The 57671-nt window shown below is 52.1% G+C and carries 61 protein-coding genes and 1 pseudogene (1 of these 62 running past the window's edge); 15 read left to right on the top strand and 47 right to left on the bottom strand.

The features are described from left to right. Positions 1-461, top strand: the 3' end of a protein-coding gene (locus ACTQ3V_RS06455) for a ParB N-terminal domain-containing protein (protein WP_087233733.1). 493 nt of this gene lie to the left of the window's left edge; the window shows 461 of its 954 coding nt (coding positions 494-954); its start codon lies beyond the left edge, outside the window; its stop codon occupies positions 459-461. After that, positions 461-1330: a DUF6551 family protein gene (locus ACTQ3V_RS06450; RefSeq protein WP_087233730.1), complete on the top strand. Its 870-nt coding sequence runs from the start codon at positions 461-463 to the stop codon at positions 1328-1330. Before ACTQ3V_RS06455 ends, ACTQ3V_RS06450 begins: the two co-directional genes overlap by 1 nt. Positions 1331-1642: 312 nt before the next feature. Here ACTQ3V_RS06450 and ACTQ3V_RS06440 read toward each other — a convergent pair whose 3' ends face one another. From ACTQ3V_RS06440 to ACTQ3V_RS06390, 11 genes are all read right to left on the bottom strand, one after another. Next, positions 1643-2353 carry an LURP-one-related family protein gene (locus tag ACTQ3V_RS06440; RefSeq protein WP_087233727.1) on the bottom strand — a complete coding sequence of 237 codons (711 nt, stop codon included), beginning with the start codon at positions 2351-2353 and terminating at the stop codon, positions 1643-1645. A gap of 295 nt (positions 2354-2648) precedes the next feature. Then, the gene (locus ACTQ3V_RS06435; RefSeq protein WP_087233725.1) at positions 2649-3908 is read right to left on the bottom strand and encodes a type II toxin-antitoxin system HipA family toxin; all 1260 of its coding nucleotides are present in this window, start codon (positions 3906-3908) and stop codon (positions 2649-2651) included. A gap of 3 nt (positions 3909-3911) precedes the next feature. Then, positions 3912-4232: a helix-turn-helix domain-containing protein gene (locus tag ACTQ3V_RS06430; protein ID WP_087233722.1), complete on the bottom strand. Its 321-nt coding sequence runs from the start codon at positions 4230-4232 to the stop codon at positions 3912-3914. 66 nt (positions 4233-4298) lie between these two features. Beyond that, positions 4299-5945, bottom strand: coding sequence for a recombinase family protein (locus tag ACTQ3V_RS06425; RefSeq protein ID WP_195450675.1), 1647 nt, complete (start codon positions 5943-5945; stop codon positions 4299-4301). Continuing rightward, the gene (locus tag ACTQ3V_RS06420) at positions 5902-6807 is read right to left on the bottom strand and encodes a recombinase family protein (RefSeq protein WP_087233717.1); all 906 of its coding nucleotides are present in this window, start codon (positions 6805-6807) and stop codon (positions 5902-5904) included. Before ACTQ3V_RS06420 ends, ACTQ3V_RS06425 begins: the two co-directional genes overlap by 44 nt. Before the next feature lie 17 nt (positions 6808-6824). After that, positions 6825-8366, bottom strand: a complete 1542-nt coding sequence (locus ACTQ3V_RS06415; protein ID WP_087233714.1) for a recombinase family protein — start codon at positions 8364-8366, stop codon at positions 6825-6827. 193 nt (positions 8367-8559) lie between these two features. After that, positions 8560-8718, bottom strand: a complete 159-nt coding sequence (locus ACTQ3V_RS06410; protein WP_140400354.1) for an SHOCT domain-containing protein — start codon at positions 8716-8718, stop codon at positions 8560-8562. 555 nt (positions 8719-9273) lie between these two features. Beyond that, positions 9274-9750, bottom strand: coding sequence for a hypothetical protein (locus ACTQ3V_RS06405; RefSeq protein WP_071430683.1), 477 nt, complete (start codon positions 9748-9750; stop codon positions 9274-9276). A 198-nt stretch (positions 9751-9948) separates the two neighbouring features. Then, positions 9949-10197: a hypothetical protein gene (locus tag ACTQ3V_RS06400; RefSeq protein ID WP_071430685.1), complete on the bottom strand. Its 249-nt coding sequence runs from the start codon at positions 10195-10197 to the stop codon at positions 9949-9951. Continuing rightward, positions 10194-10928 carry an ImmA/IrrE family metallo-endopeptidase gene (locus ACTQ3V_RS06395; RefSeq protein WP_441466781.1) on the bottom strand — a complete coding sequence of 245 codons (735 nt, stop codon included), beginning with the start codon at positions 10926-10928 and terminating at the stop codon, positions 10194-10196. The genes ACTQ3V_RS06400 and ACTQ3V_RS06395 overlap by 4 nt, the downstream gene beginning before the upstream one ends. 2 nt (positions 10929-10930) lie before the next feature. Further along, the gene (locus tag ACTQ3V_RS06390; RefSeq protein ID WP_071430689.1) at positions 10931-11182 is read right to left on the bottom strand and encodes a hypothetical protein; all 252 of its coding nucleotides are present in this window, start codon (positions 11180-11182) and stop codon (positions 10931-10933) included. Positions 11183-11445: 263 nt separating this feature from the next. Here ACTQ3V_RS06390 and ACTQ3V_RS06385 point away from each other — a divergent pair, with 263 nt between their 5' ends. From ACTQ3V_RS06385 to ACTQ3V_RS06330, 12 genes are all read left to right on the top strand, one after another. After that, a complete protein-coding gene (locus tag ACTQ3V_RS06385; protein WP_071430691.1) occupies positions 11446-11868 on the top strand; it encodes a helix-turn-helix domain-containing protein in 423 nt (140 codons plus the stop codon). A gap of 71 nt (positions 11869-11939) precedes the next feature. Next, positions 11940-12455: an ImmA/IrrE family metallo-endopeptidase gene (locus ACTQ3V_RS06380; protein ID WP_071430693.1), complete on the top strand. Its 516-nt coding sequence runs from the start codon at positions 11940-11942 to the stop codon at positions 12453-12455. A 43-nt stretch (positions 12456-12498) separates the two neighbouring features. After that, a complete protein-coding gene (locus ACTQ3V_RS06375) occupies positions 12499-12804 on the top strand; it encodes a carboxylate--amine ligase (protein WP_441466780.1) in 306 nt (101 codons plus the stop codon). Further along, on the top strand, positions 12801-13787 hold the full coding sequence (locus ACTQ3V_RS06370; RefSeq protein ID WP_071430698.1) for an SEC-C metal-binding domain-containing protein: 987 nt from the start codon (positions 12801-12803) through the stop codon (positions 13785-13787). The genes ACTQ3V_RS06375 and ACTQ3V_RS06370 overlap by 4 nt, the downstream gene beginning before the upstream one ends. A gap of 4 nt (positions 13788-13791) precedes the next feature. Beyond that, positions 13792-14208, top strand: a complete 417-nt coding sequence (locus ACTQ3V_RS06365; protein WP_071430700.1) for a UPF0158 family protein — start codon at positions 13792-13794, stop codon at positions 14206-14208. Positions 14209-14245: 37 nt separating this feature from the next. Beyond that, entirely contained in the window at positions 14246-14824 is a 579-nt protein-coding gene (locus ACTQ3V_RS06360) for a flavodoxin family protein (RefSeq protein ID WP_071430702.1), read from the top strand. 24 nt (positions 14825-14848) lie between these two features. After that, positions 14849-15232 (top strand): MmcQ/YjbR family DNA-binding protein, encoded by a 384-nt coding sequence (locus tag ACTQ3V_RS06355; RefSeq protein WP_071430704.1) that lies wholly within the window; start codon positions 14849-14851, stop codon positions 15230-15232. Positions 15233-15259: 27 nt separating this feature from the next. Beyond that, positions 15260-16768 (top strand): Y-family DNA polymerase, encoded by a 1509-nt coding sequence (locus ACTQ3V_RS06350; RefSeq protein WP_087233708.1) that lies wholly within the window; start codon positions 15260-15262, stop codon positions 16766-16768. Next, positions 16765-17424: an endonuclease/exonuclease/phosphatase family protein gene (locus tag ACTQ3V_RS06345; RefSeq protein ID WP_071430708.1), complete on the top strand. Its 660-nt coding sequence runs from the start codon at positions 16765-16767 to the stop codon at positions 17422-17424. Before ACTQ3V_RS06350 ends, ACTQ3V_RS06345 begins: the two co-directional genes overlap by 4 nt. Positions 17425-17438: 14 nt before the next feature. Continuing rightward, a complete protein-coding gene (locus ACTQ3V_RS06340; RefSeq protein ID WP_087233705.1) occupies positions 17439-17861 on the top strand; it encodes a YolD-like family protein in 423 nt (140 codons plus the stop codon). A 435-nt stretch (positions 17862-18296) separates the two neighbouring features. Then, on the top strand, positions 18297-18614 hold the full coding sequence (locus tag ACTQ3V_RS06335) for a helix-turn-helix domain-containing protein (RefSeq protein WP_071430711.1): 318 nt from the start codon (positions 18297-18299) through the stop codon (positions 18612-18614). A 131-nt stretch (positions 18615-18745) separates the two neighbouring features. Further along, entirely contained in the window at positions 18746-18973 is a 228-nt protein-coding gene (locus ACTQ3V_RS06330) for a sporulation initiation factor Spo0A C-terminal domain-containing protein (protein ID WP_071430713.1), read from the top strand. A 64-nt stretch (positions 18974-19037) separates the two neighbouring features. Here ACTQ3V_RS06330 and ACTQ3V_RS06325 read toward each other — a convergent pair whose 3' ends face one another. From ACTQ3V_RS06325 to ACTQ3V_RS06285, 9 genes are all read right to left on the bottom strand, one after another. Continuing rightward, the gene (locus ACTQ3V_RS06325; RefSeq protein ID WP_441466779.1) at positions 19038-19277 is read right to left on the bottom strand and encodes a hypothetical protein; all 240 of its coding nucleotides are present in this window, start codon (positions 19275-19277) and stop codon (positions 19038-19040) included. A gap of 12 nt (positions 19278-19289) precedes the next feature. Continuing rightward, positions 19290-20258, bottom strand: a complete 969-nt coding sequence (locus ACTQ3V_RS06320) for a hypothetical protein (protein WP_071430717.1) — start codon at positions 20256-20258, stop codon at positions 19290-19292. 20 nt (positions 20259-20278) lie between these two features. Continuing rightward, a complete protein-coding gene (locus tag ACTQ3V_RS06315) occupies positions 20279-20938 on the bottom strand; it encodes an SIMPL domain-containing protein (protein WP_083389885.1) in 660 nt (219 codons plus the stop codon). A 2-nt stretch (positions 20939-20940) separates the two neighbouring features. Then, positions 20941-21117: a hypothetical protein gene (locus tag ACTQ3V_RS06310; RefSeq protein ID WP_172724600.1), complete on the bottom strand. Its 177-nt coding sequence runs from the start codon at positions 21115-21117 to the stop codon at positions 20941-20943. A 70-nt stretch (positions 21118-21187) separates the two neighbouring features. Beyond that, positions 21188-22312: a cysteine desulfurase family protein gene (locus tag ACTQ3V_RS06305; RefSeq protein ID WP_235821954.1), complete on the bottom strand. Its 1125-nt coding sequence runs from the start codon at positions 22310-22312 to the stop codon at positions 21188-21190. A 9-nt stretch (positions 22313-22321) separates the two neighbouring features. After that, entirely contained in the window at positions 22322-22519 is a 198-nt protein-coding gene (locus ACTQ3V_RS06300; protein ID WP_071430723.1) for a hypothetical protein, read from the bottom strand. Beyond that, on the bottom strand, positions 22509-23960 hold the full coding sequence (gene brxL / locus ACTQ3V_RS06295) for a BREX system Lon protease-like protein BrxL (protein WP_076944459.1): 1452 nt from the start codon (positions 23958-23960) through the stop codon (positions 22509-22511). Before brxL ends, ACTQ3V_RS06300 begins: the two co-directional genes overlap by 11 nt. A 12-nt stretch (positions 23961-23972) precedes the next feature. Continuing rightward, complete coding sequence (gene pglZ / locus ACTQ3V_RS06290; RefSeq protein WP_071430725.1) at positions 23973-26303, bottom strand: BREX-4 system phosphatase PglZ; 2331 nt, start codon at positions 26301-26303, stop codon at positions 23973-23975. Between the two features lie 11 nt (positions 26304-26314). Next, entirely contained in the window at positions 26315-29656 is a 3342-nt protein-coding gene (locus ACTQ3V_RS06285; RefSeq protein WP_441466778.1) for a hypothetical protein, read from the bottom strand. Between ACTQ3V_RS06285 and ACTQ3V_RS06280 the strand changes: the two genes are divergently transcribed. Then, entirely contained in the window at positions 29636-30340 is a 705-nt protein-coding gene (locus ACTQ3V_RS06280) for a hypothetical protein (protein WP_441466777.1), read from the top strand. The two genes, ACTQ3V_RS06285 and ACTQ3V_RS06280, sit on opposite strands and share 21 nt — an antisense overlap. Before the next feature lie 193 nt (positions 30341-30533). On the opposite strand, the gene ACTQ3V_RS06275 is transcribed toward ACTQ3V_RS06280, so the two are convergent. The 27 genes and pseudogenes from ACTQ3V_RS06275 to ACTQ3V_RS06145 all read right to left on the bottom strand — a co-directional run. Next, positions 30534-32894: a phosphoadenosine phosphosulfate reductase domain-containing protein gene (locus ACTQ3V_RS06275; protein WP_071430729.1), complete on the bottom strand. Its 2361-nt coding sequence runs from the start codon at positions 32892-32894 to the stop codon at positions 30534-30536. Between the two features lies 1 nt (position 32895). Then, positions 32896-35385 carry a hypothetical protein gene (locus ACTQ3V_RS06270; protein ID WP_087233699.1) on the bottom strand — a complete coding sequence of 830 codons (2490 nt, stop codon included), beginning with the start codon at positions 35383-35385 and terminating at the stop codon, positions 32896-32898. Positions 35386-35391: 6 nt separating this feature from the next. Next, positions 35392-35634 (bottom strand): helix-turn-helix domain-containing protein, encoded by a 243-nt coding sequence (locus ACTQ3V_RS06265; protein ID WP_071430733.1) that lies wholly within the window; start codon positions 35632-35634, stop codon positions 35392-35394. Between the two features lie 384 nt (positions 35635-36018). Continuing rightward, positions 36019-36276 (bottom strand): helix-turn-helix domain-containing protein, encoded by a 258-nt coding sequence (locus ACTQ3V_RS06260; RefSeq protein ID WP_071430735.1) that lies wholly within the window; start codon positions 36274-36276, stop codon positions 36019-36021. Further along, positions 36273-38123 (bottom strand): type IV secretory system conjugative DNA transfer family protein, encoded by a 1851-nt coding sequence (locus ACTQ3V_RS06255; RefSeq protein WP_071430737.1) that lies wholly within the window; start codon positions 38121-38123, stop codon positions 36273-36275. Before ACTQ3V_RS06255 ends, ACTQ3V_RS06260 begins: the two co-directional genes overlap by 4 nt. Then, positions 38105-39028 (bottom strand): DUF3991 and toprim domain-containing protein, encoded by a 924-nt coding sequence (locus ACTQ3V_RS06250; protein WP_071430738.1) that lies wholly within the window; start codon positions 39026-39028, stop codon positions 38105-38107. The genes ACTQ3V_RS06255 and ACTQ3V_RS06250 overlap by 19 nt, the downstream gene beginning before the upstream one ends. 12 nt (positions 39029-39040) lie before the next feature. After that, a complete protein-coding gene (gene mobP3 / locus ACTQ3V_RS06245) occupies positions 39041-40999 on the bottom strand; it encodes a MobP3 family relaxase (RefSeq protein WP_441462500.1) in 1959 nt (652 codons plus the stop codon). A gap of 3 nt (positions 41000-41002) precedes the next feature. Further along, positions 41003-41407 (bottom strand): hypothetical protein, encoded by a 405-nt coding sequence (locus tag ACTQ3V_RS06240; protein ID WP_071430742.1) that lies wholly within the window; start codon positions 41405-41407, stop codon positions 41003-41005. Positions 41408-41717: 310 nt separating this feature from the next. After that, positions 41718-42752, bottom strand: a complete 1035-nt coding sequence (locus ACTQ3V_RS06235; protein WP_071430744.1) for a hypothetical protein — start codon at positions 42750-42752, stop codon at positions 41718-41720. Beyond that, positions 42749-43006, bottom strand: coding sequence for a DUF6103 family protein (locus tag ACTQ3V_RS06230; RefSeq protein WP_071430746.1), 258 nt, complete (start codon positions 43004-43006; stop codon positions 42749-42751). Before ACTQ3V_RS06230 ends, ACTQ3V_RS06235 begins: the two co-directional genes overlap by 4 nt. A 14-nt stretch (positions 43007-43020) precedes the next feature. Further along, positions 43021-44217 (bottom strand): hypothetical protein, encoded by a 1197-nt coding sequence (locus tag ACTQ3V_RS06225; RefSeq protein WP_441466776.1) that lies wholly within the window; start codon positions 44215-44217, stop codon positions 43021-43023. Continuing rightward, entirely contained in the window at positions 44217-45980 is a 1764-nt protein-coding gene (locus tag ACTQ3V_RS06220; protein ID WP_441466785.1) for a VirB4 family type IV secretion system protein, read from the bottom strand. Before ACTQ3V_RS06220 ends, ACTQ3V_RS06225 begins: the two co-directional genes overlap by 1 nt. A 145-nt stretch (positions 45981-46125) precedes the next feature. Continuing rightward, positions 46126-46707: a hypothetical protein gene (locus ACTQ3V_RS06215; protein ID WP_087238876.1), complete on the bottom strand. Its 582-nt coding sequence runs from the start codon at positions 46705-46707 to the stop codon at positions 46126-46128. Beyond that, positions 46704-47096, bottom strand: a complete 393-nt coding sequence (locus ACTQ3V_RS06210) for a hypothetical protein (protein WP_441466775.1) — start codon at positions 47094-47096, stop codon at positions 46704-46706. Before ACTQ3V_RS06210 ends, ACTQ3V_RS06215 begins: the two co-directional genes overlap by 4 nt. A 1-nt stretch (position 47097) precedes the next feature. Further along, positions 47098-47355 carry a hypothetical protein gene (locus tag ACTQ3V_RS06205; RefSeq protein ID WP_441466784.1) on the bottom strand — a complete coding sequence of 86 codons (258 nt, stop codon included), beginning with the start codon at positions 47353-47355 and terminating at the stop codon, positions 47098-47100. Between the two features lie 63 nt (positions 47356-47418). Next, positions 47419-47754, bottom strand: coding sequence for a 4-oxalocrotonate tautomerase (locus tag ACTQ3V_RS06200; RefSeq protein ID WP_441466774.1), 336 nt, complete (start codon positions 47752-47754; stop codon positions 47419-47421). Between the two features lie 117 nt (positions 47755-47871). Beyond that, positions 47872-49804: pseudogene (locus ACTQ3V_RS06195) on the bottom strand (DNA cytosine methyltransferase). A 2-nt stretch (positions 49805-49806) separates the two neighbouring features. Next, positions 49807-50706: a conjugal transfer protein TrbL family protein gene (locus ACTQ3V_RS06190; protein WP_441466773.1), complete on the bottom strand. Its 900-nt coding sequence runs from the start codon at positions 50704-50706 to the stop codon at positions 49807-49809. 95 nt (positions 50707-50801) lie between these two features. Next, the gene (locus ACTQ3V_RS06185; RefSeq protein WP_441466772.1) at positions 50802-51227 is read right to left on the bottom strand and encodes a hypothetical protein; all 426 of its coding nucleotides are present in this window, start codon (positions 51225-51227) and stop codon (positions 50802-50804) included. A 9-nt stretch (positions 51228-51236) separates the two neighbouring features. Then, the gene (locus ACTQ3V_RS06180) at positions 51237-51584 is read right to left on the bottom strand and encodes a DUF3852 domain-containing protein (RefSeq protein WP_441466771.1); all 348 of its coding nucleotides are present in this window, start codon (positions 51582-51584) and stop codon (positions 51237-51239) included. Positions 51585-51604: 20 nt separating this feature from the next. Beyond that, complete coding sequence (locus tag ACTQ3V_RS06175) at positions 51605-53359, bottom strand: DUF8193 domain-containing protein (RefSeq protein WP_441466770.1); 1755 nt, start codon at positions 53357-53359, stop codon at positions 51605-51607. Positions 53360-53437: 78 nt separating this feature from the next. Next, entirely contained in the window at positions 53438-54025 is a 588-nt protein-coding gene (locus ACTQ3V_RS06170) for a DUF6550 family protein (RefSeq protein WP_087233685.1), read from the bottom strand. 83 nt (positions 54026-54108) lie between these two features. Then, positions 54109-54645: a hypothetical protein gene (locus ACTQ3V_RS06165; RefSeq protein ID WP_441466769.1), complete on the bottom strand. Its 537-nt coding sequence runs from the start codon at positions 54643-54645 to the stop codon at positions 54109-54111. Positions 54646-54728: 83 nt separating this feature from the next. Continuing rightward, positions 54729-55124: a DUF4320 family protein gene (locus ACTQ3V_RS06160; RefSeq protein ID WP_087295606.1), complete on the bottom strand. Its 396-nt coding sequence runs from the start codon at positions 55122-55124 to the stop codon at positions 54729-54731. A gap of 11 nt (positions 55125-55135) precedes the next feature. Next, positions 55136-56008 carry a type II secretion system F family protein gene (locus ACTQ3V_RS06155; protein WP_441466768.1) on the bottom strand — a complete coding sequence of 291 codons (873 nt, stop codon included), beginning with the start codon at positions 56006-56008 and terminating at the stop codon, positions 55136-55138. Between the two features lie 4 nt (positions 56009-56012). Next, entirely contained in the window at positions 56013-56942 is a 930-nt protein-coding gene (locus ACTQ3V_RS06150) for a type II secretion system F family protein (RefSeq protein ID WP_118427287.1), read from the bottom strand. Next, the coding region (locus tag ACTQ3V_RS06145; protein ID WP_441466767.1) for a CpaF/VirB11 family protein at positions 56939-57671 on the bottom strand (733 nt) is incomplete at its 5' end. The genes ACTQ3V_RS06145 and ACTQ3V_RS06150, both read right to left, overlap by 4 nt.

Here is a 57671-nt window from a genome sequence, read left to right as displayed (position 1 = left end):
AATACAGCGTGGCGCTGGATGCGATTGCAAAAACCGCGCCGGAATTGATTCCCCACATCCTGTCGGGGACATACAAGATATCCTTCGAAAACATTGTGGCACTGGCGGAGATGGCCCCTGCGGAGCTGAAGGAACTCAGTAAGAAAATCGGGAACAATCCCTATGCCTTTGCCCGATACAGCGATTCACGGCGCAGCCTCTCCACCGAGGCGTCTTCTAAGCCCGGCATACAGGCGGCGGAGCAGCCTGCCATCAAGACGATGCCCGCCTATGATCCGGATGCGGAGGTGGCTGGACTGACCCTCACCATTCCCTCCTGGATGAGCTCCATCGAGCGAACCAGAAATATGGCGCATCTCGCATCCATCTCTCCCGCAGCCAAGGAGAACTTGCAGGCAGCCTTAACAGCGCTGGGAGAAAAGGTGCAGGAGATGCTCGCGGCAATTGAGGAGGATTCCTAATGGCTGATTTCAGCATGTTTGTACCCAATGTCCATTTCGAGCAGATCCCCATTAAAAATCTGGTGTCCAACCAGGAGTATCAGCGAAACATATCCGAACAGCATGTACTGAATGCGGCAGCCCACTTTGATCTATATCAGATCAATCCGGTCAAGGTAAGCCGACGAAACGGCGTCAACTATGTGTTCAATGGGCAGCACACGGTGGAGATCGTCGCGCTGGCCTCCGGTTCTCGGGACACGCCGGTCTGGTGCATGATCTACGACGATCTCAACTATGAGCACGAGGCGGATATCTTCGCCAATCAGATGAAGTTCGTGAAACCCTTAAAGCCCTATGAGGTGTTCATGGCAAATATCGAAGCCGGAAATCAGAAACAGCTCATTATCCGGGATCTGGTGGAGTCCTACTCGCTTTCCATTGGCCAAGTCAGAAACTATGGGGTGGTTTGCGCTGTGTCCACGTTGGAAAGCATCTACGACAAGTTCGGCTATCATGTTCTGGACCGGACACTTCGGCTCTGTGTGGGCACTTGGGAGGGCGATATGAATTCTCTCTCCGCTAATATGCTCAACGGCATTGCCCGCCTGGTCCATACCTTTGGAGATGCGCTGAAGGATGAAAACTTCAAGGAAAAGGTGGGCGAGATGTCGGTAAAGCTGCTCTCCAGAACCGCCAAGGAGCGGCGGCCCGGCTCCATGGGGTATGCCGAGGCCATGCTTATTGCCTACAACCGAAAGTGTAAATATCCGCTTAAGTGGACCAGGCTCTACGAGAAGAATGTGGGGAACAGTGAAGGGCTGGACATTGATACAGATCTGGATGAGGAGGAGAACGAGGACTCCTTCGGAGATAACCCCGAGGAATAAACAAGCGGACGACTCCCCAGGGAATCGTCCGCTTGTGATTTCATGGCCGGAGGGTAGATGAACGCCGCCAGATCCAGATAACTGCTCCCGTCCGCCGCAGAGGCTCTATCGGTTTTTCTCAGTAGTGTCATAGCGGAGGCGAAGTGGATGCGGAGGCGACCGTTCCTGTCAAATTGCTTGACCTGGAAGGTACTGCCGACCTTGGAGAAGGTCTTCGGGCTGGATTCCGGGACATCTAATCCACAGCCGCCCCAGATTATGCGACCTTACCCCATTCGCCGTTGGTAGATACATCGTTCATGCTTAAAAGATTTATGTATTTATAAGGTCGATTGCTGTTGCAAGCAGAATTGCAATGACTTCATCTTCAGAATTATCATACTCCATAACGAATTTATCGGCATAGCCATCCTTAAGATTTAAAGGACAATCATGCAGAGTAGCTACCTGCTTACCCTTATATTGGATTTTGAAACTCTTGCCTTCCTGGTGTGTGATTTTGACACTACCTTCAAGAACCTCGAACTCCAGATTACCAAATGACACATATTTTTTTAGCAATGCGATTTTTTCTTTACCCAAGAATACCGTGCATTTCTTCACCTCTTTTTCAAACAACGGAACACCTGTAGAAATCAGATGCTCTTTAACATAGCCGATTTTATTTCCGTTTGCATCAAACAAATCCAAGATTTCACGGTCGGTGATAGTGTTCTCAGCGTTAGATTTATACTTGAGCGTACCATTGCCGTCAACAATTTGATAACGCCCAAGATAATCATTCATATCAGGCGTTTTCCCAGTAAAGAGGCCGACCATCGTGCCTATGGAATAGGACTTTGATTTGATAACCAGGAAATTTTTCTTGATTCCCTGGATATGTTCGGCCGCAGTTTTCTGCCCTGTGGCTTGACCGAGTTTATTCAGCACGGAGTTTACCACCCCATCTACCGATCCTTTCGGTATGACTTTTTCGGCGATTTTAGCACCAGCTAAAGCTGTGAGTTTACCTTTTAAACTCATAAGCGCACCTCCTATCGTGTTCTGTAAGAGAACTTGTAAATTTCGCGGATAATTAATCCATGCTGCCACTATCTTTATTTCCGCCGAACTCGCAGCCGCGTACATGGTCATGTCCATAATACCATCTGCAGTATCGGTAACCACTGTGAGGGAGACAATTGGTGCAGTCCCCCATTACAATGTCTTTGCCTTTGATTTGGATGCGATGCCAACACACGCTATGACTGTAAAGCGTATTCCGAAGAAACCTAACTTCGATGGAGACGGTTCCTGTGGGAATGGTCCATTTTTAATTTCATGGCCGGAGGGAAAAGGCCGGGCGCATATATTCCACAGCGCCCCGACTGAGGCCATACTGTCCGGCCAGCTGCTCCCAGTGTCCGGATACGGTTTTGCAGATCTCCTCCGCCGCCTGCTGAGCCTCCTGGGGAGATAAGCCGAAGTAGTCAGCGACCTCCAGCGCCAGATCCAGGTCGATGGTGTTGTCGTACTCGCTCACATTGAGGGAGAGACGGTCGCCTGTGGGGACTGGGTTTACATCGTAGAGCGGAGCCAGTCGCCAGCCGGTGAGAGTCAGGAGGAAACCGTGGTTGCGCAGGTGGTCGTCGGTGTTGGACACCGCCATACTGAATACGATCCGTTTCCACAGCTCAGCCAGATCCTGCCTGGGAGCCGCCCCATTGGCGCGGATGAACGCCGCCAGATCCAGATAACTGCTCCCGTCCGCCGCAGAGGCTCCGTCGGTTTTTCCCAGCAGAGTCATGGCGGAGGCAAAATGGATACGGCGGCGGCCATCCCGGTCAAATCGCTTGACCAGGAAGGTGCTGCCGGTCTTGGAGAAGGTCTCCAGCCTGGATTCCGGGACATTCAATCCGCACAGCCGCGCCAGGTCATGCACGACCTTCTCCCATGCGCCGCTGTTGGATTCATCGTGCTTAGACGGAAACTTGGCGATCCACAAAGCGCCGTCCGCTGCCTGCACCGTGGCCTTGGGCCTTGCTCCGCCCAGAGAGGAACCGGGGGCCAGAAGCTCCCGCAGCCATGTTTCGTTCAGGCCGCTTTCGTCATTCTCAAAGGCGATAGAGGCGTTTTCCAGTGTCCGAAGATGAACCCAGGGCGGCGTTGCGAAGGACTTGTCGTTGGAGAGAAAGTCTCCCCCCTCTTCCAGGCTGAACCGCAGTGCCCCCATGCGGGATTCATCGTAGACCCCCAGCAGGAAATCGCTTTCTGTGAGGTTTCGGGGCTTTCGGTCTTCTTTTCTGGCGTCAATTGCCTCCTTGCGCCGCATCAGCAGGCGGCCCCAGCGGTCCGGGCAGGAGTCGGCGAACAGCCCGAAGAGCCGCTTGTCCAGCGGCACATACTGCCGTCCCCGGTAGAGGGCCAGATCCGGGTCCAGAGAGAAGGAACTCTCGGCGGATGTCAGCCAGGCGGGGTCATACTCGAAGGAGAAGGTTTCCTGCCCCCGGATAAAGCTGCAGCGGAGCCGCCCCATCAGGGTGGGGGTCTCTCCACGCCAATTTTCATATACATAGATGGTCTTTTCGTCCTGCGCCATGGGCTACTCTCCTTTCTTGGGCGCCCGCCGTCTGGTAGGCAGCGCCAGGTCTTGCAGCTTCCTGCCGAATTCATCATCTTTGGCAATAAGCAGCAGGTCGCTGTCCATATTGTTCAGTGCGTGCAGCACGGCGGCATAGGAGCCGATGGATACCGTGGGCGCACCCTTCTCGATGGAGATGAGGGTGGCCCGGCTGATCCCCGCCCGCTCCGCCACCAGTTCCAGACTCAGCTTCCGGCGCAGGCGGGCAAGGCGGATCTGCTCACCCATCTGCTCCAGAATCTTTCTTGTCTGCGGCATGATGACCGCCGCTCTTTTGCCCATACATCATCGCCTCCTAACATACATTATAGTATATTACCTTGGCGATTATGTCAATTATATTTGAAGTTATTTGTTTTCCTCATTGAGCGCTTCCTCGATGAGATACCCGCCGCCGAAGATGATGTCCAGCCTGCCGTCGGGATATACCTTTACGCACTCGATCATCTGGTGGACGATGGTATCGTCGTACTCCATCTTTCTCGACGCACGATCTGCGATGATTTGCTGCAGCTGGAGGATGCGGCCATCATTCCCCTGGTCCGAGAGGAGGGCGTCCTCCAGCTTTTTGATTCTCCCTTGCAGGAGTTCGATGGTATCGGAAAGCTCCTTGAATTCCGCCTCATGGCTTTCAATGCCCTCGCCGCTCTCTACGCTCTCATTGATGAGGGACACCATTTTGCGGTTCAGACCATCGATTTTTCGGCGAAGCAGGTCGATTTCATCGCTGTTCCCGTTCAGCCCGATGGCCTCCCCAATGGTCGCCCTCATAAGTGCCAGATAGGTGGCCTCGTCTTCCTCATTGAAGCGGTTGACCGCCCGGACGATAGCAGCATGGAGCGCTTCCTCGTCTACTGTAGGGGAGGACTTGCAGTACCGCTTTCCGTAGTCCAATCGATTGATGCAGCGCCAGACCACCCGCTTTTTCCCACGGGATGTCCAGGTCACGCGCTTGTATCGGCTCCTGCATTCGGCGCAGATCATCACATTGGACAGCGCATACCGGGAGTATTTTCCGGTGGCCGTAGTGGCTGCTTTGGTGGAGTTTGGCTCCCGACTCATCCGCCTGGCGAGTTCTTCCTGCGTTTTGTGAAAGAGCTCTCGGCTGATGATACCAACATGGCTATTCTGTACATAGTACATGGGTGCCTCACCCGTGTTTTTGCGACGGACCTTGCCAATACAGTCAATTGTGACCGTCTTTTGAAGGATGCTGTCCCCGCAGTATCGTTCATTCCGGAGAATACCCTTAATCATGCTCGCAGAGAAGGAGAATCGTTTTCCTGGTATCTGGAGATTCTCTTCTCTGAGTTTGGTTGAGATCCGGTTGATGGTTTCACCTGACAGGTACATATTGAAGATTCTCTCCACGATGGATGCCTCCTCCGGGACGATCTCCGGTTCTCCGTCCTCGCCCTTTCGGTATCCAAGCAGGCACTTATAATTGAATACGGGCTTGCCGTCCTGGAATCGCTTCCGAAAGCTCCATGTGACATTCTTGCTGATGCTTTCGGATTCAGACTGTGCGAACCCTGCGTAGATGACCAGATAGAGCTCGCTGTCGATTTGCAGTGTGTCTATATTTTGCTCCTCGAAGTAGATGCCAATCCCTCTTGCCCTGAGCATACGCACATGGTCCAGGCAGTCAACAGTGTTTCTGGCAAATCTGGAGACCGACTTGGTGATGATATAGTCGATTTTTCCTGCCAGGCAGTCGTTGATCATCTTTTGGAACTGGGGCCGTTTATCTGCTCGAGTTCCTGAGATGCCCTCATCAGCGTACAGGCCGGCAAATTCCCACTCCGGCTTGGCGGCAATCATTTCGGTGTACACTTTTTTCTGGTTGGTGTAGGAGGTAAGCTGTTCCTCGCTGTCAGTGGATACCCGGCAGTAGGCGGCAACCCGGCGCTGGTGATATTGCTCCTTGTTGACGATCAGCGAGCGCTTCGGCTCAATGACCGATATGGTCTTTTTCGGTATCCTGGTTACATTCATTTTCATCCCCTCCGATCTCTACGTCGGTCTTGGTATGTAGGATCACCTGTCCTCCGCTTCCCAGCGTCAGATAGGCGACGATGTCACTAAAGTAGGCCGGACTGAATTCCTCCTGGGGCGTCATCATGCGCACACGTTTTCGGGCGATGGATGCGGCGATCTGCAGATGTGTATCGCTCTCTGCGTACAGCTGCTCCGCCATCTCAATTGTTTTGGCGATGACCAGGGCGTCACTGGGATTATCCCGCTCCAGTTCGGCATCGATTTCCCTGTTGATTTGCTGAGCCTCTGCCGACAACTCCCTTCGTTTTTTGGGGCGGGGTATGAGCAGGTGGCTGTTAGCGATGATGCGGTTCATCAGGATCGTCACCTTTTCCAGCAGATGCGTATCGGAAATTCGTATGCGCTGTCCGCAATCCGCATTGGTGCATTCCCAGCTTTCCCGAATCCGGTGCCTGTTGCTTACTCTCCTCCGCATTGGCGCCCCGCATTCCGCGCACCGGACCCGGTTCCGGAGCAGGTCGATCCCCTCCAGATTTTTCTCGAAGGTGTTCCGCTGGCGGGCTGTCCGCACCGCAGCAGCCTCCTCATACTGCTCCTCCTCGATGATGGGGTCATATTCTCCATCTCCGAGGTATTTGGCGTTTCCTATGATTCTTGCGATACGGGCTTTATCCCACACATCCGTCCTCTCGCTGTAGGGGATCTTCCTTTCAGTCAACAGTTCGGCAATGCTTTGGAGGGAAGCGCCGTTGATGTAGGCGCTGAATATCTCACGGATGACCATAGCTTCATCCTGTGCGATGACTGTCCTTCCGTTCCGCATAGTGTAACCGTATGGGATATAGCGTATCTTCTTCATTTTGAGGTTCCTCTCCGTCAGAGCATTTCTGTAAATCGCAGCCCGCCGATGAGGGTGACCGTCATTTCATCCCGGCGGGTGATGCGGATGGCCTGGACAATCTCGGCAAACAGCTTTTCATCGAATCGGTCCAGGGGTTCTTCCAACTCCTCCAGCAGTTTTTTCAGCCGTGTCACTTCCTCGATTATATCGGTGATGCCCGAGGAGAATTCACACTGGCGCTCACGCTTCAGTTGGCGCAGTTGGTCGTTGATATCCTGCACCTGAGCTTTGTGGACCTCGTCTTTGAGGTATCCTTTTGCATGGAGCTGTTCCACCATCACCAGCTTGGCATTGAGATCTGCGATGCTCCGGCTGATCTCCCTTGCGGCTGTGTTTTTCCGCTTTTGTTTCAGCTCGGCGGATTCCAGGCGGAGCAGGGTTTGACCCAGAATGTCGTATTCGGAGAACCGAAGCTTGTTGACCATGGCGATGAAGGCATCATAGATCCGATCCTCACTGTAGTAGTTCGAGTCGCATTGGGTGCGATCCTGAATGTGTTTGGAACATCCCCACTTGGCGGTCCCGGAAACCTGCCGCCTGCGAAAATACGAGCCGCACTCAGAACACTGAATGCGGCTCGTAAGAGGATAGATATTTTGCGCTGTGGATTTCCCAAAGATATCCTGACGCTTTTTCAGGAGGGTCTGGACCTTGTCGAAGGTTTCTCGGTCAATGAGCGGAGCGTGGGTCATGGAGGCGTAGAACATATCCTCCTGGCCTCGATTTCGGAACTGTTTGAACGGGACTGTGGTGTCACGGTAGGTTTTCTGGTATTTGCAATCGCCGCAATACCGTTCATTCCCAAGGATGTACGCCACCTTGGTGGAGCGCCAGAGGGATTTCCCGGTCTTAGTTTTGATGCCGCGGCTGTTAAGGTCGCGGGCGATCTCCGATGTAGACTGGCCGCTCAGGTAGTTTTCAAACATCATGCGGACGATGGCCGCCTCCGGTTCATAGACCACCAGTGCCTTTTCCACCAGCCGGAAACCGTATGGAGCGTTGCTGTCCACATACTCACCCGATTGCATCCGTTTCACGATGGAAAGCCGCTGGTTCTGGGAAATAGCCTTGGACTCCTCCTGCGCAATGGCAGAGAAGGTATTGAGGAGCATTTCATCCCCGAGGGCCAGAGTGTAGATTCCCTCTTTCTCGAACTGCACCCCCACGCCGAGCAGCTTCAGCTTCCGGACATATTCCAGAGACTCCTTGGCGTTTCGGGCGAAGCGGGAGACGGACTTGGTGACGATCAGGTCGATTTGGTGCTGTTCGCACATCTTGATCATTCGCTGGAATTCGGTTCGGTTCTGCGCTTTCATGCCAGACAGCCCTTCATCCGCGAAGATCTCCACCAGTTCCCACTCTTTTTTTCTCTGAATGAGGCTGGTATAGACCCGAATCTGGTTGGCATAGGAGTTCTGCTGATCTGCTGAATTGGAAGATACCCGGCAGTAGGCAGCGACTCGGACTTTCCGAATTTCCTGTCTGGTGATGGGCGAGATGAGTTTGGCCTGTGGCATCAGCAGAATCCCCTTTCTGGCTGAATTTTGGATTGTACTACATTTTGGTACAATCCACTTTTACGGTTCAAGCAACATTATATTCAAGAAGAAGATAAAATCCATTGAATAAATGCAGATCAGGAAATTTCTACATAGTCAACAGACTGCGCCGTGCAAACTCCATCAGATTAGACGATGCCGTCCTGACATCCTAATCCGCAATAACAAGATCCGAGCCGGTAAGCTTCTGGTAATATCGCTTGGCTCGCTCGTATTCAGCGGCGGTGATCACACCGCTGTTCCGCATCGATTTCAGCACGACCACGATAAACAGATAGTTTGCACTTTTGGTTTGTGACATGGTAATCATGGTGTGATCCCTCCTAACTGCAAAATTGAATTGATACCACAAAAATAGGGGCCACCCCGTCTGGTTGCGGCAGTGTTGGCTTACTTCGCTACATAGTGGGTGACCCCCATTGCTTCTGATATCAAGACGATTGTTCGTCTTTTTTTGCCTGTATTCGACACTACTTCCCCAGGCCAGGGCGGACATCTAAACTGCGGCGGGCGCCGCACTCCGGGAATCGAACCCCTCCGAGGATCTCTCCGAGCTGCCCCCATTGCTTGAGACTGTGGCTGGGCAGGGGTACCATTGTAGGCGGATGAGGTCTTGACGAAACAGACTGCCACGCCTGCTTTTGGATCGGTGGACCCGCTGGGCACCTTATTGGCCGTCATTGATAGAAGAGAAAGAGGGCTTTGCCCCTTTCTCCCCTACAGGTGGTCATCGCGCACCGTCCGCATCGCTCGCTCATCCGCTGATGTTATTTAGCTGCCGGATATTCAGTTGAAAAGGTTCAATGAAGGCGTCCGAAGAACCCCTTCACTTTACAACGGACATTTTTTCAGCAAATCACAACCATCACCCAAAAATATTTTTCGCTTTTTTCTGAATGAGTCGGATTGCATTCTGGACGCTCTGATAACTGACTCCCATTTGATCCGCATAAGCCTTGTAACTGATCCCATTCAGAATGCAAGCCTGGTAAATTCCATATTGGGTAGGAGTCAGGCTCTCTCGCAGTCTTTGTTCCAGCAGCTTCGTGGAGATTTCTTCTGTGTAATCGACCGTATCAGCCAACCAGTTGGAGTCTGTCACATCTTCAGGGAGCACATCCAGCGATAGAATCGTTGGTTTGGATATGCCGTCTCTATCCGCTTCCTGATCCAGTGACATTGCTCGACGGAACCGCTTTTCCTCCGAACGCAACACCTGCATCACAGTGCGCTCCACCTCTGTTACCTCGCCAGTAGCCTTGATCCGCACCATGCACTTGCCGTCCTCCGTTGTCCAGAGGTCATAGTCGAACTCGACTGGGGTTTTCGGGATTCCTTTCATTGCTTCGTCCTTTCCGCTGGTGCGAAGCAGCGGAATGACGAGGCAACAAAAAGAGCCGCATGACGGTGAGCGTGTAATTCCATACCGATAAATCAGGTGTTTCCATTTTGGAAACATCTGATCATGCGGCATTAGGAAGACTCACCAGTCAGCGGCTCCACAGCACAGCTATCAATATTTATTTGTTAATCTCTGCCCTTATCGGTCTTGATAAAAGCGAAGTTTTAACCGTCTCATACTGAGGACATTAAAGACGGTCTCCTGTCCACAGCGTTTGCACTTTGCTTGGACATGGCCTCTGGTGTCCTCAAATACAGCGATTGAATTGTGTCCACAGAAGGGACATTTCACCATCCTTGTTTTTTGGTTTGCGATGGCATGACGCGCTTTTCGGATCTTCTCCATCATTTCCTCAGACGGCTCAGAGATGCGGATATTCTTTTTCATGCCCACACCTCCAAGGGATCTGAATATTCCCGGTACGGACGATCCTCAATGTAACCGAGATGTCTCAGCCGGATTACAGCCGCCGACTTCGACACGGCAAACTGCCTACACAAAAGAGACAGTGATAACTTGTCACGATATGCGAACACCCCCTCGTAATTGATTAACTTCTTGCCACCGGCAAAATACCACATGGCAAGATCAATTTCTTTTTGCGGCATAAGGATGGCCGCGCCAAGGACATTAGCCTGCCATTCATTCCAGTCCTCGCGAGTCTTTAAGTCGCGGAGCGAATACACTGTCCGTGCCGAGTATTTCTTTGCATAGGCTGACTGCGCAGTTTCACTTTCCATCTGGAACAAAATCTGATGTGCGCACTCATGGGCAAGGGTAAAGCGTCTCTTGCCGCAGAGCTTTTGGACTTGTCCGGGTTGAATAAAGTTGGTGTCCATCAGAATTTGATTTTTCCTGAGTGGGATGGTTCGCTTCACGCCCATCTCTTCCGTGATATACTCGGTATCCGCATAGGCGGTCAGACCACAGATGCTTCCATCCGGGGAAAGATGGGCAAACGACACTTCCAAGCCAAGGTATTCCTTGGCGAACTGGTCAATCGGTGTCCCTCGTGCCATTCGTCGGATGTCCTTGGTTTCGCTGCCGAAAAAGAACTCATTGAAATCCTTGGTTACGGCTACTGCAATTTCTTCGATTTTCTTCTGGGATAAGATCATCGTTAGGTCTCCTTTGCTTCAACAAACCACTTGCTGCCCTCCTGAAACAGATAGGATTCTCTGCCACGGATCAGCACCGTATAGCGAATGCCGCCGCCACCCACCTTTTTGGAAGAGGCACGGCACTTATAGAGTACCTGATCGATCTGAAAAATTAGGCCGTTTTTCCACCGGATGAAGCGCGGATGGAATACGCCCTCCTGATCCACATCCAGATTGACCGAGACATAGGCTTTCCTGCAGTGTGCACTCATGTTTCTCACTCCTTGCTACACATAACGGGCACCGGCAACTTTCTCGTTGCCCGGTGTCCGTTACCAATTTCAGTCCAAACGAAAACGAACATCACATTTTGGTCTGCGCACTCTTGACGGGACACGCAAACCGATATACAATAAATGCGTAAAGCGATTGCGTATTATCATTATATGTAAACGGATTGCTTGTGTCAAGCACTTTTAGGCGGAAAACGCAAATAGATTGCATATTATCACGCTTACAGGTAGGAGGATATACTATGAGGTTCGGAGAAAAGCTCCGCGTACTGCGCAAGGAAAAGGGACTTACTCAGGCGGAACTTGCGAAACTGGCGGGAGTAGGACTCAAGACGATCACCAACTATGAAAAGGGCAGCACATACCCCCAGAACCGCGAGGTGTATGGCATTCTTGCCCGGATTCTCGGCTGCGATGCAGACTATCTGCACAACGAGGGCGACGATTTCATCGCAATGGCGGGGCAGCAATATGGCTATCGGGGCAAGAAGGGCGCCGAGCGACTGCTAAAAGAAGTAAGGGTAGCCTTTTCCGGAGGCGAGATGGCAGAAGAAGATATGGATGAGATGATGCTTGCCATTCAGGAAGCCTATATCGATGCGAAGAAGCGAAACAAGAAATACACGCCCCAAAAGTATCTGAAACAGCAGGAAGGAACGAAGTAAGCCCGCTCTATGGGACTTTTCATCTGTTATATTGAAACAGTACCATTCTGCCCGGAAGGGGTGATACCACTATGCTGATTCGAGCGGAGGAAGCCATTCAAAAAGCCAACCGTATTGTGCGGCAATGCGGCACGAGAAATGCTGACCGGATCGCAAGGGAGCTGGGGCTGATCGTCATGTCTCGTGATTTCTCCCGTCAAAAAGGCGCATACATGGTCATTGAACGAAACCGCTATATCTTTATCAATAAACATCTCGACCCCGTGATGCACGACATTGTTCTGCTCCATGAGATCGGCCATGACCGCCTCCACCGTAAAGATGCAATCCGTGCCGGCGGACTGCAGGAATTCAATATCTTTGACATGAGAGACAAGCGCATGGAATACGAGGCAAATATGTTTGCCGCACAGATCGCCCTTCCAGACGAGGAAATTCTGGAATACATATACGGCGGCTACGATGTGGGCCAGATTGCGCGGGCAATGTCTTCGGACATCAATTTGGTGGCGCTCAAGGTCTCAGAGCTGAACACGAGGGGGTATCGCTTCCGTGAACAGGAACACCGAAGCGATTTCTTAAAATGAACGAGATGGTTTTGCCGGGACAAGCGAAAAGGAGAAAATCAAGATGAAATATTTGCTGTATCGTTCCTTCGGGAATCTGGACAAGGATGTGAAGAAGCACGAGCTGGTGGCTGTGGAGTATGGAAAAGACATCTACGATGTGACCGACGCACTCATCAAGGCAGCTGCGGATGAGTGCGCCGGTCTGTCGGAATACGAAAAGTATGAGACCGCCGCCTTCGCTCCGGAGCGGACAAAGGATTTCCGTAAGACCAAGCGGTACGCCTACGAGATGACCGGCATTGTCTATCCTACCCATGCTGACAAGAATATTCTCATTGACTTTGGAATCGTGGAGGAAGCGGAATGAGCAGAGAGGAACCCTATTATATCCCGATGCCGGAGATATACGGGCGAAGAAAACTGAACGCCCTCTATCGGGAGATCCCGCTGAAGGACGCCACTTCCCGGCTCCTGCGGAAGTATTTTAATGCCGCCGCCAATCTGTACGGCATTATCCCCCTGCACAAGCTCTATGGGATCATCGCCTCCCAGAATAAATCCCTTGTAACCAGGGAGGAGTTTCTGGCCTTTGCCGAAATCGCGCGGCATGAGTGTGAGGACTACTACATCCTCGGCAAGTCTGAACTCTATTACGACGGCCCCGAAACGGAGCTGATGGAATATGAGGTCATCGACGTGCAGCTGATCGACGAGGATCTTGATCCCTATCACGAGGTCTTACGGGGCCATCAGGGAAAACCCTACTATGTGCCGGACAAAAAGGAGCTTCTGGCCTACGACAATCCCTTCTACTGGGAGAACACCCCAGAAGCGGAAGCATTCCGCACCTTCCTCCTGACCAAAACCACCGTGCCGGAGGACAAGATGGAAGCGGTTTTCGTAGACATCTACTATGGCCTCCACTGCATGAACGCCGGATTGGAGGATGTGCTGAACCGGTTGGATGAGATTGGCGTGGAGTTCCGCCGCAAAGTGGATGTAGGCGATTTTGCCGAGGTCTATACCCCCTTTCACAACCATGTGCGGATGCAATGCAACCGAGGGCATACTCCTGATGAACTTTTTGCCTTACTTCCCCCGGAAGAACGCATCCCCAAATCCCTTTCCTTTGGTCCGAACATCCGTCAGGCCATTGCGGACGGAACCATGAATCCCGAAGAGTTGCGGCAGGGGATCTTGACGATGGATATGCCAAGTGAAGAACTGCGTATGAGTTTATTGAAAGAGATTGCAGCGGCTCAAACTGCTGCTAAGCCGAAGAAGGTGGGGCGGAATGATCCCTGTCCCTGCGGCAGCGGTAAGAAGTTCAAAAAGTGCTGCGGACGGTGAGCATATGAAAATCAAGCTGCAAACAGTCATAGACGCAATCGAACAGGCCAGCGATGCCTACACGATGCTCTACGACACCAAAACCAACGAAACGGTTTATCTGCCCGATGCGTGGGTCACTGGTGAGACCGACGAGGCGCTTGCCGCTCTGGTTGAGAACGAACCGAAGCGGTTCCTGCATTTTCCGACAAAATATGATATCCACGAATACAGCATCATGGACTCCTTTGTGGACTACCTCCCGCCGGGAAGGATGAAAAACGAACTCGGCGCAGCGATCCGGGGCAGGGGTGCATTCCGGCGCTTCAAGCAGACCATCCGCTTCCACGGCATCGAGCAGCTGTGGTACGACTATCAGGCGGATGCCTACCGGGAGCTGGCAGAGCGCTGGTGCCGGGACAACGATGTGGAGTACGAATAAATTGGAAGCTGTATCAAGAGCAGAAAAGAGGTTCCGGATGAAAAACATTCTCATTATCCAAGGGGGCGGCAGACCCAACGGAAATACTGCCCAGTTGGTGGAACACTTTGCCCGTGGTGCGAAAGAAGCGGGGCATACCGTAGAAGTTATTTCACTGAGAAAACAGGAAGTAAAGGGCTGCATGGGATGCAACGCCTGTCGGTATGGAAAGCCTTGCGTACAGAAGGACAGCTTCAACGAGCTTGTTCCCAAAATTAAGGATGCAGACTGCATTGTCTTTGCCTCACCCTTACTGTTCTGGACGATTTCCGCTCAGCTAAAGGCGCTGATCGAGCGCTTTTATTGCATCGCAGAGGAAGATCCCAACCCGCCGTTGGGACGGTATGAGAAATACCCCTCCAAAGACTGCGCCTTGCTGATGACCTCCGCTGACAATTTCTTCTGGACATTTGAGCAAGCGGTTTCTTACTATCAGTTTACCCTTGTCAACTACATCGGATTCCATGACAGAGGGATGCTATTGGCCGGAGGCTGCGGCGACACCAACGGCAAGCCACAGATTGACAAGACCGACCATCTGCAAGAGGCATATGAATTTGGAAAACACATCTATTGAGCAATGCAGCGGGAGGTTTGCAGAATGAATCGGGGACAGTTCAAGCAATATATTCTTGAAACCTATCCCTGTGAGGCAAACCACCCGTGGATAAAATACCCCAACAACGAGGTTTTCCGGCATCCGGGCAACCGCAAATGGTTTGCCCTTGTGATGGATGTTCCCAAAAACAAGCTGGGTCTGGCAGGCTCGGATGTTATTGATGTGGTAAACCTCAAATGCGACCCGATCCTCATCGGCTCACTGCGGAAAGAACCCGGCATCTTTCCGGCTTACCACATGAACAAGGCAAACTGGATCTCGGTTGCCTTAGACGGCAGTGTGCCGGACGAACTGATCAAAATGCTGCTGGATATGAGCTATGGCGCAACAGCGCCCAAGAGGAAAAAGAAAGCCAAGAAAAGCTGATGCCGCTGAAAGGAGGCGTACCGAAGCATGAAGCAGCGCACTTACATCGCAATCGACCTCAAGAGTTTCTACGCTTCGGTGGAATGCCGGGAGCGCGGGCTTGACCCCATGGACACCAATCTTGTTGTGGCGGATGAAAGCCGCACTGACAAGACCATCTGCCTTGCCGTCACCCCAAGCCTCAAAAGCTATGGCATTTCCGGCCGGGGGCGGCTCTTTGAGGTCAGGCAGCGGGTCAGGGAGGCCAACGCCGGACGGCGGCACGACGCTCCGGGCAGAGTGCTGGAGGGCAAGTCACACTTCATCTCTGAGCTGCAACAAAACCCGAAGCTGGAAATCGACTTCATCATCGCCCCGCCCCGCATGGCCTACTACATGGAATACAGCACAAAGATCTACGAGGTCTACCTGAAATACATCGCCCCGGAGGACATCGTGGTCTACTCCATCGACGAGGTATTCATGGATGTGACCGACTACCTGAATACCTACAAGCTGTCTGCCCATGACCTTGCCATGAAGATCATACTGGATGTCATTGAGACAACAGGCATCACGGCCACGGCGGGGATCGGCACCAACCTCTTTCTCTGTAAGGTGGCCATGGATATTGTGGCGAAGCATATCCCAGCGGATGAAAACGGGGTACGCATCGCCCAGCTGGACGAGATGACCTACCGGCAGACCATGTGGTCGCATCAGCCTCTCACCGACTTCTGGCGGGTAGGCCGTGGCTATGCAAAGAAGCTGGAAGAGCATGGGATGTTCACCATGGGCGATGTGGCGCGGATGTCCGAGCGCAACGAGGACCTACTGTATCAACTCTTTGGGAAAAATGCGGAGTTGCTCATCGACCATGCGTGGGGCTGGGAGCCGACCACCATTGAGGCGATCAAGGCATACAGGCCAAGCTCCAACAGCTTAGGCTCCGGGCAGGTGCTTCACTGTCCCTACAATGCGGAGAAGGCACGGCTTGTCCTGCGGGAGATGGCCGATATGCTCTCGCTGGATCTGGTGGACAAGGGGCTTGTCACCGATCAGCTGGTGGTGACGGTGGGCTATGACATCGAAAACCTCACCGACCCGGCCAGAAAAGCAAAGTACCACGGTGCGGTTGTGAAGGATCATTACGGACGCCAGATCCCCAAACACGCCCATGGCACCATCAATCTGGACGGACACACATCATCTACACGCAAAATAATGTGCGCTGCGGCAGAGTTGTTTGATTGCATTGTAGGCAAAAACCTTCTCATCCGAAGGCTGAATGTGGTGGCGAACCATGTCCTTCCGAAAGAGTCTGCGCCGGTGAAAAACGGGGGCTTTGAACAGCTCGACCTGTTTACCGACTATGCCGCACAACAGGCGCAGCAGGAACGGGAAAAGCAGGAATTGGAGCGGGAGCAGAAAATGCAGACGGCTATGCTGACCATCAAGAAGAAGTTCGGCAAGAATGCGATCCTCCGGGGAATGAATTTGGAAGAAGGGGCAACGGCCAAGGACAGGAACGGGCAGATTGGAGGGCATAGGGCGTGAAAATTGCCACATGGAATGTGGAGCGGCTCAGGCACAAAAAACAGCTCGACCAGATACAAGGCTTATGTGATGGCATCCATGCCGACATCCTTGTGCTGACCGAGACAGACAAGCGGCTGCATCCCGATTATGCCTTCTGCTGCGAGACCACATCATTGATGGGAGATAAGACCATTCCCTATGCCGTCACAGAAAATCGCGTCTCGCTTTACACCAACTATCCCGTTGTTCGGCTGCATCAAACCTATGATTCGCGTACCGCCCTCTGTGCTGAGCTAAAGACGGAAAAAGGGAATCTGCTGGTGTATGGGACAATCATAGGTACGCTGGGCAATCGTCATTCTTCCTTCATGGAACAACTGCACCGGCAGTGTGATGACATTCGCCGCCTGTCCGAATTGGGCGATGGGATATGTGTCTGCGGAGATTTTAACTGCTCCTTCTCGGATAACTACTGTTTCACACAGGCCGCAAGGACAACGCTTCTGGATTTGTTTCGTGATACAGGATTGACCCTTTTGACCGAAAGACAGACAGAGTGCATTGACCACATTGCCGTGTCAAGCAGTATGGTTACCACCAAACGGCCAGTTCTGGAAGAATGGAATGTGGACAAGCGTTTATCCGACCACAAGGGAATTGTGGTCACCTTTTGAGGGGGGCAAAAATCATGAAAACACAGTATGATGACATCATCCATCTGCCCCATCATGTCTCCAAAACAAGGCCGCAGATGTCCATGCTGGACAGAGCGGCACAGTTTTCCCCCTTCGCCGCTCTCACCGGCTACGAGGATGCCATCCAGGAAACCGGACGGCTGACAGATACAAAAGTGGAGATTGGGGAGGAAGTGCGGGAGGAGCTGGACCGGAAACAGCAGTACCTTCAGGACATCATAGCAGACCGACCGGAGATCACCATTACCTACTTCGTCCCGGATGAGAGGAAGGCCGGAGGCTCCTATACATCCCACACCGGCAGTCTGAAACGGATTGACTATTATGAGCGAGTATTTGTTCTGACCGATGGGACGAAAATCCCACTGGATGAGATCGCCGATATCGAGAGTGAATGCTTTCGAGGAATTTTGTGATTACTGCTTTCCCTGCGACCAAACCGAAGAAGAGTCCTCCTATATGGCTGGGAATTTCTGTTCTTTGGCACCAGTATCGATGCGGTGGAGACTACAAGGCATTCGGGCATCGGGGCGGATCGTGTTGTAAACTATTACTGCGGCAGCGCCAGGACAGCTCGACCATGAGGTCTTGCGTGAAGCCATCTGCACTGTTCGAGTCAGTGCGCCGCTGGATGCAGATTGAAAAAAACGATTGATTGGTGCGTGCTATCAAAAGCGCAGTCAATCAATACTGCCTTACCTGATACTCGATTTTTCTATCTTTGCTGAAAGTTATCCGCGTAAACAGTTCTTTAGAATTATACCTCGTTCTTTGGATTCTGTATGAATCAGGCCATCACCACTATACTATTCTTTAGAACAAAAGCGAGTTCTAAAGGAGGCGGTGGCAGGATGGATGCAAGAGCAGTTGGACAAAGAATCAAGGCTGCAAGGGAGAAAAAGAACATGACACAAGAAGATCTTGCCGCCTGCATTGACATTAGCCCGACCCATGTGAGCGTGATTGAACGCGGAACCAAGATTCCGAGGATGGACACTTTCGTAGCGATTGCAAATGTGCTTGGCGTATCTGCGGATGACCTTCTGGTGGATGTGGTGGATCGAGCGACTGCCGGAGTTGCTTCGGAGCTTTCTGCCGCCATCGAGGCGCTCCCTCACGAAGAAAGGATGCGGGTCTTAAAAGTAGTGTCTGTATTGGTAGATAGATGAGTGTGGAAGAGCTTTCGGCTCTTCCACGCTTTTTCTTTTTCCTCTGTCAAAATGTGAGTGATTTCGACATTCTTATGATGTTATACTTGCGCCAAAGAACAAGAGAAAAGTCTAAAGACGGAGGAATATCCATGAAAAACTTTGAAGAGATTATTGCGAAAATTGCCAGGGAGAACGGAACCACGCCAGAAAATGTACTCCGTGAAATGCAGTTGGCTATTGATCATGCTTACGATCACCATGACAAGGAGGCGCAAAAGTTATGGGATATGATGTCATTCAAAAGCGACAGACCGACACCGGAAGAGTTCATCTTTCAGGTGGCAATGATGCTGGATAAAAACGGATCATTACATTAAATTGGATGCTCTGACCATGTTGTAGCGGGTTTCCCTCTGCTATCTTCTCGGTGGCTTTATAGCCTTAGTCATTGAACAAGGCATCGTATTCCTTAATTCGATCTATCCAATCCAGTTCCCTTTGCCGCTTTGCATTATCATCTATGACAATCGCCTCGGGATAAACCTTCAGGATTGCCTCATTCATCTTGCGCTGTTCCGCCTTTGTGGTAGGAATCCGTTTCTTGCCGCCATACCAGGTTTTCTTCAGCTTTTGCGTCACATCGAAGGCCGGCGCAGGAGCCTTTTTCTTTTTTCCAAACATCAATGCACCTCATCAATCCATGCTGCCATCGCCTTTGTTACCTCCAAACTCGCAGCCGTATTGATGACCGTGGCCATAGTACCATCGTCCATAGCGATACCCATAGTGGGGAGGGCAGTTGGCGCAGTCCCCGTTACAATGTCCGTTATGCTGGTGTCGTTCGCTGTGCCGGGAAACTGCATTGATTCCGGCAATCGCAGCGAATAGCGTTCCCCAAAAGCCCAATCGAGGTGCTGCGGATTCCTGATAAGATATGTCCTCGTAGATGGGCTCATTGTGAAGTTCCAGATGATGCTTTTTCGCAATCTTCAAATATGTATCGTCTGGGAGTACATCATACAACTCCTCAGCTTGATTGGCATCAAATGTCCCTTGGGCGGTCAGCGACATTTTTTCAATGAGGGATTCCGAAATTCCAAAATCGAGCCACTCCATGATTTGCTGCGGAGCGAACCGCACCTTGCCCTGTAACGATTTCTCAATCAGAGTCTCGATAGTTGCCTGGTCAAGATAATCCCTCAAAATATCAAGCTGCTCAGCGTCAAAGCATCCCGTGACTTTCATTACCATCGTTTTGAAGGTCTCTTCATCTGCGCAGTCAACCAACTCCATAATCGTTGCCGGTGCATATTGGTCGCTCGTAGCCTTTTTCAGAAGTGTCTGGAATACTTCATCATCCATGCAGCCGGTGAGGGTATCCAACGCTTCATCGGAAAGTGTTCCTTGGACGGAGGAAACGACACGCTTCATCGTCGCTGTATCCACGCAGCAATTCAAATCCTCAATATTCTCGACTTGAAAGGTGACACCGGCATCCAAGGCTCTGTTTATCAGCCGACTTGCGGCCTTTTCATCACACAATTCCATAGCTACTTCGGTGACTTCAGCCGGGGAGCCATAGGAGGTGAGGGCGGAAAGCCGTCGAATCTGTGTACTCGTCGCCCAGTCATAGAACTTTTCGTAATATTCATCCCAAGTCATTTCCGCACCTCACATTCTGATTATCGAATCTCCCAGACGAAAGTGGCTGTGTCGCTTACATCAATGTCATCCGGTTCGATGTCCATATCGGCCATGGCTCCCATCGGCATCGCCAAGCACTTTTCATCAAGCATATATTCAGTGCGTGAGACAACATTGAGTTCGCCCCAATTATAGTCGATGGCGAGCAGATCTCCCAGCGCCACATTCGAGGCTTCGCAAAGAATTTCCGCTTTTTCCCGTGCGTTGATCGTTGCGGATTTCAAAAGCTTCTTGTTGACCGCAGACGGGTCTTTTACTGTGAAGGCGATGGACAGCTCTGGTTTGGCAAGACATTTTGAGATTGCGGAAAGGGACTGCGCCAGCCGCCTTGTGTCGAAATCAAATTCAACTTTGAGCCGGTGATTGCAGATATATCCGTTGAATACGCTTTTATAGTTGCCGTTTCTGTCTTTTACTCGTTCATAGTCTGTGCGAACATTGAAATTCACGGTTTTTACAGACTTCTTCTTAAATCCGACAGATTCCAGCGCCTTGTTTAGATAGTCAATCTGGAGTGCGGCCTGTTCCATCGCTTTTTCGTAGTTCGTATCCTGCGCTTCAAGGCTCATGGAGATGACGATGTAATCCGGCGGAGTGGAGACTCTGCCAACTCCTTTTACGGTTATCGTCCTTGACATCATCACACCTCTTTTCTGTTTTCCTTGTCACGCTCTGCTTTCCACCGTTCAAATTTCTCAACATTCTTGGGGTCGGAATAGAACTCCCTGCAAGATTGCAGCAGTGTACGGCAGAGGGCTTTCATTTCATATTCTGGGATTTGGCTAAAATCAATCAGGGGTTGTTCTTCGCTCATCATGACACCACCTTACAGGGACTTCATCACATCCAGCAAGTGCTGATGATTGTTATCGTATTCAATAGAAGCTCTACTTCAAAATTCGCAAAAGTGCATCAACGATTTCGTCGATATCGCCTTCTGTATTGTTCTTTCCTAACGACAATCGTATTGTTCCCTTTGCCAGTTCTGGCTCCAGTTTAATCGCCTGCAACACATGGGATATTTGTGTTTCTCTGCTATTGCAGGCTGAACCAGTAGAGACACAGATTCCCATCAAATCCAATCGGTGCAAGAGGGCTTCACCACTGTAGCCGGGGAAAGAGAGACTGATGTTCCCGGGGATATGTGCTGCGCTCCCATTTCTGGAAAATCGTACATTCGCATCTGACAAGCCCATGATTAGTTTGGTTTCCAGCCGAGTTAAATGCTCCGCTGTATCTTTCAGTCCATCTACACATTTTTTTAATGCAGCCGCCATACCTACAATAGATGCGATATTCTCTGTGCCCGCCCTCATGTGGTTTTCCTGACTGCCGCCACTTGCGTATGGAGCCAGCGGCGTCCCTTTTCGGACATACAGGAAGCCGATACCTTTGGGACCATGGAATTTGTGGGCGGAAGCAGAAAGCATATCTACACCAAGATCGTTCACATCTATTTTGATATGTCCAACCGCCTGAACAGCATCGGTATGAAACATTGCGCCAACGGAATGAGCAATGGCAGCTAACGCTGGAATGTCCTGAATGGAGCCTATCTCGTTGTTGGCGGCCATAATAGAAACCAGCCGAGTATCCGGTGCAATGTGTTCTGACAGCGTTGCGGTATTTACTTTGCCGGTAGAATCTACCGGCAGATAAAAAACGGGATAGCCCATTCTTTCAATATCAGCGCACGGACGCAAAATCGCATGGTGCTCAATGGCTGATGTTATAAATCCGTGTTTTTCCGGGTCGAGAAATGCAGTTCCCTTTATTGCCCAGTTGTTGCTTTCCGTACCACCTGAAGTGAAAAATATTTCGTCAGGTTGAGCGCCAATACACTGGGCAATGATTTCCCTCGATTCCCGCAGAGCTTTTTTGGGCGCTCTCGCAAATGAATAGGGCTGCGAAGCGTTTCCGTATTCTTCTAAAAGATATGGTTGCATCGCCTCAAACGCATCAATATCCAGTTGTGTTGTGGCTGCATTATCCGCATAGATAAAACGCTTCACAATCCCACCTCATTCAAATAATTTACAGCCTTCCTCTTTGAACTCCTCGATTTTATCAAGCAATTCCTCAACAGTACACCCAAGATATTCGGCAAGGCAATCCATACAGTAGAAATTCTCCATGTCTTCGCCCAATAGTTTTTTGTTAATACCGATGGTGTTCTTGTTAAGATTATTTTTACCGCAGATGATACAATCAATTTTCATAAGGAATCTCCTTCAGCGAGAAAGAAGGCACATCCTTACCCTTGAACTCCACATCGAGAATCCCAAGCTGCCGTTTGATGATTTTACGCATACGGACAGCAGGACGAAGGCAATATTGCTGGAATCCCTTTGGATTGATGTCCCGTGCGCTCCGCACATTCGGGAACAACAGCTTCAAATATGCTGTTGCAATGCGCTTTACGGCCTCCGTGTCACGGGTATCTGCCCTATCAGGAACATCAATAATTTGATCAACAATCGCTCTATAACTCACATCATTGCGAAGCTCGTGCAAAATGGTGCAGAAGTATTCTGAATTTAACGCCCAGCCGGACAGCTTCAAATCATCATTCATTCTTGGTATATCCCAACCCTTGATGAAACCATGGATTCGGTCTACCAATGCACTTTCTTGAAATAGTGAGGGCAGCTCGGAGAACATATTCTGCCACTCATCCATATTATCCTGTGCGATGTTACCCAGGAAGATGATGCCTGCATCAGATTTCCCCTCGTAGCCACCGATGTTAAACTGTCCATACTCCATATATCCCTGCATGATAGAGCGCATTTCGTTCACATCGCCAAACTGCACCAACTTTACCTCATCTATTGCGATAAAGTCGTGGCCGGTAACAAAGCCGGGAGTCTTCCGAGCGGTATCATAAAACATTTTTGCCCGAGTTACCTTTCCGCCATCTGTTAGAAGACCATATTTACTCACATGGCCAAATACATAGGACTTGCCAGTTCCTTTGGGTGCAAGCTCTATCAGATTGAGGCGTTTCTCCACAAAGGGAAGAATGCGTGTCAGCATGGAAAGCTTTTGTTCCTCACTTTCATACCCGCCCGCATTGTAATCTATGGCCCCTAACAGCACATCAATCCACTCGGAAGTTGTAAATTCATTCCGAACATCCTTGTAATAATCAAGGTCAATAGTATAAGGGCAGAAATTTGTAAATCCAGTAAGGCGAATTTTCCCTGGAATTTTAGGCTTCGCAGTGTCATCCGGGGGTCGATAGCCGAGCTCGACCACACCCCAGACCTCCTGCCCACTGATAAGCTCTCCACGATACTGATCCCATGTAGACACATCAATCATGGTTTCTTTATTTGTCAAACCGAAGTCGGGCAATGAAAAGGTGATTTCTCCGGTTTTTATGCTTATATCGACAGAAATCTTGGTCAGGAGTTTGACACGCTCGTTATCGTTAATGATTCTATCTTTGATTCTGACCCATTCTTCTTTATTCGGAAGATAGGTGCGGATAAAATCCGTAAGTTCGTCTATGTCCAGATTACCTTCATCATCAGCAAACTTTTTGAGCAGCCAGTCTCTCAAAAACGATGGCAGACCTAACGCAGAAAAGAAGTTGCTTTTCTTCAAATCCTTGTAGACGACCATTTCATCGAAACAATCCCGAAGTTTTTCGGTCACGAGTATCCCTCCTTACAGAATGTTCTTTTCGCTGCCGCTTTCTTTTTTCACTCGAAGTGGCAGGCCAGTGGCAACAGGCATTCCACCGGCAAATACATCTACGCTGTATGTCTTGGCACGACGAATTTCAGTCATTTCCTCAACAACATAGAAATTATCAGCAGTCGGTTTTGCTTCGTAGGTATGACCGTCTATTACGACGCTGACATCCACCAACTTTTCCGTAGAAAATACTTTAATGGCAGCTTTCTTGCGGAAACTAACGAAAATTTCGGGGATACCCGTAAATGTTGCAGTTGAATCAATCGGCATTATTTTAACTTCAACGGCATCGTTAAGATACGAAATCTCGATAATCGGTACGGTAACTTCCTCCAATGTTGCGCCGCCATGAACCTCAACATTCGCTTTCCGGCTTCCCTTAAAACGGTCATAATTGGCAAGCGCCCAGAAATCTTCCGCATCCGTGGCACTGTCCGGCCTCTCATCGACCTCACTTTTCGGACAACATCTCCCAGAGTGCTTCCCGCTTGATTGCATTTCCCATAGATTTTCGGTTCCGTGAATTACAGCAAGCCGACTGGCACCATGGTCTGCAATTAAGATGGCCTTTTGATAGTCGCCGTTTGTGAGGTTTGTTTTGATTTTCTTCAGGAGTTCATCAATCAGCTCCAGTTCACGAATCAAATGAATCGGGAGCTTACGATCCTCTCGACTATAATCATAGCCTTCCTCACCGTGATGCTTGATTTTATCTATCTTATCAACAGAGATGATGGGGAATCGATCTGTGGATAGGACATCCCAAAATTCCTTGTTCCGACTGGTGATGGATGGAAGCTCACATCTGCACACAGTAACTTTCGCCATGAGTTTAAGTGCATGACATCTGGACATGATATAGCCAAGATACTCCACGCCCATTGCATCTGTAAAATAAGTCTGGGTATCCGTTACATCAATTCCTTCTATCACAGAACTGCGTGGCGGGAGAATTCTGTTATAATCCCGATCGACTGCTTGCTTTTCGACAAGTGTCATGAAGTCCGGGAAAATCTTATTGACAACCTTCTGATATTTGTACTCCTGGAAATAGTTATCAAGCAGTTCACTTTTGAAATGGTACGCTGTCAGATACGCCCGAAGATCAGGATAAATTCGCTCCAATATATCAAGAAGTTCTGCTCTCCCGAAGTCCTCACTGTATCTATCCAACAGCTTGAAAATAAGCTCCTTTTCCTGAAGGGTATTGTCTGTCAGGTAGCAGAGCGCATATTTCCCCTTGCTTTGGACTATCTTGCAAAATCCACTGACCTCATCAAGTGGGTTTTCAATGGAATTCAAAAGGTCTTTTCTTTGTCTATATTGGGAAATAAAGTCTTTGTCGGTCGGATCTTCCTCTAAGATAGTACGATACAAGCTGTGAATCAGCCCGGATGGGGAAGTAGCCGTTTCTATTGCCTTGTTGAAGTAGGAGTTGTTTCCCGCATGGAACAGTTTGAGCCCGATAAAGTACAACCAAAGCCATTTCTTGTTAGAAGCTTTTTGTTTGTAAGTAGAGATAACAATATCCAAATTGTTGACGCTCCCTATTTGGGCGGAAATCAACTGTTGCCAAGAAGAATATTTCCGAAACTCTGTCAAAGCATACTGCCAGTTCTCTTCATCTCCGTAACTTTCTGGCAGTACAGATGTCATTGCGTCCAAATGACACAATACTTCATAAGGATTCTTCAAATCTGAGATCGTATAGAGCGAAAACGGATACTGATCCTTGCTTTTTGCAGTCTCGATGTATAGAATCTCTGCTGCGGCTGATTCCACCGCCTTGGCCATGCCTCGAAGCCCTTTTACCAGCGCACTTGCGTCCGTAGGTTGAATGCCCTCTGCGGTAAAAATCAGCTTAGGACGAGCGGATGGTATCCCCTCTAAAACGCAAATTCTGCTATCAAGGCGCCTGTCATTTTTAATAAGGGTATGCAAGTATTCCACACATTGAAAGGTGAGGATAACTGCATGGCCCTCAGTGCTCATAGATAGAAGTTCTTTTAATTCTTGCACCAAGGCCTTTTCGCCTTTTAACTTGAGGAAGCTCGTGATCTCACTGACAAAAAAGTTGGTATTCTCATGAGCAAGGCGTTCAAGAATGTTGGGGATGACAGGGAATTCATCAGGTTTGCAAAACGCCGCATCAGAGGCACAAAGAAAGACATTTTGGGGCAATTGATAGTGGAGCATGATGGCTTCCAAATCTGCCTTGTTTTGAACATCTACGATAAGAGGCTCGACATTATCTTTCTTCAGATAGCGGTCAATTTTTTTAATGACTTCTTGGATGGTCATTTTGCACCTCCTCAGTTCCCTTTGATAATCTCCATGCCAACAACCATGTTATCCCGAATGAGGTCCTTTAGATACTTCTTCACATCAGCAATATCCATCTCATCGATCTTGGCGAGGGCACGTTCACAACCACCCTGGTTATATTTCGCCTCTGCCATTTGACGAAGCTTCTTTTCAATTTCGGGAAGGCCGAACCACTCAAACGGCTCTGCTGTGATGTGAGAGTCAAGGTAATCTTTCACTTCCTGAATATTTAGAAGCATAACCGCATAGTTTCCGATGATACTGTCTCTAAACGCTTTGTCCAAAGCGGCACTATCATCCAGAAGGTCAAAGAATTTTGCAGACGCAAAATATTCCATGGCACGGTCGATTGCCTGTTCATCCGCTTTGGCACGGTTGACAGCTCCAAATGCAGCTTTTGCTTTTGCAACCTCGTTGTCAGGGATAAGACACAGAATAGGCATCTTGTGTTTTTTCGACCAGTCACGAGGAGAGTCAGTCCCAGTTTTCTCTCTCCACAGTTTCTTTAACTGTGTGTTTTTCTGGCCTTCCTTATAGGCCCCAACCTTCGCTTCAACCTGATTCAGATAGTCTGCTTTTTCGTAGGTGAATGAGCCAGCAGGCATCGTGTCAAACACATCCTTGATTTCGTCTTCTGAAAGCCCATCAAGATAGTATCCGCACACACGGTTGAACAGATCAACCTGGTTGTTGTAGAAGTTGCGGAATGCGCTTCCGTTTGCCTGAACAAGTTCCAGGAAAGACTGCTTCTGGGAATCCAGCAGCGTTCCTGCTTTTTTCAGGTTATAGAGCATTCCGAGGAATGGCCCAAGTTCATCAAGATAATTTTTTGCAGCTGCATAGGAGATGCGAATATATCCGCACTTGTCACACCACTCCCGTATGGTCGCATCATAGGAGATGCTTTTGGAGATAATCTTATTGCTTTCTACAATGATTTGATACTCCAGAATAACCTCACGGATTTTCTGCTGTGCGGTTTCGACATTCCAAACCCAATTCGCCGCATCCGCATCAAACTTCCTGCGGAGAACATTGAGGTATTGACCGCCATCGCCAACTGTTTTAGCAAGAGAGACAAGCGTACCATTTTCAAAGGTTTCAAGGTAGGCAGCCATACCCTGGGTACACTTTTCCTTGGTCAAAATCGTTTGCAAATCTTTTGCGGCATCTGGATTGGAAAGGGCAAGATTTCCGATTGCCATGGCAATATCGCTATCGCTCTTCGCTGTACCCATGTTATTGCTGTTGGCAATTCCACAAAAAGAATCAATGATTTCGGACAACACGGAGGTTTCCGTCTGAAGCGATTCTTTGTCCAGAATATACTTCAAAGTCCAAATCGGGAAGGAGAATTCCTTCATCTTGTTGCGGATGCGTTCTCTGGTGTTTGGAACCGAAGTACACATATTAAGCGGAATCCCAAATGCCACAGAAGTAATTTCGTTAAAAGCCTTCTCTGCGGGGGTCATCGCAACGATATATTTATCCTTATAGCGAGGATTCGGCGTGATTTCAAGGCGAATAACTTCGTCAATCATTTCCTTGAGTTTGCCAACATTCAAAATGTCGTTGGTAAGCCCATCGCTCCAGCTATATGTCCCAGAGGCGTATTCCTTCAGCACAAAGCCCATAATAAATGCAGACAGATTACAGGGCATAAAACCATAAGGTGCCGCCTTCAAAACGTCATAGATTTGCTTGATAGATACACGGCCACCACCGTTCTGGAAGCCATCGTTTACAATTTCATCAACACACAGCTTGATTTTGGAAATCAAGAGATGAGGCTTGGAAAGCCAGTATTCGGGAACCTTCCATGCGCCGTCAAGAGCGATTTCCAACTTTGTGGCGGGACTGCCGGACAGGAAGGTACCAGCTGTTTTCTCATTGAATGCGCACTCAACACCTTGCTTCAAGCTGCTCGGTGTATACATATTGGCAATGACATTGTAAGAGCCCTCAAGGCAGGACACGAACTTTTTCTTGTTGATTTCTGCAAGAAGGCCGTACAGAGCGTCCAGCGTAGTAGCACGTTCCCCATCCGGCTTATCTGCGGTGTGAACCATAAACTCACCGCCTGCAATGCGGGTTTTCCATTTCTTCAGAGAATCTTTTGCATTGTTGGCATATTGAGTAACTAATGCAGGGTCTTTTCCTTGCTGGGACATAGATAACGCCATATCGTGACGATACACGCCATAGCCATCCGCACCAAACGGAGTACGGCTGGCATCAATGAAAATCATGTTGTAGGTGCCAGCAGCAAGGGCGTCATGTATTTTCTTGCCCAGAACCACACTTTCTGCATCATCTTTCGCAAAGCATACAACAGCAACGATCTTATTTGCATACTTTTCTTCCGTGTTGCGAAGCTGCTTGATTGTAGAATCAAAGTCGGAAGACGAAACATAGCGCAGTTCATAGCGAAGCTTCAAAGCTCCACCAAGGCTGATTGCATCCACGATACGAGTTCTGTCAGCAAGTTCCTCTGTGATAAAAGCCGAGGTGCTCTTGCGGTCGATCTGTTCCTCAAAAGGTGTTACATCAATTTCGTTTTCATGGTTGTAAGCAGCATACTGGAATTTTCCACCGCCAAGGGACTTGGAGAACAACACCTTTTCTCGAACAAGCTGATCCGCACATCTCGCTGCGGAGCCTTCCATATCAGTCCCTTCAAAAGCGTTGTCAAGGTTCTTTTCGTTGGGAATAAACAGCTCAACAGAGTCGCCGGCATATTGAGAAATTGCCTGCAACAGAAGAACCGTTTTGAGTACACGTTTTTGGTCAGAATCAAGGCGCTGATTCCCAGCACGATTGTAATAGTCCAGAATAGAGCGAATATCATGCGATAGATATTCTTTTCCCTTATCATAGAAGAATTCCCAAAGCATATCGACGGAAAGCAGCGGGTTGTCGTCCTCTGGCCCGAAATTGTCAATAAACCACTGGAACCCCTTGATTTCATCGCCACGGTCATTTTTAATAAAGTCAAACATACTGCGCTGGTTGGAATCAAACGCAGAGGAAATATGCTTGAGAAGCAGGGCGGCATAGGGATGTATCGGGAGAATATCGATCATCTCTTTGTCGGTGATCCGAGCCACCGACTTCACCAGCTTACGGGATGCCTGTGTTCTATCAGTCAGGTCGCCAAGGGCTACCTCCCAATCTGCCAAAACAACTTCGTCCTTATTCTTCTCCATGGCTGCACCCATGAGTTGGAATGCAATATTTTCAGGCAGGCTGATTAAACTGTGCGGACTGACAAAGCGTCCGTTCAGCTTGATGAAGTCCTGGTCGCGCTCATGGAACAGGCCCTGGGTCACATGGGTCACCAGCACAAAATAGAAGGGATCGGTTTCGCTGATTTCACAAAGCTCCTGAAATCCGGTGAGATTGCGGGCGTTGTTGTAGAAATATTCGGTAAACTCGTCCCACATAAAGACAATCGCCTTCAAACTGTTTGCCCGGATGACCTCACGAATCCAGTTGCCCAAATCGGTCACGCTCAGCGACAGAGCTTTTACCTGACGCTCATCGGCTACCTTGAAGATATTGTCCATAATCCTTGCCAGCGCCTCGCCGGAGAAGGTGCGCAACTTCTCAATCACCGTATCGGCGTCATCTCCGCCAAAGAGGTCAGAGTAAGTGCCAGTGATCAGTCCGTTGAAGTAGTTTTTGTTATCCTTGTCAGAGAGCCATGCAATGGTAGCATCCTTCAGCGCATTCCCGCCCTTGTTTTCAATTCCGGCATCAACAAGCGCCTTTTCAATGCTTTCCTGGATGGCAAAGACAAGATTATGGTCGCTGCGGATAGAAGCGGAACCATAGCGGTGAACGGTCAAGATACGACCGCTGGACTTCACGGCCTGGAAGCGGTTGTACAGGTCGTTGTCCATTTTATGTCTCTGGAAGTATTCACGGGTTTCTTCTTCGCTGGAATCCAGCAGCTTTTTGAGCGTGTGAACGGCATGGGATTTACCGGTTCCGTAGGCACCTTCCACCCATAGACAGAGCTTCTGCTTGCGCTCCAGGACGCTGACCGTGTTCTTCAGAAGTTTCACGAAGGTCTCGTGGGGGAAGAATTTTTTCCACACTTCCGGGTTCTTCGTGATGACCGCCTCGTTCACGGCGGGGAAATAATCCGGATCAATATTGAAATAATGACGGTATTTTTCCAACATCGGCATAGCATCTTCCTCCTTAGAACAGATTCAGCACATCCTGAGATGTCTTTTCGCTGTTGAGAGTGATATTATCCAGGTCCAGTGTAAAGCTGGCGTTGAGGAAATCTGGATAGTTGATAGTCAAACCATTCAAAATCTTTTCCATCTGATTGCGGTCAAGACCAAAAATCTCAGTAGGACTAACACCGTCACTTTCGAGGTCATGGTTTAAGAGGCGGGACAATGTAAACTGGTGGTAATCCCCGCAAGCCTCTGCAAATTTATATAAGCTGTAAAGAATGACAAGCGGATTCGGATTTTCCCAGGGGATGCGAACCACGCTATTCCAAAAACGCTTTCCGTTTTTTAGCGTGTAGTCACAGACACCCAGGCCGATTTCATTGCTTAATTGAGGAATAGAAATCAGGATGTTTTTATATGCGGAGACAATGTGTGAACGAGAATTTTTACTCATTGAGTCATCCAGCATTGCATAAATGGTATCAGGGGTGTGCGTTGTGGAAAAATCAATGTTTTTGACCCACCAATTAAACTCCGATGTGTATGTCAAATTGCAAAGAATCAATGCCCAAGCGTCGGAATTCTCTATTCCAATATTATCAATAACTTTACCAAAGGGTGCAAATTTAGATTTAGCAGTAACTTCGGCATCGTTCAAGAAGCTCTTGAGATTTTTAACCATGTTGGTTCCAAGGCTGTGAGGAGAAGTCCAAAATTCATCCTTTAATTTGAAATACGATCTAACCCAATCGAGTTCAATGCCCATATTTCCATACCTGTCAATGCTCCCCATTTTCTTTTCTCCTTTCGGCAATCGCAACGAGTTGGCTACTAAGCAACCATGGAATACATCGTGACATTTTTTGCATTTTACGCATCGGTCATCGATTGTTACATGGCCATCCTTCATAGAAATAAACCCATGCGGACAATTCGCCTCGCATACTCTACAGCCAATGCAATATGCGGTTTTTCTGAACACAGTCTTCAATTCTGACATAAAATAAATGTCTTTCTGGGTATTTTTCCCTATCACAACTGTAGCAGTTAGTCCGTTGGTATTTTCGGCAATCTCAATGTGATACAACTTATCTCTGCAAAGCACTTCGACATTACCATTCTCCAGAAAGGTTACATTGCCAATTGTTTTAATCCACTGCTTCCAATCAGTTTCTATACGGGATACTTGAATTGTAAGTACACCTTGTTCAAATGATTCATTTGTATAACTTTTGGCGAATGATAATTCTTTTCCACTTCTTCGTGCTTTCCATCCACCAATGTCCATAAACTCCTTGACGGCGCTCGGATTAGACAACTCTTTGGAGGTTGTTTCCAGAATAATGTTATTGAATGTTGTGGTTGTCCGATATCCCTCATCACTAAAGCTGTATGCTTGTTCCTTAAAATACATATTTTTCGATGTGGCTAACGGGCACACAAGACATCCTGCACGGCTATTTCCTTTTTTATAGGCATCATTTATCAAGAGTTGTCTCTCATAGATATAGGAAAACAATTCGGCGGAGTTCCATTCAAGGATTGGGTGGCAGCTATATTGTCCACGAACTTTCTCTCCGTGACTAATACCTTCGTATTCACTTCGAGAAGCACTTTCATCTCCTCGGATTCCTGTGAAGGCCATTCCCCTAAAATGAGGATTATTGGTATACTCTCTCAGTAAGATGATTTGAGGCGCAGTTTTATGCACACTACAACACCATCGCATCGTCTGCGCTGGCGGTCCAAATTCCCTCCATGTGACTTTCGGGTCGAAGTCAGACTTTGCTCTTAAAAATTCAATCTTTGCGTCTTTACAGTGCTGTTCAATCTCTTCGACTATTTTATATGTATCCGGGAATTCCATTCCCGTATCGCCAAATAGCACTTTGAATTTATTGTGCGGCAAAGCACGCTGCACCAGATCGAGGGCTACTACACTATCCTTGCCGCCACTGAACGCCACATAGAAGACATCGACCCGATCCATGTATTCAACATAAATGTTGTATATTTTCTTTATTGTTTCTGCGGCCAGTTTCTCCAACAAATCCCGGTTCTTTTCGACCATAGCGGGAATATCAACAAAGCGGAGAGGTTGTCCATCGGGCTCTGGCTCGTCCATAATCACAATTTCAGGTGGGGTATAAAGACTGCCGCCTTTGGTCTTGGCAACCTGCCGTCCCCGGTAGAAATAATTGTTGGCTTCCGCCCACATATAGGGGTAGGAGTCATTCTTTGCATAATTCCAATACCGGTCAAATCCAAGAATATCCAGTTCTTTGTAATACACCGGACGAGGTTCCTTACTGAAGGAAAGCGGTGAGCTGTTCAGCAGCAGTCCGCCCGTCTCGGCATCCCAGGTATATGAGTACATATTAGTCGGTGTCCTTCCTTTGCCTCTGTGCTTTTGCTCTGATAATGAGCGATTCTATTTCTGAGTATCTACGGCGGGCAAGATATCCATTGTCACTCAGATATTGAAGCACGGGGGCTTTTTTCATCTCTATTTGATTGTTGTTGGCCAGCAGGTCAATGATCAAGTCATCAAAGCTGCCGATGCCTGCGGAACGCTTCACAATTGCACCGGCGCATTCAGTTCCATTAAAGCTGCTATGTAGGAGCAGATATTTCTGACTGTAACTTGCCACATAATGTTCCAACAAGAAGCTGTTCCAGGGAAATCCCACATAGGGGAGTGCGCCAAAGTTCGTTACTTCCGGCAAGGGAATATACTTTTCCGTACAGATTCGGTCCAGCACCTCATCTATGTCAGCAACGGGGAACTGGGCCGCTGCTTTCGATACAAATTGATCCCGGCTGATTCTCAGGCTGTTTTCGTAAACGGTATCAAAGTATATGGTCGTAGCGAGGCTATCCGCCAATCCCTGAAGCTCAGACAGCGTGAAACTATCATGACTTCTTGCATATTTTGCAAACACATCCACCATCGAGATTTCCTGACCCGAGCGGCTGATGATATTTCCTTTGAACGAAAATTTATCACCTAATTTTGCCTTTAGTGCATCCCGGAACCCATACACGGAGAGGGTGTGATTTTCCTCTATGATATAGGGATATTTTGCCCGGATTGCATCATAAAGCTCATTACCACCAATGAAATCCCTTTCGTCAATGGTCCTCTGGATGATTTCAGCAATTCCATCCAATTCTTCATCAGACAAATGGACAATACTTTCGTGGAAGTATTCGCTGCGGCCATTGTTGACGAATTCAACATTGCTGGCAAGGATCAACTTTATTTTACTCTGTGGAAGATGCGGCAGTGCAGCAAAAAGCTCATCATAAGTCGCCGGTCTTCCAAAGTTTTGCAAGCAAGAGCGAACTTCCGATAGCGGGTCCATGCTGACATCGGGCGTTTTCGATATAAAACTTCTGTTGATGAAAAATCTTCCGTTTCCGATAGAGGTCAAGTACGCTTTCAGCATATCGGCATCGTGAATATGGTAGTCCAAGAACACATCAGAAAATTCGGCAAAAATCGCTTGATAATAAATAGCTGCTTTCCCGTCTGCAAAGGCGCTCTCGATGTAATCCAGCAGTTCTTCCTTTCGATCTTCGCTCAACATGACATCTGGGAGAAAGGCTTTCCCCTCGTAAAGAATGCATAGTTGCTTGATTTTGTTGCTGATGTCATCATCAGAGTCAGTCAGCTCTGTGGCATGGGTTGCTGTGTAATACCTCTTAAATTTGCGTATCTCAAGAGGCGAATCCATACGGAATCCCTTCATGAAATATTCTCTGAGCACTTGCTCATAACCTTCATTCCTGTAAGGACTCGCAGAATCTATGTCCGCTTTTGTAGGAACAGTCTGTTGCGGCTCAGCCCCAATGAACATAAGAAACTTCTGCAAAGCCGCTCGGAAGCGATTATGCTGCCTCGCATTGTAACTCAAAAAATCCGCATCGTTTAAGAGTAAGCGAATCGTTTCCTGCGCAGCTTGCCGATCAGAAGTGTAAAGTTGCCAAGAAGGCAGTTGGTGTTCTCTTGCAAACACCTCACAATTATTTATTGCCGAAGAATAACTCCGACTGGTAGCATCGGCCATTTTCAGTGTTTCCGACAGGTATCGAGAAAAACTTCTGCTGTTTATCTCATCCGACTGTTCACTCGCAACAGATTTTGACATTGTATCGTTTGCGATATTATGTGTGTGTTGTGGCTGAAATGTCTGAGTGGCGGTGTTGGATTCCTCAACTGCTGTTTCCTCAATGCCAATACGAGAATAGAGCCCTTCTTTTATGTAGTTGTAGTAATATCGCCCTGCAGCAACAATTTTATTGATCTGCTTTCTGCGGGTTATTCTGAAGAATTTATTTTGTTCAATTGTGCGCTGAACTTTCTTTATGGTTTCGATGTCTGTTGTCTGGAACAACGGTTTTTGCAGGACTTTTATTTTCAAGCAAAAGGTTTCGATTTCAGAATAACAAATATAAAAGTCAGAAAGCTGGGCAGGAGACACTTGTTCGGCAAGATACCGCATGAAATCATCTTTAACGGTTTTTCCATCGATTATCATTGCTCTTGCCTCCTTCAGTAATTTTTGATACTCGTCATGGGAGTCATGATACAAACTTGCAACCCCTGTAAAAAGTCTGGTAGCCGGTTTGAAAACTGTGCGTCCCAAATATGCTGACTCCATGCTTTTCATTTGAAATGAGATTCCGTTTGTATTACGATACACCGCATCAATTTCTATGCCCCGATGAACTGCCATTGCTCTTAAATCGTGAGATACTGCCTTAACTGCGTCTGAGCGTGTGAGCTCGCCTTTCATAGAGGCAAGGATCCCTTCTAACAGGATAGCGGCTTCATATTTATCCCAGGACGGTTGCCTCTCTGCCATATACAACTACTCCTTTGAAGATGTTTGCGTGTTTGAACTATTTTTTGATTCTTTTACATATTCCATAATATCGCCGAAATCACAGTCGAGGGTCTCACATATACGGCCCAAAATAGCGAGATTTACCGTTTCATCTCGCCGTAGCTTTGTCATTGTATTCGGCGCAATATCTGCGGCTTTTCTCAAATCCGCTTTGCTCATTTTCTTATCTACAAGTAACTTCCACATACGGTTATAAGAAAGCGCCATGTACTCTCTCCTTCTTCCAGATAATACAGATATTTTGTAAGGTGATTCTCAAAGAACGGGCCTTAATGCACACTTGACTTATATTTTACCGCTAATCTCTATTATCTTCAAGAGCGTATCGCAATTTTATGCGAACGCACAATCTCTCCGGCAGAAGAAAAGCAGGGACTTGCCGGGAGCGCATTGCCGACAAGTCCCCGCCGTTCTTCCGTTAGTTTCTTTCTCTGCATTAAATCTCAGTTAGAGTGAGTCCTTCTGGGCGGTTCACAATGAACCGCCCCTGGGTCCAGCACATGAGCGCAGCCTCCCCTTGGTGGAAGGTTTTAAAAATTCGATTCCTTCAAAAGTGGTTTGTACAACTTTTTGGTACAAACCACTTTCTCTTTATTTTACAGTATAGAGATTGGAGGTACTGCTGCCGTTGGGACGGTATCGGGGGGCTTTGACCAGATATCCGGCTTTTTCCAAATCGGATACAGCCCGCTTGACCGTGGAGCGGGACAGCTTCATGTCCGAGGCGATGGTCTTGATGCCGGGCCAGCACTTGCCCTCAGCGTCTGACCGATCCCGCAGGTACATATAAACTGCCCTTGCTCTGGAGGGCAGTTCGGTGTCGGCGTAGATGGTTCCAAAGTAGCTCATGTGTTTTCTTCCTCCATGGATTTGATACTTTTACCCCGCTTTCGGGTTCTCTCCTGTACTGGTTCATGCGCCATACCGCCGTGTCCGGACACCGCATAGCCCCGGTGTTCCGCTGCTTCCTCTGCCTTGGCAGACTTCGGAAGATTCCGTTCCAGATCCACACGATTGGCATAGGCCACCGCTCGGTTTGCCCGCTCCGGCACAGTGTACGGCTCCCCGAAGGTGATGCCCCAGTTCAGGAAGAGCTGGAGCCGGGTCCGCATGGGATGGGTACCGGTTTTCATGACAATGAAGCTGCCCTTGGGGATGGATTTCAGCTCGTCAGGGGTGAGTAGTGCCCGTTCCATCATCTGCAGGCTCTGGCTGGGATCGTTCTTCCCTCGGCTCACCGAGCCGGAGAGGACGGTGCGGCTGCCCAGGGCTTTGGACAGGACTTCCGCAGTCTGGCTGTTGGGGGCGAAACCGCCGAAGATGGTGTCCTGGCAGTTGTCCTGAATGATTTCGCAGCCTTCCTTGCCGTAGTTTTTCTCCAGCTGCGCCAACGACTGGATGATGGGTACCAGCGTCAGCCGGCGAGATCGACCGGCGGAGAACAGGGGCAGAATATCAAAGGGCGGCATGGTTCCAAACTCGTCGCAGAACAGCACCACCCGGTTTTTCAGCTTGCCGCCGTTCTCATCGGCCACGGCAAACAGCTCCCGGCTGAGATTCTGAATCATCAGACCGGCCATAAAGTTCTTGGTGGTGTCCTCCTCCGGCAGGATCAGGAAGATGGCGGACCTCTCCGACGCAAACTTCTCGGCGTCGATGGCGCTGTCAAAGCACAGGATCTGCTCCAGTTCGCTGTCCAAGAAGGCATTCAGCCGGGACAGGACCGTGGACATGACGGAGGCCATGGCCTGCTCGGCGCTGTTGAGGGCGGCTCCGGCGAACCACCGCGCCTTGTGGTCCGGAGGCAGCTTGCCCATCAGAAGCTGGAAGTGGCTCTTGCCCTTGACGCCACTGGGTTCCAGAAGATCCTGCACCAGCTTGAACACGGAGACGATGTGTCGGCGCTCCTGGGGATGGTCTTCGTCGGGCGGCAGGAACTCAGCCAGCATCAGGATGACAGAGGTGAGCAGACCTTCGGCGGCATCGTAGAAGAAGGCGTTTTGCCCACGGTTGCTGTCATCGCCGTCCGGGTTGACAATGGTCTTGGACAGGATCTTGGCGTATTTTTCTGCTTTTGCGCGGGCCGCCAGATTCCCCGGCTCCTTTCGGGCGATATCCATGTACCGGTTGACCAGCGTCAGCAGATTGTTGCCATCCGAGCGGGTGGGATTACGCAGGTCGATAACAGAGATATTGTACCCATAGCACTCCTTGGCGATGGTTCCGTAATTCCGGGCAAGGTCGCCCTTGCTGTCCAGCGCCAGCCAGCTCATGCCGCTGGCACAGGCATATTCCAGATTGGGATAGAGGAAATAGGCTGTCTTGCCGATGCCGGAAGCGCCGATCATGAGGCAGTGGATATCGTCGCTGTCCACCAGAGCGGTAAGCTCGCCCTTCTTGCCCTTGCACCCCAGCACCAGCCCCTGCTCCGCGGGGCGGTTGTGGCCGCTGCGCCAGTCCCTGACCCGGAACGGGACATGGGCATAGATCTTTTTGATCTCCTTTGCGGTGGCCCACCTCGCGGTACCGTGCTGTCCGTCGCCCACCGTCCTGGACTTGATGCCGCTCAGGGTGTAGCAGTGGGACAGCGCAGCAAGTCCTCCGATGACAAGAAACATTCCGGCGCCGGCCAGAATCAGGAGAGCCACCTTTGACTCCTTGAGCTGCTCCAACAGAGTTATCCAAAACTCTGGCATAATGTGTTCACCTCGCATTTCTGTTCTCTGACTGTAGTCAAGTCATCGTTCCAGTCCTTGTTCTCCGGAACGAGCCGTTCCACGGTGTAGTCCGCTTCCAGCTGGGCCATCATGCGCTGGTTGGCCAGGTGGCCAGCCTCGTCGTTGTCCAGACAAAGCAGCACGGTGTGAATCTGGGGCATCCGCTCCAGCATCTTCGCCACCGGCTGGATGGAGGTGCCGCAGCAGGCCACATAGCTGTGGCGCTGCCAGTCCTCCGGATGGAGCGTGATGTAGGAGAGCATATCGATGGGCGCCTCGAACACATAGAGGCTTTCGTCTGTTCCCATATGGTGAAAACTGTAGCGGGGATTGCAGCCCTCCACATTGAGCCGGAAGGCTTTTCCGTAGCTGTTGGTACTCCGTTTGTGGGCGTGACGCGGGACGCCTTCCTCATCTGTGCCCACAAATACTGCATTGTGGTATTTCGCATCTTCGTACAGGAGCCTTTCCCTGGCGAAGTGGGCTACCACACTTCGGTCAATGTTCCGATGCTTCACCAGATAGGCATAGACCCTGCGCATATCGGAGTGGACCGGCGGCAGGACAAAGGGCTTTGGCGGCTCCACCACCCGCTCTGCGGCAGAGGGGTAGATGGTACCCACTTCTCCGCCCAGCAGCATGGTCACCGCTTCGGGATAGCTGAGGTTGTAGAAGCGCTGCACAAAGCTGACGGCGTGACCGCCCCTCTCCTCGGCATGGTCGTACCACTCGTTTCCGCGGACGGTGACGCTGTGGTCCTTGGCCAGCCGTTTCTCTCTGCCGGACGGAATCAGCTTCTCGCCACGGAACCGGAGGAACTCCTCCAAGTCCACAGCGGCGGCACGCTGCCTTTGCTCTTCTGTAAAGTGAATATAGGTTGACATGGTTCCCTCCTGTTACATGGTCTGCTGATACGACACCTGCTCCTCGTGATCGTCTGCCTTGTGGCCTATGGCCATACGTTTCTCCATCAGGCGTGTGCGCCGTTTGGAGTCAATGCGGATTCCGGCCGGGTTATGAGGCGGTACAGAATTATCCCGGAAGATCCGGCTCATGTGATGGAGCAGCTTGGTTGCCGCCAGCATCACGGACGGATCACGGAACTGGTCGAAGCGGTCGAGGAAGAATTGAGCGTACTGGTTGCCCTGGGCGGCTGAGCGTGTGAACCACTCCCTGGCCTGCTCCCGATCCTGCTCCACATCCCGGCCCAGGAGATACAGCTTGCCCAGGGTATATTGGGCAAAGGAATTTCCCTGTTCGGCGGCAGCGGTCAGGTACTCCAGAGCTTTTCTCACATCCTTCTTTACAGACTCGCCGGCGAGGTAGAGCTTTCCCAAACGATATTGGGCAAACTGGTTTCCATGCCCGGCAGCCTTATCCAGCCAGCGCAATGCCTCCGCTGTGCGTTTCTGAGAAAGGAGCAGTTTCCCAAGGGCGTATTCCGAGAAGTCATTTCCGGCCTCTGCGGACAATCGAAACCACCGCTCGGCTTTTTCATGATCCCGCATGGTGGAGAGGTCGTCCCGGTAGAACTTACCCAGCTGGTGGGCTGCCACCGTATATCCCTCTGCCCAGAGCTGCTCCAGCTCCCGAACCGCTTCCGCGTGTTCCTCATCCAGCGCATAGACATCCTGCAGCACGGATTTGGCGGCACGGTAGCGCTGTGCCTGATCGTATACGCTGGTGGATCGATGTTCCTCCTGTGCTTCCTCCGGCTCAGGCTCGTCCTGCAGTGCTTCATCTTCAAAAGTTGGGAGGCCGAGACGGATGTTCTCGGCCTCCCGGATGATGTCGTTCTTGATTCTGCGAAACTCCCTCTGCTGGGAGAGCGGGAGATGCTCCCGTGGTGTGCGGCTGCCGTAGCACTCGTTCAGCTCGTCCCGGATCTGATTCCAGATTTCGTAGCACTGCGCTACTTCCGGCTGTCGGGACAGCTCATCCACGATGGTGTCCACCAACGCTTTCAGTGGCTTTTTCAAATAGCCATACTGCTTTTTCCCGGTGGTGGTTTCCAGAGCCTGCACCAGCTGGCTCATCTGCTCCTCGATGACGGGGTTGTCGCAGAGCTGGTGATTCATCCTGTGGATCAGCTCCCGCATGGTGTCCTGGGCTGTCTCGACCAGATCTTTGTAGGCTACATCCTTCCGCTCGTAGATCTGATTCATCTCATCCCGGAAGATAGTGTTGGTCAGCTTGGAGCGCATGGCCGCAATGCCTTCTCTGGTCAGGAAGCCCTCCTTGGGATTGTCCGACCAGACCATCATGTGGATATGGGGGTGATGTCCCTCATTGTGGAAGGCTGCGTACCAGCGGAAGTGATCCACCGGTATCCGCATAGCCCTGGCCAGATCCTGTGTGTGCATCATGAGCAGAGTGCGCCACGCATCCGCGTTGTCGTATTCCAGGCGGGCGGCATCTTCCCGGCGCAGGGAGTAGATGATGGTCCACACATTTCCTTCATGGGCCTCCAGCTCGGACATGGCTGCATTCAGGTCAACTGCCGGAGCGGAGCTGAACAGGCCGTGTGCGCCGTGACGCTCCACACGAGGACGGGTGGCAATGTAGGACATGTATCCGCTCTCTGAGTTCATCTCATGAAGGTTTGCATCCAGCGCCATGGTGATGAATGCGGAGGCAGTTCCAAGCGTTGGGGTCTTGCAGTAGTCCTCGTACTCGAACAGCTCCGCAGCATCGGGAAAGTCATGGAGCAGCTTTTGGATCAGCTCCCGCTGGCCTTTGGTAACCGGACCGTTTCCGGACAGCTTCTCCACGCCTTCACGGGTGGCGATGTACTTCATGTACCCGCCGGCCTTGTCCGATTGGATATAGCCGCTTTTCTGTACGAGCTTTGCCATGGGTTACACCGACTTCTGGAAGTCCAGTGCGTCCTTGAAGGAGATGCGCCCGTTGGTGCGCTTCATATCCCGGATGGCTTTTCCGCGCAGGCGCTGGTATTCGCCTTCGTCGATGTCGGTGTCGTAAGCGATGATCTGTCCCAGCACATGGAGATCCACGCCCTGCTTGAACAGGAGCGAGCCCATGCGCCCGGTATAGTAATCCAGTGTGCCGGTCATCATGGCAGAGAGTGCTTCGGGCAGAAAGGCGCCGGCGTTCTTGGTATGCAGATAGCCAAGATAGAATTCCACTGCTTTTTCGATGAACTCACTTTGGGTTCTACAGTTATCTGACCGATAGGTGTCCTCAATCTGCTCCTTCACAGATGGGGTCATCCATACAGTTACCTTCTGTTTTCCTTTTACCATAGTACCTCCTTGTTTGTTGGAACCGCTGTAAAACCCTTGGTACAGCGGCGTTCTCGTAAAATGGAGCGTTCCTGCTGCTGTTTAGGCTCAAAAGGAACGGCCTATCCAAAAGCCTGAAACTGCCCGCACTGCGGGCAGTTGTGAATGGCTCGGCGCACAAGGAGCGTCGGGCCTTTCTCCTGCTTGCCTTTCGTCGGCCTCCACCTCCCTCGAAAAGCGGCACAAACCCCGCCTGTTTCCCCAGGGCGGGGTACTCGGTCGGTCAGCCGCTGAAAGCCGCACACAGCGGCCCACAGGGGGCAACACGGCGCTACATCTGCATCTCCGGGGATGCCGGACTCTGCTCCGACAGATAGTTCGCACTGCACTCCTCCAGACTTTGGCCCCAGTACTCCTGACAGTAGGTGTTCATCCTGGGGAGGAGCAGGGCCTGTTCCTCGGCGCTGAGGCGATACTTGAACGCCTCCTCATCGCCGTTGCCCCGCTGCAGATACACCTCCAGCGTGTCACAGACACGGCGGGCATCCAGATCGTAGTTGGCATAGATGTTCAGCCAGTCATCGTTCTCGGTGGTACAGACGTTGGTTCCGAACACCTCGTCCGCATGGAACGATACTTCCATGTAGAACTCCAGCAGGTTGTCGTTCTGAATAATATCCTCCGCAAAGGAGATGTCCTCTGCGTGGAGCGTCCGGATACCGGTGAGATACTGGGGCTCCGTTTCGTATGTGATCTCTTTTCCCTGCAGACGATCCAGGAAGGTGCGCCACTGTTCGTCCGGTGACGCGGCGCTTTTCTTCGTGGCGAAGTAGACGGCGGTGCTGACATCCTGAATGCGGAATCGCTTCCAGCCGTCCATGATGTTGAGGGCATCGAGGTAGCCGCTGTCCAGGTCAATGTCGAATGCACCGACCACTCTGCCGGTGTTATCCAGCCGCTCCGACACATATGTTTCGAACTGCTCACGGGACAGTTTCTCTCCACGGGGAAACATTTCAGTGAAGTGTGCGGGGGCGTCGCCGTCTGCCTTGCGGATATAGCTGCGAAGGCGTCGGGCAGTTTGCAGGAACTCCATATGTTCTTCCGTCAGGAAGTAGTCGGCACTGCCGCCCTCCGTGACATGGAAAACGGCGAAGCGCCGTGTGGCCTCCCGAGCCTCCTTCTCCGCCTGCTGCTCTGCCCAGAGCTCGTGGCTGATGCGCTCGTACTCCCGCTGAGGAAGCTGGTTGCACATTTCATCAAGGACATTCTCCAGATGCTCCTCCAGCGTTTCATCTTTCAGATGCTTGCTGAGGGCGTCGTACCAACGCTCGTCAATCCAGAGGGTGATGTCTTTGCTGTTCACTGCGACGCCTCCACTTCTTCTGCGGGTTTGGGCGTGACAGGCTTCGGGCTGCGGCGGGACTTGTTCGGAGCAGCGGCGTTTACATCGCTCTCGTCGATGTATTCACGCACCGGAGCGGGCACATATTTTTCATAGAGTTTCACCAGCGCATCCGTCATCTCACGGTCCAGGTCAAGCTCCTTCTTGCCCATGTAGCGTTTGAGCGCCGAGAGCTTCTCCTCATCGAAGGTGATGGTCAGGTTCACTTGCTTCATTGGCACTTCCTTTCTCAGTCGTAGTTGATGTATTCGATCTGCAGCCAGTGGGTCCAGCCCCGACCCTCCAGCTTTGTTTTCACCACACCTTTTTTGGTATTCATAGCTTCAATCACATAACCGTCACCGATGTACACGCCAATGTGGCCGTCATGCCAGACAGCGAGGCCGGGGATATCCGGCATGGTGTCGATGGTTCCGGATACTGAGGCGTTATAATACATCTGGTTGGCGCCAAGATCCGGCATCCCGTTGGTTCCATACTCGATAGTCATGGTGTCGGGATTGAGCCATCCGTACCCTTTGATCAGGCCCACGCAGTCTGTGGTTCTGCCTCCCAGCCAGTTGGCACGGATGAAGTCCGCATAGCTGCCGACACCGTCAGGGTACTGCTCCAGCTTGTAGGCGAAGAGCGAATCGGTGAGGACACTGCCGTATGTTCCCCAGACATAGCCCCAGCCGGACTCCCAGGCGTGTATGGCGTAGGTCACAAGGTCTGCGGCGTTCTTGGTGGTTGGATCGGTGAAGGCGGAGATGTCCAGCTCTATGCTGCTCCCATCCCCTCTGAGATACTCGCCGCTGTAGCTGCCGCCCCCGGCGCTCCCCGCAATCATGGTATAGATATGGTCGATGTTGCTCTTGTCATCGTCCGTGATCTCTCTGCCCAGATGGGCTTCCAGATTGGCGTAGGCCTGGGACAGAGAGGCCGGCACCGCGACGGTGTATTCTTCTTCCTCTGTACTTGTAGTCCCGTCCTCCAGTGTCACTTCTACGGTTCGTGTTCGGGTTTCGGTGGTGTAGAAGCACTCCACGAAGCTGTTCGCTGCCCGTGTGGACGGGGCGTCGTCCCCAAAGCAGAGGGCATAAAAAACAGCCTTGACTCTGATCGGGTCAAGGCTGTTGCCGCTGTCCATCTGCCCGTTGGCAGAGGACACCGCCGAATCCAGAAGAGAAAAGGCCGAGCGCATTTCCTCGATGTGATATCGGAACTCCGCCGGAACTTCTGCGGAGAATTCTGCTCCGTAGAAGCATGCCTCCACCGAATAGTTGTTATGCTCCGCCCCGCCTGAGCCAAGGGAGCAGAGCAGGGCGATCAAAAGAATGACGGGTGAAAAGATTGCCACCAGAATCCAGCCCAAACCTTTCCGGGTCTTTTCGTTGGTAAGCAGCATGGCGGCGGCCTTGGCCACCGCGGCAGCAGAAACAGCCATCAGCGACCACCTGCCGTTCCGAAGAGTTTTTCCTTGTAGGCCGGGGCGTGAACCTCCAGCAGATATCGTTCATTGCCGCACTTGTACAGGCAGACGCCGCGCTGGGGGAACTTGATGAGATTGTATTCCGACTCCTCCAGCTGGAGCATATCCATGTAGGACCGCTTGTCGATGGAGCCGGCATTGAACAGAAACTGGTGAGGCGGGATGCTGAACAGGGGTTTGGTCATCTCACGGACGCCCTCCTGATCGAAGTCCTCCAGATTCTGACTGGCCAGCAGCATCGCCGATTCCTTCTTTCGCACACGCTTCAGACAATTGCGAATGTACTCGATGGCGGTGGGGTTGGACAGCCAGATATACAGCTCGTCCAGAGCTGCCACGGTATTGCCCACGGTCAGGAGCTTATCGGACATGAAGGACAGCACATTGAAGAGCATGGCGTTGCGGACATTTTTGGCGGCGCTGAGCATTCCCTTGACGCCGAACACCAGGAAGCGGCTGGAGGTGATGTTGGTGTGCCCGTTGAAGAACTGGGCGTCAGCGCCCTTGCACATGGAGTGCAGCCCCAGCAGCACCTCCTGCAGGAGCTTTTGGGTGTAGAGCTGGTGACGGTCGGCGTCGTAGGTCTTGAATTCCTCCTCAATGAGATCGTAGAGGTCGGACAGGATGGGATAGTCCTCCGGGCACATCCGGCTGAAGTTGGTTCGCTCGGTGATGCCGAACTTGCGATACAGCTTGGACAGCATGATCTCGATGGTGTCGATGTGCGCGTCGCTGAAATCCTTGTAGGCCCGGAAAAAGTCCTTGAGGAAGGAGATGTGCTGCGCCAGCAGGGTGTTTTTGCGAAAGGCCTCCGGCGCGTCGGTGGCGTTGGGGTCTCCGCCGTCATCCCAGCACTTGGGTTCCAGCACATTGATGATGTACTGCCCGGCCATCAGGTCTGCGAAGCAGCCGCCCACCGCCTCGCACATCTCCTGCTGTTCATGTTCGGCGTCCAGGCTGATGACGGATTTGCCGGACTCCAGCAGATTCAGGATCAGCAGCTTCATCAGGTAGGACTTGCCCTGGCCTGAGTTGCCCAGGATCAGGATGTTGGCGGAGGTCTTGTCCTCGTCCCGCTGGTCGAAGTCCACCAGAATGTTGCTGCCGTATTTGTCTTTGCCGATGTAGAAGCCTTTGGAGTCCAGCTTACCGGAGTAGTTGAAGGGATAGAGATTCGCCACGCTGGAGGCGGGCAGCACTCGTTCAAACTGGATGCCGAATGTGTTGTGGCCGCAGGGATTGACGCAGCGGAAGCCCTGCTGCTGACGGAGCAGGAGCTTATCTACATTCAGCTTGCTCCGCACCAGCTCCGTCAGCACATCGGTCTGGAGCAGCTTGAGGCTGTTGTAGTCGGATGCGGTCAGCTCGATGTACACGGCGCAGTGGAGCAGAGGCTCACGGTTGCGGTGCATGGTGGCCACCAGGGTGGCCACGTCCTGAAGGTTGCTCTCGGCAGTGACCGTCTGCTGCAGGTCGTTGGTGTTGGAGCTGTTCAGGCGGTTCTTGTTGGCGGCGTTCTGAATGATGCGCTTTTCCTCAGCCGGGGTGACCTGCCGGGTGTAGATTCGGAGGGTGACGCCGTCCTTTTCTCCCAGATGACGGAGGATAGCCTGCTCATCCGTGCTGGTCGGATATTCCCTGAGTGCCCACACACATCGGAAAGTGTTGCCGCAGATGAAATGATCCGGCATGAAGTTGACCACAGAGGGGGCAATCATATCCAAAAAGGATTTGATGGACGCCTCCTCACGGCTCTGCGGAACCGGTCTTTTCGCTTTCTTTGCCAAAATGGATGCCTCCTATTCTCCGTGGAGGCATCCCGGCCATGGAGCGGAACACCTCCACGGCCTATGATGAATTGATTTACTCGCCCACGATGACCCAGCGGTCGCCGTCGTAGTCCTCGAACTTCTCGGTGGTCACATTTTGCTCGAAATAAACGCCCAGCATCCGCTTGAGATCCTGCTCGGTGGCGCGGCGGGTGGTAAACCCATTGTCGTTGATGCTCTGCTCGATGCGGCTGAGATACGGGAACACATCCGTTTCCTTTTCACTTCGCAGCCGGATGATGATATAAAACTCCCGGCTGGAGGCCATCAGCACCTGGATGCGATCCAAATGCTTGCTGTCCTGCTCCAGAAGCCGCCGGATGGCAGGAAGCTCCTCGCTGCCCATGCGCTCCTGATAAAAGTTTTTGTTTCGCTCGAAGGACTCCTTGGAGTTGAGAGCGAGCATCTCAATTTCCGCCTGCCCCTTGACCACATTCAGCAGGGCGTAGATCCTGGCGCTGATGCTGGAATCGGACAGGACGCTGATGTTGGTGGGCTTGATGATGAAAAAGACCAGGTCGCCCATGCGGGTGGCGATGCAATAGTCCTTGATGCCGTCGATCCCCATGAGCTGCCGGGTGGATTGCGCGGCATTCTCTTTTTTCTTTCTGTTCATAGCTTCATTCCTCCTTGGGAAAAGCTGGGCGGGAAAAAGCCGGTACAGCGCATGGTGACACAGCAGGTCACCCGTCTGGGGTTCTGGCTGAACCAGTATTTTGCCCTGGCGTTCTTGGCGCTGTAGCAGAGGGACTTCTCGCACAGAAGGCCGCCCACATAGCTTTTCAGCAGGGCCCGCAGGCTGCGGAAGCCATAGTAATATCTGCCGTCCTGGCTGCGGCAGCTCCACTTGTTCTTGGCATCCTGCCAGAAGAAGGCGTTGCGGCACTCCCACCGCTTGCGCTTCCGGCTCCACCGGAGCGTCAGGGAGGCGGACAGATCCCGCTCCTCGATTTCCGGCAGGCCGAAGTTTTCCTCGTTGTCATAGAGTGTGTCGGCGTGGAACATATCACATTCTCCATTCATAGAATTGCTGTTTGGTGATCAGGAAGGCAATCGCATAGCGAATGAAATCCAGAATGCTGGTCCCGTCAAAGCGGATGCTGAGGAAGGCATAGACTGCTGTCAGCACCAGCGGGATAAAAATACCGGTCTGTGTCAGCGCCAGGATAGAGACCAAAAGCCCTACGACAATGACGCCCACATCCCTGAGTTCCCAAAGCCACAGCATGGCCTTGGCAGTCAGATTGTCGGGGTAGATATACAGGGTGGTTCACCTCCAAAAAACAAGCCGCCGGGGATATGCTCCCCAGCGGCCGGTGCGGCATTTTTATTCTTCGGTCATCTCGGCGGGCTGATTCTGCGCCTCGTACTTAGCCAGCGCCTGCTCGATAAGACCGATGACGAATTCTTTCTGCGTGATTTTTCTGCCGCGCTTTTTTTCTGCGGCAATGAAGTCCTTCAGCCGCTGATCCAGCTCCTCGGTGATCTTGAATGCGAGAGTCTTGGTTTCTGCCATAGTGATTCCTCCTCCTTCGAAGTGTTCTTTGAGTATCAGCTCCACATACTCGCCCAGAGTCTTGAGGCCAAGCTGTTCCTTTTCTGCCACAGCTCTGGCGTGCAGTTCTTCCGGGATCATTCCGCAGAGATTCTTCTTTGCTTCCATGGGTTACTCCTTTCTCTGATTTTGTGAGCAAAGCATACTGCGCCCGGCGGCAAATAGCTATTCACAGAACCCAACGAAGAAGCAAGCTGCAAACGAAGCATAAGCAACAAGCCCGGCTCAGCCGGCGAGAAGCACCAGAGCAATGCCAAAAAGGACATAGTCCACGCACGGAATGGCCACGCTGTTGCCCAGTGCCTTATACCGGGAAGAGTCAGAGGCGTTGGGAATGTCAGTCCAACCGTCCGGAAAACCTTGGAGCCTTTCACATTCCAGAGGTGTCAGCCTGCGGATGAGCCTTGGCTGATCTGTACCCTGCAGCACCAGATCCGTGGCATCCTTGTGCTGGCGTGCGCTTTGAGTGCTTGTTACCTCTCCATCTTTGAAAATGTCGACTCGCTGTCTGCTGAACACGGCATGGTGATCGGTGGCAGTCAGCGTATAGGCGAGGTCTGCTTGGTATCCGATCCCATTGCCGCCGTTTTGAGGCTGCCGGTCAATAGCATTGCCGGTGATGCAGAATACCTGTTCCTGCTCCACAAGCGGGACATTGTTTCCGCCTGTACCATACCGCGCGGACATGGTAGGCGCCACTTTATGGGGGCCGGTGTAGCGGGAATCAATGCCGTGGTTCTCGTAGACCAAGGGCTGATGCCCATGTTCCTGGGCCCGAAGCGTCCCTGTGATGTCCAGGCTGCACTCCATCACGCTGCCGCCTTGGTCGTTCAGGCATAAGATGGATGGCATACAGTTTCCGCTGGCGCTGCCTTTCAAGGTGGGGGCAAGCTCCTCGCCGTAGCCGATGCTTCCGGCAGAGGCTCCTGCCCCGGCAGAGAAGCCAGCAGTCAGGACACAGGGATACCCCTGACCGGCCTGACCGCCGCCTGCACTCAGAGATGTGTGCCGTTCCGGCGTCAGAAAACAATCGCCGTTGCCTTTGGCCACGACACCCTCCGCGATGAAAGTCTGCTGCTTCATTCCTGGCTGGGCGCCCAACGCTCCGGCCACATCGTGCAGATCCCTGACCTCATCCCGCTGGTTTGCGGCAAAGGCAATCGGCTGTATAAGGCCATTGCGGCTGGTGGACATCCCGCAGTTCACGCCCAGGGTGGCCGCGACTGAGCCGGTCAGATCACCGTTATAGCCATCGAACCCTTCGATTTCCGCATCGTCCGGCTGGGTAACAAAGGTCTGCATCTGCATATTGTTTGTCGCCATCAGGGCACCGGAAACTCCGTGCAGATCGATGCCTTCATCACGCTGGTTGATATGGTATGCCTCCAGCGGGGTGGATCTGCCATCCGGCGGAGCAACCCCAGACTGGATCTCCAGCGCACGATTGAGTTTTCGGGGCAGCTCTTTCCCGCGTTCAAAGGCTCTGCGCAGGATGCCCAGGCAGGCTTTCCTGGTCAAATAGTATTTGTCCGGCGGATCGTCCTGCAAAATCTGCGACAAGGAAGATTCTTTTTCTTCTCTGGGGGACACCCCAGTATTGAGCGTCAAGGCATCTCCACGCCAGGGAGAAATCAGCTCCCAATAGAATTCGCCCAGCAGGTTCCCAGCGCCCGGTGTCAGGTCGAGGGATTGAAACACCACTGACTTTAATTCGGACGATCTCCTCGAGGACGATCCGGAAATCCTCTCCTTTTGGTGTTCCGCTGGAGAAGGCTCCGGGCACATTTTCCCACACCATAAATCGAGGTCGTATATTGAGAGCTGCTCGGCCTCGTTGTCTATCTGCATCTCTCATCTCCTTTACGATTCGAACCTGCTCCATAAAAAGGCCGGAGCGTTCACCGAAGATCCCGGCTCTCGCTCCGGCCACGGACAGATCCTGACAGGGAGAGCCGCCGCAGATGATATCCACCGGCGGCAGCTTTGCTCCGTCAAGCTTTGTAATGTCGCCCACATGAACCATATCGGGAAATCGAAGCCGCGTCACCTCGATGGGGAAGGTTTCGATCTCACTTGCCCACACAGGTACGATGCCGTTGTGAACCGCAGCCAGGGGAAAACCGCCAATCCCGTCAAACAAGCTGCCCATTGTCAGCATCTTCATTTGGCTACCGCCTGAACAACGGTCCTTGTGGTATTGACCGCAGCCTGAGCGGTATAGACTGCAGACATGATATTGGCTCTTGTGGTGGTATCCAGACCAAAGGCGCCGGCAATACGGGGGATCTCGCCGGCGGACAGCATCAGGCCGAGGCCAAGCAGCGCATGGTCCTTGAATACCATGAGACCGGCGATGAGAATGGTGGATTGCAGGAAAGCGGTCAGGCACAATCCGATGATCTGCTTGCACCATTGGATGAAACCATCCGTATAACCGCGTGGGACGCTGAACATATAGAGACTGCCCACTGCAATTTGAATGAGCAGAATGCCGCCGCGCTTTAGGTTTGCGAAGAAGACCTTTATCACGGCGTAGGCCATCAGAATGATGCAGAATAAAAGCATGATTGGGCTGGTGATGGAAGCAAAGCCGAAGTATGAGCCGGTGGTCATTCCAGTCAGCGAATCAATGCCGCTGAGTGAATCCACAATCTCGGTCGCCGCCTCACCGATGGAGGTGCCATATCCTGTGATTCCTGCGGTGAGGCTTGCCTGCAATGTGACGGAAAGCTCATAGAGCCGAACCGGTACAACCGTAAACAGGCTCACCGCCATAAAGCCTTTGATGGCGCACAGAGCAGTTTCTTTGAGGTTCCCTCTGCCGGAGGAATACTCGATGCCGCACTCAAAGCAGGCCACCACGAGGCCGGTCACATAGAGCGCCCAGGCCAGATAGGAGAAAAACAGCACGATGCTCTGCACCCAGCTCAGCTCGAACAACTCGACGCCCATGTTGCCCATCTCGGCGAAAAAGTTTCCGAGAAAGCCCATGACCTGGCCGTAGATCCAATCCGCGATCTGACCGAGGATGGTGTCGGCAACAAAATCCCAAATAAACAATGGTTCGTTCACCTCTTTTCGGGGTGAGGCCGCACCAACTGCTTGGGATAAAAGGCCAGGGGCCGTACAGCTGGTACGGCCCCTGGGTCAGTTCTTTACATGGTCTGCTGCCACTGAGGGTCAGCGGTCTGGCTCTGCTCCTGAAACACCTCCAGATAATCCGATACCGCATCCGTGAGCTGCTGGTAGTCCTGACTGTTGGGATGGTAGACATACCAATCCGCTTTCCCGTAGTCATCCCAGATGTAGGGATTGATCCCATTGCGGAAGTTCGGGTTGCCGATTTGCTTTTTCCCGAGGATGTCGGAAAGATTCAGAAGCAGCACATCCACCTGGCCTTCGTTCCGATTCAGAATGGAAATGCGAAGGGCATGGTATTGATTTGCGACGATCCCCGTGACGAACTGGATCTTTGCCCGATTCAACTCATCGAGACGCACATAGCAGGCCCGGCCTACATAGGTGGCGTCCGGATACTTTGGGGCAACGATTTTATGAAGCTCTTGCTCGAAAAAGTTCATATGCCCTCCTTAAATGCCAATGATGCTCCAGAGATACATGGGGGCGGTGAGGGTAAAGACGAGGCACGCAAACAGAATGGCGGGCGCCGCCCACTCAAACTGACCGGACTTTCTGTACTCAAAATAGGCGGTGCCCAGCTTGGCGAAGAAGAAGACGGCCAGAACCAGGTCGATGGCAGGAAACACGACATTGTCCACAACCGTTTTGATCTGGGTGGATGCAGTGGACCAGGTGCTCTCCACCGCGCCGGCCACATCGCCGGTACCTGCGGCGAAAGCCGTGGTCGCCATCAGGCAAGTCATTGCCAAGACCACGACAAGCATAACGATCAGGCGCTTATAGTTGAATTTACGCATAGATTTCCTCCATTGTGTTATTAAGTTGTGGGGGCGATATGCCAGTCTTCCCAAAGGTCGCCGGAAATCCGGAGGGAGTCCGTCAGGTTAAGCGACAGCATTCCTGCGGGCGTCCAGCAGTCCAGGAGCCAGGTGTACGGCGTATAGCTTCCATCGGGATACCATATCGGTGTGAAATGGGTCGGCCGGTTATAGGTGCTGTAGGGGTTGTCCTTGAAGGTGAAGGTGGAGCGTTTGCCGCTGATGCTTCGATCCAGGAGCCTCCAGAAGCCTTCGTAGTTGAACTCCGGGAAATAGGTCACCGCATTCTGCGCCGCAGTCACGGCAGAACTCTGCGTGGTGCTGACGCTGGCCGTAACGCTCTGCTGGATGCCGTATCCGCTCTTGAGCGCAGAGGAAGATGCCGTGGGCGACAGGCTGTCCGGCGTGATGACCATGGTTGCCGTCAGGCTGGCTGTGTAGGCGTTATAGTCAAACTCCCACCAGCCCTGATCCTCCCACCAGCCGTTGTCCACCCAGTGGTACCAGCGGTCCGTGTGGGATTTGCCCTCGCTGTCCGTCCACCGATCCGTGTGCCAGCACTTCTCCCAGTTTTCAACCCACACCCAATTTTCCTGCCACCAAGGAGACCAGATGCCCCAAGAGGCGGAGGACACTTCTTCTTTCTCCGGGATATCCGCGAGGGTGAAGGTGTCGTTTCGGTCATCGGCCACGGGATTGGGCGGGTCGTTGCCGTCCAGATCCACGATGTTGGCGGTGATGGTGCTTTGCGCCGTGCCTCCGCCCAACACCCTGACCTGAATGGTGCAGACACAGGGTTCATCGGGGGTATGCCACTTCACCCAGACCAGCTGGCTGTCGCCGTCCGGATAGTAGACATTGCTGACGGTATAGGTGCTGCCTTCGATCACAAACTGCACGGTGACCGGGTTGTCCGGGTCTGACTGCCCGCCGGACACCTCCACCGAGGTAATGACATCGGTGTCCACCCGGTATTCGTAGTCAAACTCATCCACCTCCGGTTCCTCCACCTCATCGTTGAAGCGGACGATGCCGATCCCCAGCGAGGAGATGATCTGCTCGTTACTGACCTTGCTGGTAGCGCTGCCTGACCAGGCGGGATACCCGAGGTCGGCCTCCTCCAGAAAGATAGCGAGCGGGAGATTCTGATGGGTCAGCGATCCCATCCAATAGCGCAAGTTGCCGCTGACCACCTGGTCGTACAAAGCGGCCTCGGTGGCAGTCATAGCGTAGTTGGCGCCGTTATAGACCAGATACGCAATCGGCTCGATGACGATTTTGTAATCGCCGCAGATCAGCGTATCGAAGTCCATCCCCACATATCCAGCGATGGCTCGGATGACCTGTTCATCGGTGAAGTAGCTGCGGATGGCATCAATGCTGGCCGGATAGCTGCCGGAGGAGATGATGCGGGGCAGGCTCTGCGAGGGATTGATATAACTGTAGTTTCCCACTACCGGAGAGAGACTCCGTCCGGCGTTATAGGACAGCTTGCTGACTTTGCCGAAATGGATAACGCCCGATGCGGGTGTTTTGTTGGTCAGATCGATCACATTGCCCACTACGGCATGGCTGTCCACATTGATTACGGATACACGGACGCCATCCATGCCGGGATTCCAATAGCTTGTAGATGTTCCGCTGCCCATGTTGCCGCCACCGCCGTCAATGTTTTCATCTCCAGTTGCGTAGGCAGGTACAGCGATGGACAGCATCAGGACAGCAGAGAGAATAAGAGCAAGGATTCGCTTCACAGGTGCCCTCCTTTCCGATTTTTTCAAATAGAAACGGCGCAGTCACTTCCGACTGCGCCGTTATTGCGGATGAGGGGGTCAATTACCGCCGCCCATCTCGCCAATCTTATTTCCGTTTTCATACATACTGTTGTCCTGAACACCGGTGTTCTCACCACTGTTATCCACGTAGCCGAAGCCGGGTACATAGACCTGACCGGAGCTGTTGGTGCTTCCCGCGGCAGGCTCCGTTTCAGTAGGAGTCACTGTGGGAGTCTCCTCATAGGTGGGCGGCGCCTCATCTTCGGTCTTGCGCTCCTCCTCCGGCACATCCGCTCCGTCGTGGTCATCCGGCAGCGTGGTGGTGCCGGCGGGCGCTTCCGGTTTTTCGGGGGATTCCGGCTTTACGGGATCTGCCTGGATGGTCTGCTCCAGGCCGCTGGAGTCCGCGCCCTGGGCGGGATCGGTTTCGGATGCGTCCGGCGTTTCCACCTTGACATCCAGATCAGTCTGGCCGTTATTGTCGATATCCACATTGGGATCACCGCTCTGGGTGGAGTCATCGGAAACCACACCGGAAGAAATCTCGGCATTGCCGCCGAACCGGGCGGCGATCCCAATGGCTGCCGCAACGCAGAGCAGGCAGCAGACGGCGATGAGGACGATCCTCTTTGTCTTATCTGTCATGGTGTATGCCTCCTTGGTGTATTACTTGTTAATGGGACAATACCACATTTTCATGTGGAAGTCTATTGAAAAGACCGGATGGATCAGAAGAGAGGCACATATTTGGCCTCTGTGTGCAAAGTCATGCTGGCGGCGGGCAAAAGATTCCCCAGAAACCGGACGGGCACCACCAGATGGATCTCCACCAGCGCGGTATATCCCTCGCTCTGGCCGGAACCGAGGCTGTTATTTTCCAGAACCACGGACAGGTCGGAGATGGTATATTCCACCTCGCCGCCTGAAATTTTCTGATACCCGCCCGCTGTATTTTCCAGGCCGAGCGTTTCAGAGAGCTGGCCGTACACATCACCGGTGTCGATGCTCTCATCCCAGCGGCCTGTGCCGTCCGGATACCAGCCCGCGGCGTATCCCTCGCGGACGGCGTGGTACACATCGTCATAGTTGTCATTGACGGTGGAAATGACCGCCTGCTGCGCGGCCTCCTTTACACCTTGGGCAATGATCCACAGCCGGCTGAACTCGGCAATGGCGCAGAACAGCATCAGCAAGACCAGCATGATAGCAAGGATCATGGGGGTGCCCTCGCCGGAGCGACGGCGAAAGATATGCTTGCATTTCAATGGTTTCACCAACTTTCATCGCGGGCATACGGGCCCGATTATTCCGGCTCCTGGTGCGCGAACTGGGTGCAGCGGCACGCTGCTCACTTCCAATACACCTCCGACTTGCCTGTGGCGGAAGCCGTCAGCGTGATCGGGAACGAGCCAAACCCTCCGAACAGGCCGATGTCCGTCTCCAGCGTCAGGGTCACGGTGACCTCGTCGTTGAGCTGGATGCGTCCGGTGGTGGACCACCGGATGTCGGGGTCAAGTCCGGTGCTGTCGGTAAGCGCCGCGGCCCGGCGGGTGGTCTCCGTGCCAACCCGGCCGGCGATCTCCGCCTCGCGCACCAGCTCCACGGCATAGGTATCCAGCTGCTGCTTGGTGATATAGACCGGCAGCACACGAACCACCAGCGCCAGCACCAGCATGGCGCACACCACCAGGACGCATACATCGATATAGCCTTCGCCGGAGCGCCGTTTCAGTATTTTTTTCATGGCGACCTCCTTTAGAACAGGCTTCCCAGAGAATTGACGATCTGGTACACGATGATGACGATGTAGGTCATCATGAAGCACATGAGCATGATGAAGCTGAACACCCGAATCTTGGGCGGGATCTTGGCGGCCTTGGCCTTGAGGCGCTGCAGTTCCAATGCCTTCAGATCGTGGGACAGCATCTGGAAGTACATTCGCCCGTCGTCACCCCGCAGGATGCCGATGAGGCCTCGAACGATGTCCGAAATGATGGCGGAGCCCATTCTGGCCTCAAAGCGGATGAGCGCCGCTTCATAGGAGGAGGAACGCATATCAGCCGTCAGCACATCCAGCTCACGACCAAAGTCAGGCCCGGCGTGTTTCTTGTAGTTTTCCAGAATCCGCAGCACATCCCGGCTGGCTGCCAGCTCCTGGTGGATGGTGGCGACGAACCGGGGCAGCTCGCCCTCGATCAGCTCCATTCTGGCCTTGACCAGCTCATCCGCCCGGCGGCTTTCCTTGAACCAGGTCAGCACGGCCAGCACCACGATGAGAGGGATCAGAATGGGCAGGATCAGCAGGCACGGGATGATGCCGAGCAGGATGAGACAGGGCTTCAGGATCGAATAAGCCATGTAGACCTGGGGCGTCATATCCAGCCCTGCCGCCGTGAGCTTGCTCTCCAGCCGGTGGTATTTGTATTCGTCCATTCGGATCAGCGGTGCCAGCTTCAGTGCCCAGCCGAGGATCAGCGCCTCCAGAGCTTTGACCAGGCTCCGCTCCCGCCGTCCGGCAGAGATGAGCGCCCGTTCCGTGGCCAGTCTGGGAATCTTCAGAAGGTCGGCGAGGACGAAATACAGTCCGGCGGCCAGCGCGGTCCCGAACAGGAATAAAAGTACGCCCATTTCCTCACCTCCGATACTCAATAGGCTGGGTCAGTTTCACCACAAAAGCAAAGGACACGAATACGGCTGCGATGCAGACGGCGATGACCATCTGGCCGGGGATGGTGTCCACCAGGGTGTGGTACCAATCGGTGTTGATGAACCGCACCAGTGGGATATTGATCAGCACCAGGATTGCCATGGTGACGAACTCCTTGCGGGGGCCGAAGACCAGATTTTCCAGCTCTCCGTTGACCACTCGCATATCCGACAGCTTGCTGACGATGGGCGTCAGGGTGCTTTTCAGGCTGCGGTCTGTCTGGCACGCCATCACCGCTTCGCACCACTCCTGCCACACCTCATTGTCGATGGCGTATTTCAGGTCGTGAAGTGCGGCGTCCATGTCCGGGTCAATATGCTTGATGCGGGTCAGAAACCGCTGGAACACCTCCTGCACCGGGTGGTGCAGGTATCGGACATTTTCCTCCACCGCCTGCTGGAAGTTTTCCGTGCGCAGATAGGCGGTGGTGATGACCGACAGCGCCGTTTCCAGCTCTGCGGCCACATCCTTTTTGAAGCTGCCGGCTGTCAGCTTGACATACCAGAACGGCGCCAGCATAAATCCGACGGCCAGCACAGGGACAAGGAAGGCATTTCCGGCGAGAATGGCGATGCAGGCGCCCAGGGCAAACAGCACCAGGGAGGCCATGCACACCATGGGAAACTTCCCCTCACGCCCGGATGCGGCCAGCACCGCCTGGGCTTCCGTGATCTCCCGGCGGAAGAAGCCGGCCTTTTTTCGCTTGGTCGTCTCGTTGATATCCGCCCGGATGCTGCCGGGAGCAGCAGTCAGCCGGGAGAAGATGCTGTCGCTCATTTCTGCGGGGGAGATCCCCAGCACCATAAAAAGCCCGGCGATCATGCCAATGCAGGCGATCAGTTGGATCATTGTCATGCAGTTTCCTCCTTTCTCTGGATGAACTGCTCCAGCTCACCGCGGGGCATACCGTTCTCGATAAAGCGGCGCTGCAGGCTCTCGGACATCTCCTCGCACTTCTGGTGGTGTCCCTCAATGATGAACCGGTCGCCCTCCAGACGGTTTTCGGTGATATTGTACTCGTAGAGCTTGTGAAGCCGGCGGCTCCCATCCGGCAGGATCTCACATTCGGAGATGTTGGTGATGCGGCGCTCCTTGTTCTCCAGCTGGCGGCAGTAGACCACAATGGGATATGCCTCAGTGACATAGCCCATGAGCGTATCGTCAGGGGTGTCCACGGCCCGCTTGCACAGGGATACCATGCGGCGATAGGTGCCCTCGCTGGAGCTGGAGTGGATGGTGGTGAGAACGGCCACGCCCACGCGGGCGGCCTCCTGGGCGGCATTGGCCTCCGGGCCGCGCATCTCACCCACGGCGATGATGTCGGGATTAAAGCGAAGGGCGATGTCCAGCAGCGCGATCTGGTCGATGCGCTGCCGCTCGTTCTCGCTGTCGCGGGTCTGGGTGTGGACGACGGAGTTGACCACCCTGCCGTTCTGCTCCCGGATGAGCTGAAGCTCACGGGAGCCGTCCTCGATGGTGAAGATCCGCTTGCGGTCGGGAATGGTGGACATGAGCCAGCCCGCCACGGTGGTTTTGCCGGAGCTGGTGGCGCCAGCCACACAGATGGACACGCCATAGCGCAGG

Origin of the sequence: Candidatus Agathobaculum pullicola (assembly GCF_052117205.1) — a bacterium.
Classification (GTDB): Bacteria; Bacillota; Clostridia; order Oscillospirales; family Butyricicoccaceae; genus Agathobaculum; species Agathobaculum pullicola.
Note: the sequence above shows the minus strand (reverse complement) of the source record. Positions and strands in the feature narration are given on the sequence as shown.

Coding starts and splice junctions, on each gene's coding strand:
- ACTQ3V_RS06405 (WP_071430683.1), bottom strand. CDS start 9,750: ATGAAAGGAATCCCGAAAACCCCAGTCGAGTTCGACTATGACCTCTGG.
- ACTQ3V_RS06420 (WP_087233717.1), bottom strand. CDS start 6,807: ATGAAGAAGATACGCTATATCCCATACGGTTACACTATGCGGAACGGA.
- ACTQ3V_RS06155 (WP_441466768.1), bottom strand. CDS start 56,008: ATGGGCGTACTTTTATTCCTGTTCGGGACCGCGCTGGCCGCCGGACTG.
- ACTQ3V_RS06375 (WP_441466780.1), top strand. CDS start 12,499: ATGAAATATTTGCTGTATCGTTCCTTCGGGAATCTGGACAAGGATGTG.
- ACTQ3V_RS06330 (WP_071430713.1), top strand. CDS start 18,746: ATGAAAAACTTTGAAGAGATTATTGCGAAAATTGCCAGGGAGAACGGA.
- ACTQ3V_RS06390 (WP_071430689.1), bottom strand. CDS start 11,182: ATGAGTGCACACTGCAGGAAAGCCTATGTCTCGGTCAATCTGGATGTG.
- ACTQ3V_RS06200 (WP_441466774.1), bottom strand. CDS start 47,754: ATGGAAGCAAAGAAGAATCTCTGCGGAATGATCCCGGAAGAACTGCAC.
- ACTQ3V_RS06250 (WP_071430738.1), bottom strand. CDS start 39,028: ATGTCAACCTATATTCACTTTACAGAAGAGCAAAGGCAGCGTGCCGCC.
- ACTQ3V_RS06400 (WP_071430685.1), bottom strand. CDS start 10,197: ATGAAAAAGAATATCCGCATCTCTGAGCCGTCTGAGGAAATGATGGAG.
- ACTQ3V_RS06435 (WP_087233725.1), bottom strand. CDS start 3,908: ATGGCGCAGGACGAAAAGACCATCTATGTATATGAAAATTGGCGTGGA.
- ACTQ3V_RS06395 (WP_441466781.1), bottom strand. CDS start 10,928: ATGATCTTATCCCAGAAGAAAATCGAAGAAATTGCAGTAGCCGTAACC.
- ACTQ3V_RS06310 (WP_172724600.1), bottom strand. CDS start 21,117: ATGATGAGCGAAGAACAACCCCTGATTGATTTTAGCCAAATCCCAGAA.
- ACTQ3V_RS06365 (WP_071430700.1), top strand. CDS start 13,792: ATGAAAATCAAGCTGCAAACAGTCATAGACGCAATCGAACAGGCCAGC.
- ACTQ3V_RS06315 (WP_083389885.1), bottom strand. CDS start 20,938: ATGTCAAGGACGATAACCGTAAAAGGAGTTGGCAGAGTCTCCACTCCG.
- ACTQ3V_RS06415 (WP_087233714.1), bottom strand. CDS start 8,366: ATGCCACAGGCCAAACTCATCTCGCCCATCACCAGACAGGAAATTCGG.
- ACTQ3V_RS06170 (WP_087233685.1), bottom strand. CDS start 54,025: ATGACAGATAAGACAAAGAGGATCGTCCTCATCGCCGTCTGCTGCCTG.
- ACTQ3V_RS06210 (WP_441466775.1), bottom strand. CDS start 47,096: ATGTTCCACGCCGACACACTCTATGACAACGAGGAAAACTTCGGCCTG.
- ACTQ3V_RS06300 (WP_071430723.1), bottom strand. CDS start 22,519: ATGAAAATTGATTGTATCATCTGCGGTAAAAATAATCTTAACAAGAAC.
- ACTQ3V_RS06150 (WP_118427287.1), bottom strand. CDS start 56,942: ATGACAATGATCCAACTGATCGCCTGCATTGGCATGATCGCCGGGCTT.
- ACTQ3V_RS06335 (WP_071430711.1), top strand. CDS start 18,297: ATGGATGCAAGAGCAGTTGGACAAAGAATCAAGGCTGCAAGGGAGAAA.
- ACTQ3V_RS06325 (WP_441466779.1), bottom strand. CDS start 19,277: ATGTTTGGAAAAAAGAAAAAGGCTCCTGCGCCGGCCTTCGATGTGACG.
- ACTQ3V_RS06355 (WP_071430704.1), top strand. CDS start 14,849: ATGAATCGGGGACAGTTCAAGCAATATATTCTTGAAACCTATCCCTGT.
- ACTQ3V_RS06185 (WP_441466772.1), bottom strand. CDS start 51,227: ATGAACTTTTTCGAGCAAGAGCTTCATAAAATCGTTGCCCCAAAGTAT.
- ACTQ3V_RS06180 (WP_441466771.1), bottom strand. CDS start 51,584: ATGCGTAAATTCAACTATAAGCGCCTGATCGTTATGCTTGTCGTGGTC.
- mobP3 (WP_441462500.1), bottom strand. CDS start 40,999: ATGGCAAAGCTCGTACAGAAAAGCGGCTATATCCAATCGGACAAGGCC.
- ACTQ3V_RS06215 (WP_087238876.1), bottom strand. CDS start 46,707: ATGAACAGAAAGAAAAAAGAGAATGCCGCGCAATCCACCCGGCAGCTC.
- ACTQ3V_RS06275 (WP_071430729.1), bottom strand. CDS start 32,894: ATGTACTCATATACCTGGGATGCCGAGACGGGCGGACTGCTGCTGAAC.
- ACTQ3V_RS06230 (WP_071430746.1), bottom strand. CDS start 43,006: ATGAAGCAAGTGAACCTGACCATCACCTTCGATGAGGAGAAGCTCTCG.
- ACTQ3V_RS06360 (WP_071430702.1), top strand. CDS start 14,246: ATGAAAAACATTCTCATTATCCAAGGGGGCGGCAGACCCAACGGAAAT.
- ACTQ3V_RS06220 (WP_441466785.1), bottom strand. CDS start 45,980: ATGATTGCCCCCTCTGTGGTCAACTTCATGCCGGATCATTTCATCTGC.
- ACTQ3V_RS06160 (WP_087295606.1), bottom strand. CDS start 55,124: ATGAAAAAAATACTGAAACGGCGCTCCGGCGAAGGCTATATCGATGTA.
- ACTQ3V_RS06255 (WP_071430737.1), bottom strand. CDS start 38,123: ATGCCAGAGTTTTGGATAACTCTGTTGGAGCAGCTCAAGGAGTCAAAG.
- ACTQ3V_RS06260 (WP_071430735.1), bottom strand. CDS start 36,276: ATGAGCTACTTTGGAACCATCTACGCCGACACCGAACTGCCCTCCAGA.
- ACTQ3V_RS06280 (WP_441466777.1), top strand. CDS start 29,636: ATGGAACAGGCCCTGGGTCACATGGGTCACCAGCACAAAATAGAAGGG.
- ACTQ3V_RS06450 (WP_087233730.1), top strand. CDS start 461: ATGGCTGATTTCAGCATGTTTGTACCCAATGTCCATTTCGAGCAGATC.
- ACTQ3V_RS06225 (WP_441466776.1), bottom strand. CDS start 44,217: ATGGCTGTTTCTGCTGCCGCGGTGGCCAAGGCCGCCGCCATGCTGCTT.
- ACTQ3V_RS06340 (WP_087233705.1), top strand. CDS start 17,439: ATGAAAACACAGTATGATGACATCATCCATCTGCCCCATCATGTCTCC.
- ACTQ3V_RS06410 (WP_140400354.1), bottom strand. CDS start 8,718: ATGATTACCATGTCACAAACCAAAAGTGCAAACTATCTGTTTATCGTG.
- ACTQ3V_RS06370 (WP_071430698.1), top strand. CDS start 12,801: ATGAGCAGAGAGGAACCCTATTATATCCCGATGCCGGAGATATACGGG.
- ACTQ3V_RS06320 (WP_071430717.1), bottom strand. CDS start 20,258: ATGACTTGGGATGAATATTACGAAAAGTTCTATGACTGGGCGACGAGT.
- ACTQ3V_RS06380 (WP_071430693.1), top strand. CDS start 11,940: ATGCTGATTCGAGCGGAGGAAGCCATTCAAAAAGCCAACCGTATTGTG.
- pglZ (WP_071430725.1), bottom strand. CDS start 26,303: ATGACCATCCAAGAAGTCATTAAAAAAATTGACCGCTATCTGAAGAAA.
- ACTQ3V_RS06385 (WP_071430691.1), top strand. CDS start 11,446: ATGAGGTTCGGAGAAAAGCTCCGCGTACTGCGCAAGGAAAAGGGACTT.
- ACTQ3V_RS06425 (WP_195450675.1), bottom strand. CDS start 5,945: ATGAATGTAACCAGGATACCGAAAAAGACCATATCGGTCATTGAGCCG.
- ACTQ3V_RS06240 (WP_071430742.1), bottom strand. CDS start 41,407: ATGGTAAAAGGAAAACAGAAGGTAACTGTATGGATGACCCCATCTGTG.
- ACTQ3V_RS06350 (WP_087233708.1), top strand. CDS start 15,260: ATGAAGCAGCGCACTTACATCGCAATCGACCTCAAGAGTTTCTACGCT.
- ACTQ3V_RS06270 (WP_087233699.1), bottom strand. CDS start 35,385: ATGGCAGAGAGGCAACCGTCCTGGGATAAATATGAAGCCGCTATCCTG.
- ACTQ3V_RS06265 (WP_071430733.1), bottom strand. CDS start 35,634: ATGGCGCTTTCTTATAACCGTATGTGGAAGTTACTTGTAGATAAGAAA.
- ACTQ3V_RS06430 (WP_087233722.1), bottom strand. CDS start 4,232: ATGGGCAAAAGAGCGGCGGTCATCATGCCGCAGACAAGAAAGATTCTG.
- ACTQ3V_RS06440 (WP_087233727.1), bottom strand. CDS start 2,353: ATGAGTTTAAAAGGTAAACTCACAGCTTTAGCTGGTGCTAAAATCGCC.